Source organism: Lentilactobacillus parakefiri (assembly GCF_002157585.1).
Lineage (GTDB): Bacteria > Bacillota > Bacilli > Lactobacillales > Lactobacillaceae > Lentilactobacillus > Lentilactobacillus parakefiri.
This window is the reverse complement of the sequence record NZ_BDGB01000022.1, coordinates 1-50,781: the sequence shown is the minus strand read 5'-3', so window position 1 is coordinate 50,781 and position 50,781 is coordinate 1. Positions and strand designations below refer to the sequence as shown.

Below are 50,781 nucleotides of genomic sequence, written 5' to 3'. Positions count from 1 at the left end.
GGCAGTCCTCCAAACCTTGGCAGTTCATCGTGATGAAATTGGCAACACTTTTACTCACCACTACACCAACGGGCCTTTAGAGGGTTCCAATAATAAGATTAAAGTCATTAAACGAACTGGATTTGGTTACCGAAACTTCTTCAGATTCCGGTTCAGAGTACTGTTTGCTTTTCGAGTTCATACAAAAAGAGCTCTAATCACCAAGTGATTAGAACTCCAATATTTTGTTCACCAACAACAGTTGACGAAGAACCAAAAAAAGGACAAGCACTTTCTGCCTGCCCCTCATTCAAAATCTATTCAAAATTGGTTTACTCAACTGTGACACTCTTTGCCAAGTTCCTTGGACGATCAACATCCAATCCCTTGTTTAAACTAGTGAAGTAAGCAATTAATTGTGCTGGAACCACACTTAGCAATGGCGTAATTAATTCATTAACGTCTGGAATGATCAAAGTATCATCTTCCTCAGCTAATCCCTTACGGACAATGGTAAACGTTGCCGCACCACGTGATTCAGTTTCCTGCAAATTGCTGCGGGTTAAGTTTGCCGTCCGCTTTTGAGTAATGATCCCAACGACGGGGGTTCCCTCCTCAATCAACGCGATTGTCCCATGCTTAAGTTCACCGGATGCAAATCCTTCTGCTTGAACATAGGAAATTTCTTTTAGCTTCAAAGCAGACTCCAATGAAACGGTCTGATCAATCCCACGGCCAATGTAGAAGGCCCGATTAGCGGGAACAAAGTACTTTTTGGCAAGGTCATCGATGACGTCCTTTTCATCAATAATCGCTTGCATGCCGGTTGCGACCAATCCCAATTGCTGACGGATATCAAATTCTTCGGCAATGGTTTGTTCCTTAGCTTCACCTAACGCCTTTGCCAAAATTGCCTCAACCCCAATTTGAGCGGTGTAAGCCTTGGTTGACGCCACCGAAATTTCAGGACCAGCATGCAGTAACATCGTGTAAGTGGCTTCCCTGAAAAGAGTGGAATTTTCGACGTTGGTGATGGTTAAACTCTCGTAGTTGTTGGCATTCACATTGACCAAAACTTCACGACTATCTGCTGTTTCACCACTTTGTGACAGGAAAATAAAGAATGGCTTCTTGGACAAAAGTGGATTGTCATATGCAAATTCAGAGGCAATATGGACTTCAGTTGGCACGTGAGCGAGTTTTTCAAATAATTTCTTCCCAACCAGCCCGGCGTGATAACTGGTTCCGGCACCCACAATATACAAACGATCAGCCGCTTTCATGGCGTTGATCAATTCTGAATCGACGTTTGGCTTACCAGATTCTTCAGTGTAAAGCGAGGCCAGTTTACGCATCACGTTTGGCTGCTCGTCAATTTCCTTTAGCATGTAGTAAGGATAGGGTCCCTTATCAGTTTCTTGGGCATCCATATCAACGTGGAAGGTGTCCCGCTCAACTTTGTGTCCTTCGCGGTCTTCAATATCGACGGAATTAGGCTTGATGGTGACCACTTCGCCGTCATGTAATTCAAGGAAATCATGCGTGACGTTCAGCATCGCAAGGGCGTCAGAACAAACAACGTTGCAGCCATCGCCAACCCCGATCAAGAGCGGACTCTTGTTCTTAGCAACGTAGAGGGTTTCAGGATCGGTACTATCAATTAATAAGAAAGCATATGAAGAACCCTCAAGCAAACTCAAAGTCTTTAGAAAGGCTTCCTTGGTGGTCATTCCTTCTTCTTGAACAAATCGATCAACCAATTGGACAACCACTTCGGTATCAGTTTGACTGGTAAAAGTCGTGTTACTCAGATACTTAGCTTTAAGTTCCTTGTAGTTTTCGATCACACCATTGTGAACCAGGTAAAAACGATAATCCTCAGAATATTGTGGATGCGCATTATCAACGCTGACAACCCCATGGGTAGCCCAGCGGGTGTGGCCAATTCCAACGGAACCGTGAACTTCTGGTCCGACGGCGGCTTCAAGTTCGGAAATCCGGCCCTTACGCTTAACAAGGTAGTCATTACCATTTAGATCGTTGACGTAAATGCCAGCGGAATCATAGCCGCGATATTCAAGTTTTTCAAGCCCTTCCAATAAAATTGAAACAGCATTATCATTTCCAGTTACTCCAACTATTCCACACATTTTAGTATTCTCCTCAATTTCCGTAAATTGGTATATACAGAATATTAACACTATATATTTATATAACACGTATAATCTACCTAACTTCAAGCTAAAAGTCAACAAAAGATATCAAATGGTATACCAAATCTTAAAAGTTGATATATCAACTTTGACGGCTTAACAGAAGTCAAAACAAAAAGGCGCTGTCGTAAACTTTTGGTTTACTGACAGCACCCACTAAAAATTAAGTTTAAATAAGTTATCAAATGAAAAAATGAAAAGATTATTCAACTCCCAGCTCGCTTTGAACCACGTCTGCAATTCGTTTGGTATAATCATCAACCAAATCTTGCGTTGGCGCTTCGGTCATCACTCGAAGCAATGGTTCGGTTCCACTCGGTCGAACCAGAACACGGCCATCACCGTGCATTTCTGATTCAACCTGTTGAATAATGGCTTTGACCTTATCATTTTCCAAAACATGCTTTTTGTCAGCCACTTTAACGTTAATCAAGCGTTGTGGGTATTTTTTAATTTCGCCGGCAAGTTCAGACAGCTTCTTACCGGTTGCTTTCATGACCGAGAGTAACTGCAAGCTCGTCAGCATGCCATCTCCAGTCGTATTAAAATCTAAGAAGATGATGTGGCCGGATTGCTCGCCACCCAAGTTATAGCCGTCCTGATTCATTTTTTCGACGACATAACGGTCGCCAACCTGGGTCTTGACGCTGGTCATACCCTCGCGTTCCATTGCCTTATACATTCCCATATTACTCATAACGGTTGTCACAATGGTATTCTTCTTTAAGCGGCCGCGTTCAGCCATGTATTTGCCGCAAATATACATAATGGCATCGCCATCAACTAACTTGCCGTTCTCATCAACGGCGATACAGCGATCGCCGTCACCGTCAAAGGCAATTCCAGCAGAAACCCCTTTGTCCAAGACAAACTTTTGCAGTTGTTCCGGATGGGTTGAACCGACATGATCGTTGATGTTAAGGCCATCGGGATTAGTAGCTAGTGTTTCAAATTCAATCCCCAAATCAGCATACAGCGTGGTGACTAGCTTGCTGGTAGACCCGTTAGCGGCATCGACAGCGACCTTCATTCCAGAAAGATCCTCGGAAATTGTCTGCTCAAGGAAATGAATGTACTTCTGACTGCCTTCTAAGTAATCACCGGCGACTCCCAATCCATCCGCAGCCGGCCGGGGAAGAATGTCTTCTGGTCGTTCCAAGATACCTTCAATCTCTTCTTCCAGTTCATCGGATAATTTATAGCCATCCGCACCGAAAAATTTGATGCCATTGTATTCAACCGGATTGTGAGAAGCCGTAATCATAACACCGGCATCGGCCTCCTGATTTCTAACCAAGTAAGCCACGCCGGGAGTGGTCACAATTCCCAAATTTAAGACTTCAATTCCGACCGATAATAGGCCGGCAATCAACGCCTCTTCAAGCATTTGCCCAGATATTCGGGTATCTCTTGCAACCAATACTTGGGGTTGTTTTCTTTCGGAATGGTGGGTCAAAACATAACCGCCTGCTCGACCGCACTTAAAAGCCAGCTCAGGAGTTAATTCTTTGTTTGCGATGCCGCGAACGCCGTCAGTACCAAAATACTTCATGTAAAAATTCCTCATTTCAGTTTAAATATTTGTTAGTTATTCCGAGTGATTTTGACCGAAATCCGCTCTGGGTCAAAGCCTTTGACATTGTTTAACTTGGGATCTAGTGACACCTGCTTGGTCTTAGACTTAGTCACATCGCTGGTATCAACTTCGATTTTGACGGATGTCAACTTAGCCAATTCTGCTTTGGTTCCAAATACCCTAACTCGCTTGGTGGACGAAGTTAAAGTAAAACTCTCGTTGTCATCAGTGACGCCCTTTGGCTCCAATTTAATTGGCAATTCCTTACTATTGCCTGGTGTGATCGGTAAGGTGACATCTGCGGTAGCGGGTGTAATCACCACGTTAACCGTGTTTTGTTTGGCGTCAAGTGCCTCGATAATCGCCTGACTGGAGATTGATGATTTGGCATTTTGCGGAACGTTTAGCTGAGCGACAACGGACTTGATCCGGTTAATCTGATCGGATGCACCGGTAATCTTGACGTTTTTCACGTCAGCGTTGGCCTCACCCGCCTGGTACCCAGAAGCAATATTGCGTTGCGAATATTTAACGGTCAGTGGATAAGAAACAGTCTCTCGGGGCTGAATATCAACCTTTATTGTAGCCGGTTCGAAGCGATACCTCAAATCATTATTTAAACCATCCTGTTGAATCCTCACCGTATGCGTTCCCACACCCAGTTTGGAGAAGTCCGCATAAGCTTTGAAGTTTTGGGTATTGGCCGTGGTGGTCACGAGAGCAGACGGGCCAGTAAGATGAACTTTGACCTTCTGTGGATAACCGGTCACAAAATATTTATTGCTGTTGACCGTTAAAGAAAGTGGAACCGAGAAAGTCTGGGTTCGATTAGAAGTCAGCGATGTGGAATTGGTATTACCGGACTGACTGCTGGTTGTGTTCGATTGGGTACTGCCGACATACATGAATAACAGGATGGCAAAGAACAGTGACAACAGACGGTACGCCCAGTTTTTTAAGAGCCATTGTCGCATATTACCGTCCCCCTTTGAAATGCTTGTCGATAAAGCCAGACACTGTATTGATCAAGATCTTATGGGTCTGCTCATCTTCATCGGTAAACAATTGATCCTTGAAGTACTTCAAGTAATCATCCCGGGTCATCCCACGAAGTAATTCGTTATTTTGCGTAATTGATACTTCGCCGGTCTCTTCTGAAATAACCACCGTCATGGCATCAGTCAGCTCTGAAATACCCACTGCAGCCCGGTGACGAGTCCCTAATTCCTTAGGGATCAGATTACTTTGAGAAAGCGGTAGGTAGGCCGCAGCGGCCGCAACCCGGTTGTTTTTGATGATAACCGCCCCATCGTGCAGTGGCGTGTTAGGGATAAAAATATTGATTAGCAATTCCCCACTCACATCAGCGTCCAGTGCAATCCCAGTCTCGATGTATTCCTCCAAACCAGTATTCATCTGCAGCGTAATCAACGCACCAATCCGCCGTTTGGACATATACTGAATTGCCCGGTCCAAAGCCGTAATCATCTTTTGGGCAGCTTCGTTTTCTTTTCTCCCCTTAACGAAGATTGATCCGCGGCCCAAATGTTCCAAACCACGACGAATTTCCGGCTGGAAAATAACGATTAGACCAATAACTCCCCAATTAATCACTTGATCCATGATCCAAGACAGGGTGGAAAGGCCGGTGTAAGCACTGATGATTTTAACCGCCAAGATCAAGACAATCCCACGCAAAAGCTGGACTGCCTTGGTATCTCGAACAATCAAAAGTAAATTATAAATTAAAAACCAAACGGCCAAAATATCAATCAGGCTCGTCAAGTTATGTAGCGTAAAAATATCAGACCAGTTCATTGCGCGCTCCCTTAATTAGTTTTCAAAAATATTATATCATTCTAACCTCTCAAACTGAAAATCGATTAAAATTTCTATTGATGTTTAAATAAAACCTTAAAAATGGCTTGATTGGACAAGTATTGATGGCATTTGTCCAAGAAAAATAGTTTAATGATATTGATAGGGGGTTTTAACGTGAACGCAAAAACAAAATGGCTGATCCGGGGACTTTTTTTGGTCTGGATCGCCCTGCTATATTCATATTTGAAACAACCCCCATTTAATTTTTTGGTGCTAAATACATTTTTGGCATTTATTCCAATCGAACTCAGCTTTCACATTGATGTCGGTCAACCAAAAAACGGCTTGCTCTTTTGGGTGCTGATCATTATCTGGCTGTTATTTTATCCCAATACCCCTTACCTGTTAACAGATTTATTCCACTTATCGCTTCTGAATCCGTATGGGGTCAACGGGTTGTTGAGACTGGACGACCTGATGTGGTTCAAGTTTGCCCTGCTGCTAATTTCAACCATTTTTTCAACCTTAATTGGACTTTGGGGATTGGACAAGGTCGCTGAAGCCATCACCGCAAGAATTCATGCCCATCATTTTCTTGCCAAACACGTCGTCATCGTACTCCTCACGGTTCTGGCATCGATTGGCATCTTCATTGGCCGCTTCTTGCGGATTCACACGATTTACCTTTTCCTAACACCAGAACTGTTCATCAGACCATTATTGAACATGTGGAGCCGACCGGCAGTTATATTTATTATCTTATTAACGGCTGTTCAACTCGTATTCTACTACACGCTCAAACTCATTCAAAAGCCACAAACAAAATAAGAGTGGTAAATAAAGCGGTTAGTTTCCAGAATATAAGCCGAGCCCTCCGAATATCCAAAACCTGGATATTCGGAGGGCTCGGCTTATATGGCCGGAAACTGCTTTATTTACCACGTTTCGGTAATTGTCAAATTTAAAAGTATAAGAAAGATTGAAACAAGAAAGATTAAAACAAAAATGCATTGCAACTCAGAAATTCAGCCCGAAAACGCAGGTATTCCAAACGATCGGGATATCTGCGTTTTTCGCATTAGATTTGAAAATCAGTCTTTTGCTTCAAATATCAGTCACGAATTTTGCCCTGAATCGCCCAACATAATCATCTGGCAAATCCAGCCCATTCTTCAAATACCCGTCAAATGAGCCAAAGTGTTCTAGCAAAACGTCGTTGGCATGACGTAAATAATCTGCATCAACCATCAGTGCGGTGTGCAGGTTATCAAGTTGCTGCTGATTCATTTCACCTTTGAATCGGTTGAGCAAGTCTTGGTTGGCCTGAACCCGTAATTGATTAGTCAGTAGGTAATCGTCCATAATTTGTTGACCGTCGGCGCCGGCAACTTTTAAGATGACTGCTGCAGCAAAGCCGGTTCTGTCTTTACCGGCAAAACAGTGGAATAAGATTGGCGCGTCGTTTTCCAGCAAATCAGTCATGAAATCATGATATCCCTTTTGGGCAGATTGACTTAAGACGATCGATTCATAAGTCTTCAGCATATTCTCATGAACCATGTTCCCATCAGTGATCATCGATCCAAGGCTGGCGCCCTTTGACGTTTTATCTGACAAAATATCAATATGATAATAGTTAGCGCCAGAAATTGCACTGTCAGGTGCTTGTTTAACTTCATCCGTACTTCTAAAATCGTAAACATCCTGGATCCGGCACTGGTCTTGTAAAAAGGCGGTCTGTTCGGCACTAATTCCGGCGATTTGACCGCTTCTAAAGAAATACCCAGACTGTAGTTTTCCAGAAGGAATTCTGATTCCGCCAATGTCTCTAAAGTTCACTAACCCTTTGTCATTCATTTGGAGCTCCCCCTACTCGTTTTGATAATCCATGATCAAAACCGTTTCAGAATAATTAATGTATTGTCTTAAATGAGCAGCCATTGACCAATCAATATTGCCTTGCTCGAGAAGAACCTGAACCCCTTCACGTTCGGCAGCCAATGCCTTGATTCTCAGGCTCTGATAATTCATCGCCTGGTCGTTAATTTGCTTTTTGGAATGGTCTTTAGCAAGCTCGATCTGGTTTCGATAATGAACGATTAAGTGGTAAACCGACTGACTGTCAAACCGTTGATTGTCAATATCATCACGGGCAAAATAATCAGATAATGCCGAAATGGCTGCTTTAGCCTGTTCTCTCTGGATCAGCGCCAATTCATCTGAAATATCCTCATCGGTTTTTCTGCGAATGAGCCATAATGACACGCGATTTCGGAGTTTAATAAAATTCCGGACCGTTCCACGACCAAGTTTGACTTTACGGCCAACCGAGCGAATCATCCGATTTTCAAGTCGCTGCAGCTTAGCGTTCGCAATCAAGAACGCCTGTTTGGAAATCTTTTGGTCATCAAATAATTTCTGCACCGCGGCGCGCTCACCACGGAGGGCCACCCTCCGCAAAGCTAATTCATCGGCAATAATCGAGTCCATTTCTTTTTTATCCTGGAGTTTTAATTCCAGTCTTCGAATTAAGAACTGATAGTCAAGAATTAAGTCAAAAGCCTCTTTTTGATTATTTGGCCGCCGTTCTTCTTCAATTCGTTGAACTGCCAGCTTCATGATATAGACGCGGGCTTCATCTTCAGAAATGTATTCCGTCTCGCCGTCAGCCGGACTTGAGTCAATTTCATCAGGATTATCCGTTGAGTTGGCTCGAGTCAATAGTGGTGCCTTATCCTCAGAGATCAATGGCAACGTGACAGTGGCAACGACCAGCGAGATGATGATCACCCCTGCGGCAACAAACAGCGCCAGCGATCTGGAGGGGAAGGAATCGCCGTTAGCCACGGTCATGGGGATTGATAAAACCCCGGCCATAGTAACGGCTCCCCGAACACCTGACAGCCCTGCCAGCAGTGCCGCTTTAAAAGTGGGCATTAATTTTGTTTGAATGGACGCGATTTTTCGTGAACGAATACTGCTAACTGCTTGGTAGGCATAAATCCACGCGACTCGAATGGCCAACAGGATCAGCCAGGCAAGAAAAGAAATCCCCAAAGCAGCAAAGGTGTTGATTTTATTGTTCTGAATCACATTAGTAGTCGCTAATGGCAGCTCAATCCCCAGAATTAAGAAAACAATCCCGTTTAACGTGTAAATGATAATATCCCAGGTTTTTTCACTCACCAGCTTAAGTTCCGGTTGGCTGCGGTCAGGAGAAGTTCCATAAAAATGAAAGATGATCCCAGCGGCAACCACCGCAATCACGCCTGAAGCATGCAAGAATTCCTCGGTTACCAGGTAAACCACAAACGGCGTCGTTACTTGCAGAACGGTGCTGAAGATCACGTCGTTGATTCCCTGGCGATATAGCCAGTTCTCAATTAATAAAATCAGTCCCATGATGGCTAATCCGCTGATGAACCCCATAATACTGATATAAACAAAGTCAATTGCGGCAGCTTTAACTGAGAAGACGCCGGTGACTGTGGCGGCAATTGCATATTTAAAGGCAATCAGGCCACTCGCATCGTTGATCAGGCTTTCACCGCTGACAATGTGTAAAATCCCTTCCGGAAGCTTCGCTCGTTTGGAAATTGACTGGACGGCAACCGGGTCAGTCGGCGACAAGATCGCAGCTAAAGCAAAGCTGACCGAAAATGGCATGGTGGGAATAATTAAATGAAAGAGTAAGCCCCCTAAAATGGTGGTCAAAAAAACCAATACAATTGCATTGGTTAATATGGGACCACGAAGCTTCCACAACTCTCGTTTCGGGAACCTGCGGCCGTCATTAAAAAGCAACGGCGCGATAAACAACAGCAGGAACCAGTCTGTTTCAAGCGGAATCGTCACCCGCATTATCAAAGCGGCTGCCAGTCCCAAAACCACTTGAATTAAACTAACTGGTACTGCTGGAACAAAATGATCGACAACGTTTGAAAAAACAACTAATGTCATTAAAAGAATAACTGCTTCAAGGATGTGCACTCATTACCAACTCCTAATTTGACTTGGGGTCTTCACCAATAATTCGAACTTCTGTCTCCAAATGCACACCAAATTGGTCATACACTGTCTTTTGAACATGTGCGATGACGTTCAAATAATCAGTGGCGGTAGCGCCATCCACATTCACGATAAAGCCGGCGTGCTTCATCGAAACTTGGGCCCCACCAATTTGGAAGCCCTGCAGTCCGGCATCATGAATCAGTTTGCCTGCAAAGTAGCCGGCTGGCCGTTTGAAAACACTTCCACAGGATGGCAGTTCCAGCGGTTGTTTAGAAGCCCGCAGCGCGTTTAGGTGATCCATTCGCTTTTGAATCTTGTCTGCAATGCCGACTTCCAAAGAGAAAGTAGCCGAGATGACGATTTGATGATTTTCTTGAACACTACAGTGCCGATAGCCGAAATCCAGTTCTTGGTGATTTAAATGAACAATGCGATTGTCGGGCGTCAATACTTCAGCCCCACTGACAACATTGGCAATTTCACCACCATAGGCACCGGCATTCATGAATACCGCCCCACCAACACTTCCAGGGATGCCCGCAGCAAACTCCAAGTGAGTCAACGAATGGGATTGGGCAGCCTTAGTCACATCGATGAGTGCAGCTCCGGCATCCGCAACCACCGTGTTATCGTGAGCGGCAATCCGGTTCATTTTGGTGAGAATCATCGTAAGGCCACGAATACCGCCGTCCTTAACGATTAGGTTGCTGGCGTTACCAACTACAGTGACTGGAATCGATTGTTCGTTGGCATAATCCAGCATTTCCTGGCATTCTTTGATAGATTTTGGAAACGCAAGAATATCCGCTGGTCCGCCGGTTAGGGTGTGCGTGTATTTAGATAAAGGTTCATCTAACAAAATATCAATTTTGGGATATAAATCTACTACAGTTTTTGATTGCATCATTTTTCAATTCCTCGGTTTCAAAACATATACATTAATTTTACCACGAAATATGTTATTCATGGGGTGCAATCCCTGAAGTACACTCTGGTTGCGTTTCGGCGGTGTTCTTTGTACAATATGTTTAACTTGAGGTGAAAAATATGAATTTTGTTGCGATGGATTTTGAAACCGCAAATGCAAAAAGAGCCAGCGCGTGTTCAATCGCACTGGCCATCGTTCGGGATAATCAAATTACTAATGAATTCTATTCGTTAATCAATCCGGAAATGGACTTTAGTTGGCGAAACATCAATGTTCATGGCATTCATGAACGCGACGTCGTCGATGCACCGACTTTCCCGGAAGTCTGGCGACACATTCAGCCGCTTTTCTCCGCCAACAAATTGGTGATTGCCCACAATGCATCGTTTGATAACAGTGTCTTGAAGCGGACCTTGGAACGTTATGAAGTTCAACCGCCGCATTACTTGACGTTAGATACGCTAAGAACGTCCAAGCAATTTTATCCGACATTGGAAAACCACAAATTAAACACCCTTTGTGACAAGCTCAATATTGTCTTGGAACATCACCATAATGCTTTGGATGACAGTGTCGCCTGTGCCAATATTTTATTGACGGAGCAAGCGCAGTTTGGCAGTGAAATGCTGCGGCCATTTGTCAAGGCAATCTAAAAGGATTGAAAACCTCTCATTTTCAATCCTTTTTTGGTACGTCAAATGCCATTCTCACAACTTCACGACCGTCTTGAAAGAATATGTCAGTATCGTGAAACCCAACTTTGTAATAAACGTGAAGGGCCGGTTCATTCTTAGAGAAGACGGTCAGCACTAATTGATCAAGTGAGCTGAAGTCTTTTGCCCAGTCAATTGCCAATTCCATTAAATTAGTGCCGATTGAGTAGCCTTGATATCCCGCAAGAACAGCCACCCCGACTTCACCGACTGTACGATCAATATTATCGACGGTCACGATCCCAATTAATTCGGAGCCATATGTGGCAACCGCCATCAAATTCGTTCTAGAATGATTGATTAAGTTAATTTGTTGCGCTTCATCGTCACCGGTGATGTCGTCTAAATCGGAATCAACTAAAAACGTATCCGACTCGCCTTGCAGAACTTTCAACAAGTCCAAAATTGCCTGCCCATCACTCGGTTCCGCTAAACGAAAATCGACTTCTTCTGTCACATCATTGCTCACTTTCTATTTTTGTTCTGGAAAAATGTCATCAATTAATTGCTCGAAACGGTGGCCCGTGGCCTCAAAAGTCAAGGTTCGCACATTGTCACCCTCGGAATCATCCCGTCGAAAAATAATCCGGAGATAGTCATCCGGCAGTTCATCAGCAACAAATTTTGACCATTCAACCACATTGACCCCATCGCCGTTAAAGTATTCGTCCAGGCCCAGATCGTCACCACCACCGGCTTCAAGTCGGTAGACATCCATATGGTAAAGTGGAATCCGGCCGTCTTGATATTCACGAATAATGGTGAATGTGGGACTCTTGATCGGCCGCGTAATCCCCAATCCTTTGGCAAGTCCTTTCGTAAAGGTGGTTTTTCCGGCCCCAAGGTCACCGTCGAGTAAAATCAAGTCTTGCGGGGCTAAATAAGCGGCCAATTTCTCACCAATTGCCATGGTTTGATCCGCAGAATGAACCGTTATCGTCTTAGTCAATTATGAATCACCTCATTCAAAAAAGAAGGGGTGGGACAAAAACATTGATCGTCTCACCCGTACTTTATAATTTCGACTATTACTTCGTAGAAACGTGGGAAATAAAGCAGTTTCCTGCCATATAAGCAAGCAATCCAAATACCCAAGCTCAAGATGTTCGGATTGCTTGCTTATATTTTGGAAACTAACCGCTTTATGTCCCACTCTACCCTGTTTAATTATTTCTATTTATAATGCTTGAGCTGCTGTGATGATAGCAACTTTATAAACGTCTTCTTCATTGCTGCCTCGTGAAAGGTCGGAAACCGGCTTGTTCAAGCCTTGAAGAATGGGGCCAATCGCTTCAAAACCGCCAAATCGTTGGGCAATCTTGTAACCGATGTTTCCTGACTGTAATTCAGGGAACACAAAGACGGTTGCTTGGCCGGCAACTTTTGATCCTGGCGCCTTCTTTTCGGCAACGGTTGGGACAAATGCAGCATCAAATTGCATTTCACCATCGATTGCCATGTCAGGAGCTTGTTCTTGGGCTAATTTGGTTGCCTCTTGCACTTTAGTCACCATATCGCCCTTGGCAGAGCCTTTAGTCGAGAAGCTTAACAGCGCCACTTTAGGGTCGATATCAAAGGTCTTGGCAACCTTGCCGCTTTCAACGGCAATTTCTGCCAAAGCATTTGCATCAGGATCCAAGTTAATGGCACAATCCGCGAATAAGTAACGTTCATCGCCCTTTTGCATGATGAAAGCACCACTAATTAACTTAACGCCGGGCTTAGTCTTGATAATTTGCAGAGCCGGACGAACCGTATCGCCGGTTGGATGGTTGGCACCTGAAACCATGCCGTTGATTTTGTTCATGTAGACCAATGTGGTTCCAAAGTAATTTGGATCCTTCAGCCAATCGCGCGCCTTTGCTTCATCGGTTTTGCCCTTACGACGTTCAACGATTGCCGCAACCATTTCATCAATTTGATCCGCCGGCTGATTTAGATAATCGATAATTTCAACGTTACCCAAATCAATGTCCGCGTCTTTAGCAACTTTTTCAACGGTGTCTTGAGCGCCCAGAATTACTGGATTAACCAAGCCATCCTTTGCAAGACGACTAGCGGCACCAAGAATTCTAACATCATCACCCTCTGGGAAAACGATACTGATATTTTTGCCCTTGATCTTTTGCTTAAGACTTTCAAATAATTCCATGATAAATCCTCCAATTCTACAAAATCAGTCTAAGATGTTTGCGATACCTTCTCCGGCAGTTGCCAGTTAATCGGTGTTTCGCCCATCGCTTCCAAAGCTTCGTTGGTCTTTGAAAATGGTTTTGACCCAAAAAAGCCTCGATGAGCGGACAATGGACTGGGATGGGCTGATTGAATCACGATATTGGTCTTGGTATCAATCAACGCAATCTTGTCTCTGGCAGCTCTCCCCCACAGAATAAAGACAACGGGCTTCTCGCGGGCGGAGAGCTTTTGAATGGCGGCATCAGTCAATTGTTCCCAACCTTTTCCTTTGTGCGAAAAGGCCTGACCGTTGCGAACAGTTAAAACCGAGTTCAGCAGCAGGACCCCTTGCTTGGCCCAGCTTTCCAAATCACCGTGTTCAACCGGTTTGATCCCGAGGTCAGACTGAAGCTCCTTATAAATATTCTGAAGCGATGGCGGAATTTTAACCCCCGGCATGACAGAAAAGCTCAGCCCTTGAGCTTGATGAGGTTCATGATAGGGATCTTGTCCCAAAATCACGACTTTCACCTTGCTGAAAGGGGTCAGTTGAAACGCCTCAAAAATGTGATTCATATCAGGATGAATATATTGGGTTTTGTATTCTGATATTAAAAATTGGCGTAGCTGCTGATAATAAGTTTTCTCAAATTCGGGTTTTAAAACATCCCACCAGTCATTTTTTATAAACGGTTTCATTCCCAACACCTCACGTTTTATTCTACCATACCATTTTTAAAATAACACCAGCGTAAATAATTTCAGAACGTGTTAAAATGAAAATAATACAAGTAAAGGAAATGCGTCTATGAGTCGAAAATTACAATTGAATTTAACCGAACTGGATCATACCCGTTCGACGAAAGTCACCGATCAATATCGAGACACAAAATATTTAATTGTCGGCAAATGGGGCTTGATTGCCGATACTTTTTCAATTTACTCAATTTCTGGGGAAGTCGTCGCCACGGTTCGTCAGCAATCCCTTGGGATGACCCCCAAATTTGATTTATATTACCTGGACCAATTTGTGGGCAGTTCTGTCATTCATTTTACGATCCACTACACAACCATTTTTATCAACGGCGTTAACTGGTTAGTGACCGGTAACCAGGATAAGCAAACTTACCGTGTCATGCACGGCCGAACCCGGATTGCGACTATCAAGTCATATAGTCAGTCTGACCAAGTCATTCGAATTATGGATGTGAATAATACCAATCACGAACCACTGGTACTGGCAATCGCGTCAATTCTTAACCACCCATCATTAGCGCATGCTTCACGATTAAAGTTAGGGGTTTTAAATAAAGCCCCCGTCAAGCCCAAGCTGGAAAGTGAAAATATTCAAACCCTGCATACAAACCAAAATAAGCGATGAAATGAGTTGGCATCTCTACCAATTAATTTCATCGCTTTTTATTTGAATCTCATTAATAATGTTTCATAACCCGTTCAATTTGACGTTTTTGATCACGTCGTTTGATGGTTTCGCGTTTATCGTACTCGTGTTTACCAGTGGCGACGCCAATCAAAACTTTGGCGAAGCCATTTTTAAGGTAAACCTTCAAAGGAACAATTGTAACCCCTTTGTCCTGAGTAATTTGAGCCAATTTGCGAATTTGCTTTTTGTGCAGCAACAACTTTCGGTTACGCAATGGATCATGATTAAATTGATTTCCCTCAGCGTATTCACTAATGTGAACGTTCATCATATAAGCTTGATCGTTTCGAATTTGAACGAACCCATCTTTTAAGTTAATCCGCCGAGCCCGAATTGATTTAATTTCGGTTCCCGTCAAAACAATTCCGGCTTCATAAGTTTCAGAAATTGAATAATCATGACGGGCCTTTTTATTTTGAGCCATCAAATTATCATTGTTATGCTGTTTTTTGCCTTTGGCCATCAAATCACCTCGATTACAGCTTAATGTTTATTATGATTCCGATGTCCGTTATTGCCGTGGGCATTGTTTTTCCCGCGGTTGTTGGCGTGGTTGGAATGGGAATTATTATTCGAATTTCCGTGGCGCTCATTGTTGCCATGGTAGTTATTATTATGATAAGTCCGCTTTGGCAGCATGTTGCTCTGCGGTGTCTTTTCAGGATCAACAATGTCAAAGTCGACGGCACTTTGCTTGACGTCAACGTTGACCACCTTGACTCTGATAGCCTGCCCCATCTTATAGGTCCGACGTGTGTTTCGACCGACCAAGGCCATAAATTGTTCCACGTACTGGTAATAATCATCATTCATTCGACTAATGTGAACCAAGCCTTCGACCGTATTTGGCAATTCAATGAACAGACCAAACTTCATGACTGAACTGACAACCCCATCAAATTCTTCACCAAGGTGGTCATTCATATATTCAGCTTTCTTCATCGAATCCGTGTCACGTTCGGCATCGACAGCCCGACGCTCATATTGAGAAGTCGTCGTTGCAATTTCATCCAACACGTTGGCATAGCGCTTCTTGGTTTCATCGTTAATCCCATTATCTTGATAATAATGAATCAGTCGGTGAACCATCGTATCTGGATAACGGCGAATTGGTGAAGTGAAATGCGTGTAGAACGGCGCTGCCAACCCGAAATGACCCAGTGATTGATCGGCATAACGAGCTTGCTTCAAGCTCCGCAGCAGCATTACTGAAACCATCATTTCCTCAGGCTTGCCGGCAACCTTTTTCAAAACATTTTGTAAGGTCTTGGGAGTGACATGCTCAGGATCGCCCTTAACGTTGATTCCAAAAGCGGTCAGGGTCTCAAAGAACGTTCGGATCCGATCGGCATCTGGCGTTTCATGGACCCGGTAAATAAACGGTACGTGTTTTTCGTAATAGTGCTTGGCCACCGTTTCGTTGGCCGCCAGCATAAATGACTCAATCATGCGCTCAGCGGTCCCACGAACCCGCAGCTTAATGTCAATTGGGTGACCCTTTTCGTCCACAATAATTTCGGCTTCATTATCATCAAAGTCAATGGCCCCACGTGCTTTACGGTGCTTGTACAAAATTTTGTGGAGTTCGCCCATCGTTTCAAACATGGGCACTAGTCGATCATAGCGGTCCATCGTTTTTTGGTCGTGTGATTCCAAAATATTGTTCACAGCAGTGTAAGTCATCCGTGCCGTCGAACGCATCAAACTTGGGTGAATCCGATGTTTGATGATATTTCCAGATGGATCAATCTCCATCTCACAACTCATACATAACCGTAATTGGCCTTCGTTCAGGGAACAGATCCCGTTAGATAGCCGTCTTGGCAGCATTGGAATTACCCGATCCGTCAGGTAAACGGAAGTGCCCCGCCGGAATGCTTCCTTGTCAATGGCACTGCCTGGTTGGACATAATGGCTCACGTCAGCGATGTGAACCCCGAGATGATAGTTGCCATTAGGCAGTTTCCAGGCAGTAACCGCATCGTCCAAATCCTTTGAAGATTCACCATCAATCGTCACCAAATCCTGATCAGTGATGTCTTCTCGGCCAACCTTCTCGGCTTCGGTCACATGATCTGGAATTGTATCTGCCGCCTGAATGACATCTTCCGGAAATTCAGCCGGAATATCATGGGCATATACAATTTGCAAAATATCAATTCCAGGGTCATCAACTGAGCCAATCACTTCATCGGCAATCCCCACCATGTAATCAGGATGTTTAGCAGATGGATATTCCGTAATTTGAGCCGTAATCACTTCACCGGGAGTCGGTTTCAAACCAACGTCGTTGATATAAAATTTGTACTTGGCAATTTTCTTATCGTTAAGAGTCAATTGACCGATGTAGCCTTTGTCGTCATCAGTCGTTTCAAAAGGACCAACTACGCGGGTATATTTGTGCTCGGCAATTTTGGTGACTTTACCTTCTGGGCCGCGATCTGACCCTGGTTGGGCAGGCCGAACGATTTCCATTTCAACGGTGTCACCGTTCAGTGCATTCATGGTATTGTCTGGGGCAATGTAAGCGTCTGGGGCGTTTTCATCATAAGCGACGAACCCAAACCCTTTATCATTAGCGTGGAAAACACCGCTTAATTGTTGTTTATCTGGATTCAATTGAAATTTGCCGTCGTCAGTGACCACGGCGACCTTATCACGTTCCAAAGACGCTAATTCTTGAACAATCAGTTTAAACGCTGCTGAGCCGTGTGATCTCAGAACGTCAGCAATTTTTTCGACAGTAAATACGTTATCCGGATAAGTCTGCAGAACGTTCTCTATTTGATTTTTCAAATCGTTATCTTGCAATCTATATTCCTCTTATTATTCATAAAGTTGTGTTAGAAATTCGGTTAAATCGACTTCAAGCTGCTTATGAGCCGTATTAACAGTGATCATGTGACTGGCACCTGGATATTCATGGTAACTCACCTGACTATTCACCAATCCATCCCTCAAGGACTTGGCACTTTCTGGATTGACAATCTCATCGTTTAGCCCCTGGCCGATGAAGTATGGTTGGGAGATGCTGGGTAAGTCTTGGGCGACGCCAACCGTGAAGTCAGCAATCTTCCCTAATAGTATATCAATATTTTCGTCAAGCCACTTCAGTTTTGAATTCATAATGGCCTCGTTGGTATCGTACTGAACAAAGTTGGCTTTAGCCATTTGCATAAAGGTATTATGAACACTAAATTGACGCTTCCTCACAATTGGCGACCCGAACGAACCACCGCCAAGCAGAGTGGGGTCATTTTCCAACGTTTTAGCCGCAAAAATCCCCCCAAGCGAAATGCCAAAAATACTGATCTGATGAAAGCCTTTATCCTTCAAAAATTGGACTGCCTGTTGGGCATCCTTCCACCAACGTTCAGGGGTCCCCTGGATAAGGATATCGGTAAAGTCGGCCGTCCCATGGCCAGTAAACATTGGCGCATCAACGGTATAATTCTGGCGTTCCAAATACCTTGCCAGCATCCGAACGTCAACTGGACCGCTGGCAAAAGCATGCAGCAAAATAATTGCTTTTGGTCCATGTTCAAAATAAAAAGATTTGATTGGTGTTTGCATAGCACCCATCCTTTCATGTCCACCTATTCAATTATAATAAAAATCCTCCTGCATTTAAACAGGAGGATTGAATACTAATGAGATGATATCCAAACTAATGCAAGTGCTAAGAGAAAGAAAATAATCCCTAAAACAAGTGTAGTTTTTTGCATGAATGCTTCAAAGCCACGTGGCTTCTGCTTTGCAAACAAGTCATCGGCCCCACCAGTTAAGGCGGACATGGCGTCATTAGTCTTTGATGGTTGCATTAATACTGCGATTGTGATCAAAACACAGTCAATCAGTAATAACGTTAACAAAAAATTGTACACGTTGAGTGCCTCCTACCGTTAAATCGGCTTAATACTACTCTTACTAAACTAACACATTATGGCAGAATTCGCTACCTTTTGGGATCAAGTTTCTGTTGTTAAAGCAATAATTCGTTGGGTAATCGGGTGCTGATTTTTGGTTGAGACATTGATGAACAATGTGTCCCCCCATCGGATCAGCGTCCCGCCAGCGGGAACAATTTCGACACCATTTCGTTGAATTTTTGTCAGCAGAGACCCCTTCGGCCATTTAATTTGGCGAACCATTTTGCCATCCATTTGGGACCCGGCATAAACGGTTTCCATAATTTCAACGGTTCGGCCCAAATTCATCTTAGTCTGAACTTTTAGTAGTTGCTGGAGCATCGAGTAATAGACTGGCTTGCCATTTAATAGGTCTAACACACCGTATGCGATTAAGGAGACGACTGCAAGACCAAGGAGATGGGTCAACGTCCCGACCATCTCTGTAATCAGGAGGATCGCTGTAAAGGGGGCCTTACTAATCGCCGCAAAGTAACCGGCCATCCCCATAATAATGAAGCTCGAGAAGTACAAGGAATTCATTAAGCCAAGATTGACGGCAATGCTGCCCACAATGGCGCCAATTAAGCCACCGAGACAAAGAATTGGCAGGAAAATACCGCCAGGAAGTCCACTACCATATGAAAGCATAGAGAAAACAAATCGAATAACAAAATAAAGGCACAAAATCAAAGTTGGATAGTTTGCAGAACTCAACCGCAGAATAATGTCACTGCCACCACCCAACAAGTGTGGGAACAATGCTCCTAGTGGAATGACCAGTAACAGTGGAATGAGTCCGTTAAAGTACCAGGAAATATGGGTATGACGGTACCACTTACCCATCCTGAGAATCACCAGCTGATATAATCTTCCCAACACACCGAGAACGATCCCTAAGATGATGACCCACGAAAAATATTTAAGCGGAAGTGGCGTGCTTCGCATGTACAAGACTGGCTTTAAACCAAAGACATAGGTGGCGACCATGTCAGAAGTCACCGCGGAAGTCAATGAGACAATCCAAATATTAGTTGAAAAGTTATGATAAATTTCTTCCAAAACAAATAGTGTACTGGCAATCGGCGCGTTAAAAGCCGCACTCAATCCGGCTGCAGCGCCACTTGAAATGAGGACTTGGCGATCAAAACCGACTTGTTTGGTGAACTGAGCCACCCCCTGCCCCAGTGTGGATCCCAACTGAATTGAAGGGCCTTCACGACCAAGATACAGGCCACTTCCGATTGCCAAAATACCACCAATAAATTTTCGCCACAAAACTGCCCACCAACCGTAATCAACTTCACCCAGCAGCTGGCCCTCAACTTGGGGAATCCCAGATCCCTTGATATCCGGCTGCTGTTTTAAAAACCACCCAACCAGCAGACCAATGATGACGTTGATGACGATTGCCGTTAATAAAAACGAGAGATGGTGAATCGAATTGATGTAAAGATAGCGCATCAAATTGGTCATATGACCGATCGACCACCTAAAAACCGAGACTGTCGACCCAGCGAGCATCCCAATGATAATTCCGTTAACGATTGTTTTTACCTGTGATAGCTTGTAATTTTCTCTTACCTGCACTTGCGCTCATCCTTTAATTATTTCTGATATCCATCATATCATAATCAAATGAGTCGTTTGAAAAGTTTTTGACCAATCAATGCGGCTAAAAGTGCAACACCGGACAAAACGCCGACAACCGATTTGGTATCACCAGTTTGAGGCAACTTTCCTGAACGATCGCTGGTATCTGCTACTTTTTCGTGGTTCTTTTCGTTATTCTTAGACCGCTTATGACTGCTTGCAAGTAATTGGTGCTGTTTTTTTGGCTCGGCCTTATCAGCAACCGTCGCTTTTTCATCTAATTTGCTTTCTGATCGATCCGCCAATTTAGTGTAAGTGAACTGGACATCTTCTGGCATCAAATTGTCAGCCTTCAGTTCTTTTAGCGACTGTTTTACTTGATAGCCTGGAATCAACTTGGCGTTATATGTCTTGGTTTGACCAAATTCGAGCTCAACCGAATCCTTAGATAGTATTCTGCCAGCCTGATCAGCGTTAATAATCTTAAATGTGACCTTTTTGGCAAGATAATGCAGCGTGACCACTTTTGAACTAAAATCCAGGTCCGTTGACTGTAAATCATAGCCATAAAATTCAATGTTCTTAGAACGAAAAGCTTGGGCTTCTTCAAGCGTAAGCTGCATGGATTTATTAAAGAGGAGCCGGCCGTGGTTGTCGATCCCGCGAAGTTGGTACGTTTTGGCCGTTGGTAATTTTTCTTGATGGTCAACCGCTTTCTGTGACTCCTTTGCCACGCTGGCTTCCTGAATTGTGGGCTTTGTCGGGGTGCCACTTTTTTCTATTCCAATTGACTCAGTTTGAGAGGTCTTGCCCGTTTCCTTTGATGAAGCGGATTTGTCTGCTGATTTGGGGGACGTCTCAACGGCAGTTTCAGCTGGTTTTTTGACAGTTTCTAAACTGGTCTGAGTTTTCTCAACCGGCTTGACTGCCTCAACTTGGTTTTCTGCAGATTTGGATGATGTCGGATCTACTTTAATTGGCGATCCACTGGATTTCTCACTTTTACCTGCAGGTTCAGTCGTGCCAGTTTGTTGAGCAAGCGCAGTCGGCGCTTTTTTGGCCTCTGTTTGGGGCATTATTTTCGATTCAACATCCGGCAATTTTGTGGTGGCGTTATCAACTGCTTGACGCTTTTGGTCTTTCCCGGTTTCTGGTGCAACAGCTACCTGGCGCTTCTTATCATCCTTTTTTCCATCGGGATTGAAGGTCTTAACTGCTTTTTCGTTGATATCTGGTGCTTGGACTTCCTTGGTGTTTCCTTGAGAAGCTGTTTTTGGTACAGTTACGAGAAGATCGGTGTTATCGATCGCATTTCCGGGCTTACTTGGAGATGGCTTGGTAGGCACTATTGGTGTCTTTGAAATAACAGCCGTTGTTTCATCTACTGGATTTTCAGGTAATGCCTGAGTTGGCTCACCTACCTGTTTAATTTCGGCAGGCTTATTATCCGGTTTCGATTGGTCGGGGGTCACCACAGTGGTCAACTTGTCCGTCGCGATGACTGGATTCAGATTTCGATACTTTAATGTCACGTCCCAGTTCGTATCCTTAATGGTGCCGTTTATGGCCTCAGAACTCAAGAGTTCATAGCCTGGTAGATTATATTCATCTTTATTGAGACGGTATCTGCCAAATATAGTGGCTTGATTGAAGATCAAGTCCTTTTGGATTGGATTGGCATTTTCGTCGAGATACTTCACCGTAACCGTCGCATCATCTGCCAAGTAATTAACGACGGGACCTGCGGAAGAAACAGCCACTTCTGCCACAACAGGATGGTAATGAGAAATATTATCGGGGACAGCAAATTTGGTCGATTTGCTTTTATCAATGTAAACATTCATCGTTGCTTTTTTATCAAGGATCGACTTTTCGCCACGAATATTTCTTACTTGAAACTGTTGATGAATAGTCACTTTATCGGGCAGTTCCTGGGTAGACGACTGAGCGGTTTCGGCTCCAACAATCTGCTCATGCAATAACGGACTGGTAAAGCCCAGCACTCCTAATGAAACTGATAATAAAATTGTCTTTTTCAAAATAAAACCTCCGTTTTTTGTGTTCTAAAAATTAGATACGCAAAACCGGGGGCGTTTTATGTACAAAAAAAGTCGCAAAAGCGACTTTTTTTGAAATTACTTGTTTAAGATGTCTTGACGAGCTTGTTCTGACAAGTTGTAGAATGAGTGAATGCCTTTGTAATCGGCAACGTCACCAAGTTGGTCTTCAATTCTCATCAATTGATTGTACTTGGCAATTCGTTCGCCACGGCTCATTGAACCAGTCTTGATTTGACCGGCATTGAGGCCAACAACCAAGTCAGCAATCGTTGTATCTTCAGTTTCACCAGAACGGTGTGAAATGATAGCAGTGTAACCTGCTTCTTTAGCCATTTCAACAGCTTCAACAGTTTCAGTCAAAGTACCAATTTGGTTAAGTTTGATTAAGATTGCGTTGGCAACGCCCATGTTGATACCCTTCTTAAGGTAATCAGTGTTAGTAACGAATAAATCATCACCAACGATTTGAACTTTCTTGCCAAGGCGCTTAGTAGCCATTTGCCAATCAGCCCATTCGTTTTCATCAAGGGGATCCTCAATTGAAATAACTGGGTATTTGTCAACAATGCTTTCAAGCAAGGTCACAAATTCATCAGCAGTATATGACTTACCGTCACCCTTTAAATCATATTTCTTAGTTTCAGTGTTGTAGAATTCTGATGCGGCGCAGTCAAAAGCAATGGCAATGTCTTTACCTGGCTTGTAGCCGGCACGTTGAATGGCTTCAACAAGGATTTCAAATGGTTCCTCGTTGTTCTTCAAGTCAGGAGCAAATCCACCTTCATCACCAACGGCAGTTGAGTAGCCGCGTTCGTTAAGCAAGTTCTTCAAGTTATGGAATGTTTCAGAACTCCAACGGATTGCTTCTTTGATGCTTGGAGCACCAACGGGCATGATCATGAATTCTTGGAAATCAACCTTGTTGTTGGCATGCTTACCACCATTGATGACGTTTAACATTGGTGTTGGAAGCAAGTGCCCATTAAAACCACCAAGGTAGTTGTACAATGGAACTTCCAACTCGTCAGCAGCGGCACGAGCAGCAGCTAAAGAAACACCCAAGATCGCATTGGCACCTAACTTACCCTTGTTTGGGGTACCGTCCAATTCGATCATGGCCTTATCAATAGCCAATTGGTCAGTAACATCGTAGCCAACAATTTCTTTAGCGATGATGTTATTAACGTTGTCAACGGCTTTGGTAACGCCCTTGCCCATGTAACGATCCTTGTCACCATCACGGAGTTCAACAGCTTCGTGTTCACCAGTTGAAGCACCTGAAGGAACGATTCCACGGCCCATTGCACCTGCTTCAGTATATAATTCAACTTCAACAGTTGGGTTACCACGAGAGTCTAGAACCTCACGAGCATAAATATCAGAAATAATTGACATGTTTTTTTCTCTCCTTAGCGAAAGTTGTGACCTTTTGTACAAGGTTCAGTTCCAATTCTATTAGTTTCTCGCCGAACTTTCAACATAAATCAGCGAATTTAACTATTTTTGTAAAAAGTTTGCAAGCTTTAAGAATGAATCTGGCTTTAAGCTGGCACCACCGGCCAAGACACCGTCAATATCAGTCTGTGACAGAATATCATCAGCGTTCTCGTCGTTAACACTGCCACCGTATAAAACTCGGACTTGATCGGCAATATCGTCACCATATAAATCAGCAATGGTTTGACGAATTAAATAACAACCCTCTTCAGCTTCATCACTGCTGGCAGTTTTGCCGCTGCCGATTGCCCAACTTGGTTCGTAAGCAACAATGATCTCCTCAGCTTGGGTGGGAGTGATCGATTTAAGCGCGTTGGTCACTTGACTAACCACCCATGAGATTCGATCAGCAGATTCACGTCGGCTCATCGTTTCATCACAGCAGATGATCGGGGTCAGATGATTGCGAAAGGCTGCGTGAACCTTTTTATTAATGATATCGTCAGTTTCATTAAAATACTTTCGCCGTTCCGAATGACCGATAATAACGTGGGTGACGCTCATCTCGTCAAGTGCCTTGGGACTGGTCTCACCGGTGTAGGCACCCTCATCTTCATAAAAACAATTTTCAGCAGAAATAATCAGTGGCGAATCACCATTTTCTTCGACCATGCTCTCCAAAAAGAGCGGTGAAGCCGCAATACAGGTCTCAGTTACCTTGGGATCAGGCAATTTGCCCTCAATCTCTTGAAGAAATTTGACTGCATCTGCGACTGATAAATTCATTTTCCAGTTACCCGCAACGAACGGAATTCTCATAAGAATCATCCTTTACATTTTTTAGCTTAATGCCATTGTAACCAAAAGCAAATTTAAAAGCCACATTTTTCTCCTATACCAATTTTTAGTAAAAGAAAAAGAGCCCGCTAAATAGCAAGCTCTTCACCGATTATTTATTATCAATTTCTGCAATACCAGGGAGCGTTTTACCTTCAAGATATTGAAGTGAAGCACCACCACCGGTTGAAATATGCGTCAATTTATCAGCAACGCCTAATTGCTTAACAGCAGCAGTCGAATCACCACCACCAACAATTGTTGTGGCATCGCTTAACGTGCCAAGGAATTCGCCAATCTTAAGGGTTCCCTGAGCGTAGTTAGACATTTCAAAGACACCCATTGGTCCGTTCCAAACAACGGTCTTAGCATCTTTAAGAACATTTTCAAAAGCTTCAATTGACTTGGGACCAATGTCCAAAGCCATCCAGCCATCGTCAATGTCGCCGGCAACGACTTTGTGTTCGGCATCGTTCTTAAATTCTTTAGCAACAACGTTGTCAGTTGGGAGAACGATCTTGTCGCCACCCTTTTCAAGGATCTTCTTGGCAACGTCAATCTTGTCTTTTTCGATCAAGGAGTCGCCAATTTTGATGCCTTTTGCTGCATAGAATGTGTAAGTCATTCCACCGCCAATGATGATCTTGTCTGCCTTGTCAAGCAAATTATCGATCACACCAATCTTATCAGAAACCTTGGCACCACCGAGAATGGCAACAAATGGCCGCTTTGGATTGTTGACAGCTTCTCCTAAGAATTGAATTTCCTTTTCCATCAAGAAACCAGCAGCAACCGGCTTGCCGTCTTTATGCATTGCTTCAGCAATTCCAGCGTTTGATGCGTGGGATCTGTGAGCTGTACCAAAGGCATCGTTAATGAATTCATCGGCAAGTGAGGCCCAGTATTCACCTAATTTAGGATCATTACCGGATTCGCGCTTAACGTATTCACCATTAACAACATCTTCATAACGGGTATTTTCAAATAAGAGAACACTGCCGTCTTCCATCTTGTTGATAGCATCTTCCAGTTGTTTACCTTCAGTAACCGGCACAAAGATGACTGGTTTGTTCAATAGGTTGGAAAGACGTTCTGCAACTGGGCGTAATGAAAGGCCCTTCTTGTCGTCTTCCTTTTTGATTCGGCCAAGGTGTGAGCAAAGAATGGCTTTACCCTTGTGGTCCAATACGTACTTAATGGTTGGTAAAGCAGCTTGGATTCGGTTATCGTCGCCAATAACGCCGTCTTTAATCGGAACGTTAAAGTCGACACGCATCAAAACTTTCTTTCCTTCGAGATTTAAATCAGAAACTGTTAATTTTGCCAATTTGGAAACCTCCCAAAATCGATTTGATTTGTGATCTGTAGAACATAGCGAGATAGTAAAAGACGGAGAAGGCCACCCTCCTCCGCCAATTACAATTAATTATTAAAGTGAAGCAAACTTCAACAAGGTACGAACCATGTTGCAAGTGAAGCCCCATTCGTTATCGTACCAAGCAACAGTCTTAACAAGTTGGCTGTCACCGGCAGTGGTAACTTCAGTTTGAGTTGGGTCAAATACTGAACCGTGATCATCATCGATAATGTCTGATGAAACGATTTCGTCAGCGTTGTAACCGAATGCAGGGTTGTCAGCAGTGTGCTTCTTCATAGCATCGTTAACTTCGTCAGCAGTAACCTTCTTGTCAAGGATTGCAACCAATTCAGTCAATGAACCATCAACGACGGCAACACGTTGTGCGTGTCCTTGAAGTTTGCCGGCAAGATCTGGGATAACCAAACCAATGGCCTTGGCAGCACCAGTTGAATGAGGAATCGTGTTAGCACTGGCAGTACGGTTATTACGCTTCTTCTTAGTCTTAGGACCATCAAGAATTTGTTGTGAAGCAGTGAATGCGTGAACAGTGGTCATGGTACCAACTTTGATACCAAAGTCTTTGTTCATGAAGTAAGCCATTGGTGCCAAGCAGTTAGTGGTACATGAACCGGCTGAAACGATCACATCGTTTGAGTTCAATTCATCCAAGTTAACGCCAGGAACAACCGTCTTAATTTGACCAGCAGGAGCTGAAATCAAGACACGTTTTGCACCAGCTTTGATATGAGCTTGTGATTTTTCTTCTGAAGTGTAGAAACCAGTACATTCGAGTACATAGTCAACACCATCATTTTTAACCCAAGGAAGGTTAGAAGCATCTTTTTCCGCATAAACAGGAATTTCTTTACCGTCAACGACGATACCCTTGTCAGTTGCTGAAACATCACCAGGGAAACGTCCATGGGTTGAATCATACTTCAATAAATAAGCCAACATTGATGGAGTGGTCAAATCGTTAATCGCAGCCACTTCAATCTCGTCGGAGTGTAATTCGTGGATCCGCTTGAAAGCCAAACGACCAATTCGGCCAAAACCGTTAATACCAATCTTTACAGTCATACTAAGTTTTCCTCCTTTAGGAAATAAGAAAATATTAAGACACAGTACACGTTAATCGTACCATGAAATGAAAACAAAGTCAGCACCCTTGTGAACAAAAGTTCAAAGTATGCATCGAGTAACCATAAAATATTACCCAAATTCGAGTATAGCAGACCACCGGAGAATTGCAATGCAATTGGATTTAGTAAGCGTTTTCACAATCAATTTTTCTTTGTTCTTGAAAAAGTTCTCACTTTCTAGTATATTGGTATAGGAAGTTGCGCCCGTAGTGTAATGGATCGCACGTAAGATTCCGGTTCTTGAGATGAGGGTTCGATTCCCCCCGGGCGCATAAAGATTACTGACTTTAACAACAAGCAGTTCATTTTTAGATGCAAAAACAGCGAGGCAAATGCCCCGCTGTTTTTGTGCTTTTTGGAGATTATTTGATTGGTGGTTCGCCTGCTTTATGCATATAAAGAATTGGATAATGATTGCCCTGTTCGTACCGCTGATAGACAACAAATCCCATATGCTCATAAAATCCCCGGGCAAGTGGGTTTTGCTCGTTCACGCCGAGTTGGTTGACTGAATAAGTTTTCATCCCATACTCAACTAATTGTTTTCCAAAACCCTTTCCTCGGTATTGATCTGATATAAACAGCATTTCAAGTATTTGTTGATTAATTCCCATGAAGCCAATTGGATCACCAGCTTCATTTACCATCACGATTAAGTGTTGGACCCCGGCAATCGCTTCTGGAACATCCTTCTTGATGTTTTGAATCGCTTCATCGGTTAAGAATAAATGGGTTGCCCGTACAGAATCCTCCCAGACCACCAATAATTTGGCGATTAATTCAGGATTGATTTTAGTTGGCTCTGAAATTCTCATATAATTCTCACTTTCATGTCCTCACGCTTAGGATCCTTTAGTAGTCACTCCAAGAGGTTTATCTACTGGGTTACCAAACCTTACCGGAAGCGGATCTGTCAATGGGATAAGAGAAGTCAACGGCTAGTGTCTTCAATCGGATTGTAACATAAATACGGCGTAATCCGGGTAAAGTCTTTGCCGGATTGGTCTGTCCACCCACTGGGGAGTTGACTTCTGAGGGTCTATTTGCTCACCCAGGACAAAAAGGAGATCCAAGTCTAATTCTTGAATCGCCTTATGACGAATCATTTTTCAAATTTACAAGCGAATCGCGGCCTCATCAATCCGGAACTGATGTTGGTTCACGAACCCCTTCGGTAAAATCGACGCCTTCTTTAGCATAGAAAGCCATGATTTCTTGACGCTGCGACTCAAACTTTGGTGGTAGTGACAAGCCCTGTCCCATGGTGAGGATCGGCTCCTCCAGACTGAATCCAGGGGTCGTCGTCGCAATTTCGACCCGATTATCACCGGGATCACGCACATAGAGGCTCTTGAACCAACCACGATCAGCATATTCCTCAATGTTCAAATGCTGTTGCTTGGCAACATCCCAGAATTTGAAAAGTACAGCCTTAGTTGGCGCTTGGATGGCAAAGTGGTCAATGCTGCCCCGCCCAAATCGGGTGCGAACATCTTGTTGGTCACTTTCAAATAACTCAATGGACTGGCCGTCTTCTAGTTCGACAACATTATTGTTAACCGGAATGCCCAACCAGTTATGGAAGAATGCGCTAGTGGCTTCCGGATCAGGCACGTGTAGCTCCGTTCCCATTAAATGAGTAATTTGCTTTTCAGCAGGAATCCCGTTGTCAGGGACCACCCGCATATCAGTCAGGACTTCGGAAGTCTCCAATAGTTTGACTTCGACATCATCAGGGTCGGTAAACAAAAGGCCGCCATCGATTGCTTGAACGGCCACCGAATAAGCGGTTAGCCGCTTTTTCCAGTAATCAGCTGTCCCCGTTGGAATCGAAAGCTTGATGTTGTTAAAGAAATGCTTACCGTCCGTTCGATGACCTAATAATGGCACCACAAAAAAGGTCACCACAGACCCCGGTGTTCCAAGATAATCCCCATAAAATAAGTGGCGAATGCGAATGTTTTCCTGATTAACCGTATTTTTAACAAGACGCATCCCCAAAACCCGGGTATAAAAATCAATGTTTTGTTGTGCATCTCTGGTTAACAATGAAATATGATGAGTTCTCATAGTATTTCCTCCCGACTCGATATTTGCTGGTTAGGTTTATTGTATCACGAATGAATCCGCTTTCTTATTATAAGCATTTCTTTATCAGCCGCTGGAAAAAGCCAGTTGAAATAATTAATAATTTGATGTGAGCAAAACATTTGACCTTTTTTGACCAATAAACTATCATATTAACATGAACTTGGCCTAAGCCATCTTTCATAAAACCTATAAGGAGGCATCTTGAATGAATTTAGTGCCAACCGTCATTGAACAATCCGCAGGCGGTGAACGTGCGTATGATATTTATTCACGTTTGCTAAAAGACCGAATTATCATGTTATCAGGCCCCATCGAAGACGACATGGCTAATGCGATTATCGCCCAATTACTTTTCTTGGATGCTCAAGACTCAGAAAAAGATATTTACCTCTACATCAACTCACCTGGTGGTGTGATCACTTCAGGAATGGCAATTTACGATACCATGAACTTTGTTAAGTCAGACGTTCAAACAATCGTAATGGGAATGGCTGCATCAATGGCCTCTGTCCTCGCTTCTTCTGGAGCAAAGGGCAAGCGATTTGCCTTGCCACATGCCCAAGTCTTGATTCACCAACCTTCTGGTGGTGCACAAGGTCAACAAACTGAAATTGAAATTGCTGCCGAAGAAATTCTCAAAGCTCGTAAGATGATCAATAATCTTTTAGCTGAGAATTCCGGTCAACCAATTGAAAAAGTCAACAAAGACACCGAGCGTGATAATTATCTCACCGCCCAAGAAGCTGTTGATTATGGACTTTTGGATGGCATTATGACCAGCAGTTCCGAGAAGCAGTAAGTCAATTCATGAATCGAATTGCTTGGCTACTCCAAAAGCAACTCTCAATCATGAGGGTTGTTTTTTTACATAAATCCACCTAATTGAAAATCGACGGCTGACCGACTAGAATATAGATGAAGTTAGTTAAAATATTAAAATGATGACAATTGATGAATCGAGGTCATTAATATGGATGTCAATCAAACAAAAGAACAAGTGACGCAAACGACCGATGAATCGATCCCAACTGAAATGAAAGCTTGGGAAATCGTGAAGCCCGGTTCGATTAACGGCGCGGTTTCACCATTACGGTACACCACCAAGCCGGTGCCAAAACCTCAGCGTGGTGAAGTTCTGGTGAAGGTTATTGCTTGTGGAGTCTGCCACACAGATCTCCATGTAACTGAGGGCGATCTACCCGTTCATAAGGCGCACTTGACGCCGGGTCATGAAATCGTTGGCCGGATTGTTCAGATGGGTGATGAAACCCGGCGATTCAAATTAGGCGATCGGATTGGGATTCCTTGGTTACGTTGGACTTGCGGCGTTTGTGAATATTGCCGCTCCGGTAGAGAAAATCTCTGTCCCAACTCGCTTTATACCGGTTGGGACCATGACGGGGGCTACGCTGAATACGTCACCGTCCCTGAGGGCTTTGCATACCGGATTCCAGCCCGTTTTGACTCACTGACAGCCGCACCACTCCTTTGTGCAGGGATTATTGGCTATCGAGCCTATGAGCGAGCAAACGTTCCAGCAGGCGGCACTTTGGGTCTATATGGCTTCGGCGGTTCCGCTCATTTAACTGCCCAAATTGCGATGAAGCAAGGCATTGAGGTCCATGTATTAACCCGTGGTGAAGATGCCAGGAAATTTGCGCTTCAGCTCGGCGCAGCCTCGGCTAGAGGAACCTATGATATGCCACCCGTCAAACTGGATTCAGCAATTAATTACACGCCAGTTGGTGACGTGGTTCCAAAAGCCATGGAAGCATTAAAACCCGGTGGCACGTTGGCAATGGCTGGAATCCATTCAACAGACATTCCGCAAATGAGCTATCCAAGTCACATTTTTCATGAAAAGAATCTGACCAGTGTCGAAAGTAATACCCGTCGGGATGGTGAAGAATTCCTTACCCTAGCAGACAGGCTCAATATTCATCCAGAAGTGACCGAATATCCATTAGCGAAAGCGGATGAGGCTCTGAAGTATATTTCCAAGGGTGATATTCGTGGTGCCTGTGTCTTAAGGGTCAGCGAAGGTTAAGCAATTTCATCCTTTGGTTGGTAAGCAAATGAAGTCAAAAAACAGAGTGGGACTTAAAGCGGTTAGTTTCCAGAATATAAGCCAGCAATCCGAATATCCCGGGTTTGGGATATTTGGATTGCTGGCTTATATGGCCGGAAACTGCTTTAATTCCCACGTTTCTGCTATGGAACATTCGAAATGATAAAGTACGGGTGAGACGATAAGTTTTTTGCCTCACCCTCTTTTTGTGACCACTAATCCGTTGAACACCTGACGCCGATGGGACCTAAATTTCGGGTGCCAGTCCCTGTGCCAGTTTACCCGCATATTCATTGATTTTTCTCAATCGGTGATTGATGCCAGATTTAGAAATTGGCCCGCCTTCAACCAGATCTCCAAGCTCTTTCAAACTCACTTCGGGATGCTTTAACCGTGCCCTGGCAACCTGCCCCAGTTTGGGGTTCAATTTATTCAATCCGACCATCTCGTCGATCAGTTTGATGTTTTCAATCTGCTTGCTGGCAGCGTTCGCGACCTTATTGAGGTTGGCATTTTCACAATTAACCAACCGATTCACGGAATTCCGCATGTCACGAACAATTCGGATATCCTCGAATTTCAGCATCGAGCTGGTCGCCCCAATCAACTGCAAAAAGTCAGCAATCTTTTCAGCCTCCTTGAGGTAGGTAATGTAGCCGCTTCGACGTTGGGTGGTTCGGGCCTTTAAATGATACTTATTCATCATTTCAGCAATCATTTCGTTGTGATTCTCGTACAAAGAATAGATTTCCAAATGGTATCTGGAAGTTTCAGGATTATTAACCGAGCCGCTTGCCAAGAAAGCCCCCCGCAGATAGGAGCGAATCTGTGAATCCTCTGTCAGCATATGGCTTGGAACCCGTTCAACAATTGAAGCACCGTCAAAAATCCCCAGATCATCCAGAAGCTGCGTTGCTTTATTTTCAACTCTCAAAATATATAAATTATTTTTTTTAAGTTTCATTTTCCGACGAACACTCAGTTCACCGGTGATACCGTAAAATTTTGAAAGCAACTTATACATCCGCCGGGCAATTGCCGGATTCTCGGATGAAACGTTCAATACAAAGTGATGATTAGATATTGAAAGGGACCCGTTAATTCGAATCAAGGCCATTAACTCAGCCTTGGCGTTATCCCGGTGAACGGTCAAAGAAGTTAGTTCTTTTTTGACCTCACTTGCGTATGACATTTGATCCCCTCCATTTCGTGGGTTACTTATGATCATCTAATGAACGACCAAGTAAATTGATCAATTCATCAGCCACTTCTTGTCCGTTGTGAAAGGCACCGCGATCCTTCAATTCCAAGAAATCAGCTGAGATGACCCGACAGCCCATGGCACGCAGTCCTGCGAAGTCATGTTTAACCGGTTGGGAAACTTCATTCCATTTTTGATGATCAATATACTCGGCGGGCACTTCTTTAATATTCACCAAAACGGTATTAATAAAGTTCATCCCTAAGTGGCGATTCAAGACGCGAACGTGATCGGCTTCAGTAAAGTTCTCGGTTTCACCCTTTTGTGTCATGATGTTGCAAATATAAACGATGTCCGCACTGGTTTGTCGTAAGGCCTCGCCAACATTTTCAATCATTAAATTAGGCAGAATGCTGGTGAACAAACTCCCGGGACCCAACACAATTTGATCAGCATTCATAATTGCATCAATCACTTGGTGAACCGCTTCTGGTTTGTGGGAATCGTCAGTCGTCTCCACCCAAACGCGCTTGATGAGCTTGCCGGCAGCGGTAATTTCAGATTCTCCGCTCAATGTCGTTCCATCACTAAATTCAGCGTTCAACTCCAGGGGCTCGTTGGCAGCCGGATAGATATGGCCGTCAACTTTGAGCATTTCACTCAATATTTGCACGGAGTCGAAAATGCCACCTTTCATTTCAGAAAGGGCCGCAATAATCAAATTACCCAAAGCATGACCGGCAAAGAATTGGTCGGAACTTCTAAATCGGTATTGAAACAACTCCAGATATAATTCTGGCATTTCTGACAATGCCACCATCACGTTTCGAATATCACCAGGTGGAACAACGTTAATATAGTTTCTTAGGATACCAGAAGAGCCACCATCATCGGCAACGGTGACGATCGCGGTAATATCGACGTGGCGGTTTCGTAAATTTTTGAGGATAACTGGCAGGCCAGTTCCCCCACCAATCACGACAATCCGCGGTTGGTGCGTATGAAGTGCATCAAGCATCAGTTACCCTCCTTTGTCTTGTGCCGGTCAATGTCTCGATGAGTGACGTTAACCGGATATTGATCTTTCAAATCAGTCGCCAACTGCTGGGCGATCGCAACCGATCGGTGTTGGCCGCCGGTACAGCCGATGGCGACGGTCAAGCTGGCCTTACCTTCCTTTTGATAGCCTGGGAGCGTGAAAACCATCATATCCAACAACTTTTGATAAAATTCTTCTGCTCCCTTGGAATGCATCACGTAATCGCGTACCGATTTGTCGAGGCCAGTTTTATAACGCATTTTGGCATCATAGTACGGATTCGGCAAAAATCGGACATCCATTACAATGTCGGCATCCAATGGTAGGCCGTATTTGAATCCGAATGACATAACTTCCACGTGGAAAGTATGCGTTTCATCGGTTGATTCAAAGTTATGAAAGACTTCTTCGCGCAATCGACGGGGCGCCATATTCGTGGTGTCGACAACTAGGTCGGCCGCTTGCTTAACGTTAGCCAGGAGTTCGCGCTCCTTTTTAATCCCGTCGATGACCCGCCCGTTTCGCGCAAGCGGATGGGCTCGGCGAGTCTCCTTATAGCGGGAAACTAGTTTTTGATCGGACGAATCAAGAAAAATAATATCGACGTTATTGTCGTCGTTTTTCTTCAAATCGTTAAACATATCAATGATTTCATCATAAAAAACTTGCGACCTTAGATCCATTACTAAGGCAATCTTATTAATGTCTCTTTCCATACGGATCAATTCTTTAAATTTAGGCAGTAATGTTGGTGGCATATTATCGACGCAAAAATATCCTAAGTCTTCAAAGCTTTGCATCGCAACGGTCTTACCGGCACCACTCATTCCGGTGATGATGACGAATTGGTTGTTAACAGCCATAATGATTTCCTTTCGTATAACGAACTTTCACTAGTATAACATACCGGGTGTGTCATGTGAACGATCGAAACACCTATGCCCACATTGATTCGCTTCTCAGTGGGAATTGGCGTTATCTGGCTGGCAATTTAGGCAAGAAAAAAGCCATTTCCAATCAATTCATTGAAATGGCCCCATACAACTATTTACTTACTTTAACAGTCTGCTTTTCAGCCTGCTTGGTCAGATTTTTATCCCTCTCAAGAACCGGTTTTAGATACTGGCCGGTGTAACTTTCAGGCACTTTCACCAATTGCTCGGGCGTACCGGTCGCAACGACTGTACCGCCGCCATCGCCACCTTCTGGTCCCAAATCAATCAGGTAGTCAGCACTCTTAACGACATCCAAGTTATGCTCAATAATCAAAACAGTATTACCCTGATCAACCAGTTTCTGAAGGACACCTAATAAGCGGCGGATGTCCTCACTATGAAGCCCGGTGGTTGGTTCATCGAGAATGTAGAAATTCTGGCCACTGGCCTTCTTGTGCAGCTCAGAAGCCAGCTTCATTCGTTGGGCTTCACCACCTGACAAGGTTGTCGCCGGCTGACCCAAATGAACATATCCCAAACCAACGTCTTTAATTGTTTGAAGCTTACGCGAGATTTTGGGGATGGCACTGAAAAAGTCCACAGCTTCGTCAACAGTCATATCCAACACATCGGCAATGTTCTTGCCTTTATATTCAACCTCAAGGGTCTCGGCATTGTAACGCTTGCCATGACAAACTTCACAAGGAACGTAAACATCAGGCAGAAAATTCATTTCAATCTTCAGAATACCATCGCCGTGACAAGTCTCACAACGGCCGCCTTTGACATTGAAACTAAACCGACCCTTTTTGAAGCCACGGAGTTTGGCATCGTTGGTGTTAGCAAATAAACCGCGAATATCGTCAAACACACCGGTATAAGTTGCCGGGTTGGAACGTGGCGTTCGACCGATTGGCGTTTGATCAATATCGATAATCTTTTCAACATTTTTATAGCCGGAAATTGATTTGTACTTGCCTGGTTTCTCAGAATTATGGTTGAGCTTCTGTGCCAAAGCCTTTTTCAAAATATCGTTTACCAGAGTCGATTTGCCGGACCCGGAAACGCCAGTAACCACAACCATTTTGCCAAGTGGAAAATCAACCGTCAAATTTTTGAGGTTGTTCTCGGATGCACCCGTTACACGAATCTTCTTGCCGTTTCCCTTGCGACGTTTGTCCGGAACTGGAATAAACCGTTTACCGGATAGATATTGACCCGTGATAGATTCCGGGACTTTTTCAATATCTTCGGGTGTCCCGACGGCCATTACCCGACCGCCCTGCTGACCAGCTCCCGGACCGATATCGACGATATAATCAGCGGCCCGCATGGTATCTTCATCATGTTCCACTACAATTAGGGTGTTCCCTAAGTCCCGCATTTTCTTGAGTGAAGCAATTAGTCGGTCATTATCGCGTTGGTGTAAGCCAATTGACGGTTCATCAAGAATATACAAGACACCGGTCAGGTTTGATCCAATTTGCGTTGCCAGCCGAATTCGCTGAGCCTCACCACCTGATAAGGTTCGCGCAGAACGCGATAACGTCAAATAATCCAAACCAACGTTTCTTAAAAAGGTCAGTCGGTCGGTGATTTCTTTGATAATCGGTTTGGCAATCATTGTGTCCTGTTCACCAAATGAGAGCGACTTGAAAAAGTTCAATTCAGCTGTCACATCAAGTGCAGAGATTTGTGCAATGTTATTCTTGCCAACCTTAACAGCCAGGGCCTGGCGGTTAAGCCGATAGCCATGACAAGTCTGACAGGTGAGTTCAGTCATGTACTGATTTAAATTATCCCTGGTAAAGTCACTACTAGTGTTGTGATAGCGTCGTTCAACATTGTTAACAACCCCTTCAAACGGTCCGTCTACGTCACGGATGCCACCAAAGTCGCTTTGGAGGACAAAATGAAATGATTGGGTTTTTGAACCATACAACACAAAGTTCTGCTGCTTCTTCGGTAGTTTATTAAACGGGACGTCCATATCAATCCCCTCGGCATCACAAACCTGTTTGAGCATGTTCGGATACCATTTGGAACCAGCAGAATTCCAAGGAGCCAAAGCACCCTCAGCCAAGGTCTTGGTCCGATCGGGGACGACCAAATCTTCATCGACTTCCAGCTTCATGCCCAAGCCATCACAATCAGGACAAGCGCCTAACGGTGAGTTAAATGAAAACAACCGTGGTTCGAGTTCGCCCACCGTAAAGCCACAAATTGGACAGGCATAGTGTTCCGAAAACATCAGCGGATCTCGCTCTCCCAGAAAATCAGCCACTGCGTAGCCGCCACTAAGTCTCAGAGCAGCCTCCAATGAATCTGACAATCGGTTATTAATGCCATCTTTAACAATAATTCGGTCGATAATAATGTTAATGTAATGACTCCTATTTTTGTCTAATTCCGGAGCTTCATCAATATCGTAGGTTTCACCATCAACCTGAACTCGAACGAAGCCCTCACGTTTGATCTTCTCAAAAATCTTCTTATGTTGGCCTTTTTTTCCGCGCACAATTGGCGATAGAATCTGCAATTTGGTTCTTTCAGGCAGCTTCATGACCTGGTCAATCATTTGATCAACCGATTGACTGGAAATCACAGAACCATCATTAGGACAGATCGGCACCCCCACTCTTGCCCACAGGAGTCGAAAATAATCATTAATTTCAGTGACCGTCCCGACTGTTGACCGTGGATTTTTGGAAGTTGTTTTTTGGTCAATCGAAATAGCAGGGCTCAAGCCATCAATTGAATCAACGTCAGGCTTGTCCATTTGGCCTAAAAATTGGCGTGCATACGAGGACAGACTTTCAACGTATCGCCGTTGGCCTTCCGCATAAAGTGTGTCGAAAGCTAATGAGCTTTTCCCCGAGCCCGATAAGCCTGTCATGACAACCAATTTGTCTTTTGGAATTGTCACATTCACATTTTTTAAGTTGTGGGCACGTGCCCCACGAATGACGATTTTATCCATTGCCAATATGCATAATCTCCTTTAGATTACTTACTCGTTTGACCCTTTAATTCAATAATTGTATCACGCAACGTTGCCGCCTGCTCAAAATCAAGCTTCTTGGCTGCGTCACGCATCTCCTCAGTCAGGCGAGCCAGCATATCCTTTTGGTCTTTTTGACTCATTTGTTCAAAATCACTTTCGACAAAGTCATCCTTTTCACCGGAATCATCTGACCCCTTGGTAATTGAGATCAAATTGCGAATTGGTTTGACAATTGTGGTTGGCGTAATCCCATGCGCCTTGTTATAAGCAATCTGAATGGCCCGTCGATGCGCAGTTTCATCAATTGCGGCCTTCATCGAATCAGTCACGCTGTCAGCGTACATAATCACCGCCCCATGTTCATTCCGGGATGCTCGACCGATCGTTTGAATCAACGAACGTTCGTTACGCAGGAAACCTTCCTTATCGGCGTCCAAAATCGCTACCAAAGAGACTTCGGGGACGTCAATTCCTTCCCGCAACAGGTTGATACCGACCAAAACGTCAAACTTCCCCAACCGCAAGTCGCGAATAATTTGAGTTCGTTCAAGGGTCTTAATATCGGAATGCAGATACTTCACTTTAATTCCCAGATCTTTCAAATAATCGGTTAAATCTTCAGCCATTTTCTTGGTCAAGGTTGTCACAAAGACCCGTTCGTGCTTATCAACGCGCTTATTAATTTCACCAACCAAATCATCCATCTGGCCCATGATTGGCCGAACGTCAATTGTTGGGTCCAATAGACCGGTTGGCCGAATAACTTGATTGACAACATCTTTGGTCTGATCCATCTCATACGGTCCTGGGGTTGCCGACATGTAAACCACTTGATGGACGTGCTGCTCAAATTCACTCAGTGTCAATGGCCGGTTGTCCAGCGCGCTTGGGAGCCGGAAACCGTAATTGACCAACTGTTGTTTTCGAGCTTGGTCACCATTATACATCCCCCGGATTTGTGGCATGGTCTGGTGAGACTCGTCGACGACCAGCAAGAAATCATCAGGGAAGAAATCGAGCAGCGTAAATGGCGGCTGTCCTGGCTTTCGTCGGTCCATGAACCGTGAATAATTCTCAATCCCACTGGTATAGCCCATTTCACGCATCATTTCGATGTCGTAAGTGGTCCGCTGCTTCAGACGTTGAGCCTCCAGTAATTTTCCTTCTTTTTCAAATTTGGCAACCTGCTTATCCATCTCATCTTGAATCTCTGGTAAAGCAACATTCATTACGTCGTCACTGGTCAAGAAGTGGGTCGCCGGAAAGATCGCAATATGATCACGATCGCCGATCACTTCACCGGTCAAGGTGTCAACTTCTCGAATTCGATCAATTTCGTCGCCAAAAAACTCAATCCGAAACGCATGCTCATCCCAAGACGCTGGAAAGACTTCGACGACATCCCCGTGAACACGAAAGCGCCCACGCTGAAAATCAATATCGTTACGATCATACTGAATATCAACTAACTGACGAAGAAAATGATCCCGCTCAATTGTCTGCCCAACTCGCAGTGAAACCACGTGATTGCGATACTCGGATGGATCACCTAACCCAAAGATTGAGGAGACCGATGCAACCACAATCACGTCATTGCGTTCCAGTAATGAACTGGTTGCTGAGTGCCGCAGTTGGTCAATTTCATCATTAATCGATGAATCCTTTTCAATATAAGTATCACTGGATGGCACGTATGCCTCTGGTTGGTAATAATCATAATAACTAACAAAATACTCAACAGCATTGTGGGGGAAGAACTCCTTAAATTCACCATACAATTGACCGGCTAAGGTTTTATTATGCGACAATACCAACGTTGGCTTGTTGACTTGGGCAATCACATTGGAAATGGTAAACGTCTTCCCAGTTCCGGTGGCACCCTTTAAAATTTGGGCTTTTTTGCCACCATTAATGCCCGCAACCAACTTCTTGATGGCATCGGGCTGATCACCCGTTGGTTTGTATTTGGATACTAGATCAAATTTATGATCCGCAACACGTTCAATCAATTTAAATCCCCCTCTAAGCCAAAATGACACAACATAAAAGGGCTGCAAGCAAAATCATATTTTGTTTCAGCCCACTAACCAACGCTATTTTACCATACGAACATACTTTCGCCAATCGTTATCACTTGGAATTATCTTCCTTTTTCAAAACTTTTCGGGTTAGCCTTCTCAATTTATCCTGAGTGGTAAAGTTTTCCGCCAGCATATCGGGGATAACTTTGGTCAAAACGTACTGGACACAGTGCATATCACGATAGGCAAGCATGGTCGAAAGACTTTCTTTATACATTTCAGGATAGACTTCCTCAGGATTTCCTTTCTGAATTTCGCCAAATGATTCATACAGTAAATCAACCTTATCAGCAACTGCTAAAATTCGGCCTTCCAAGCTATCATCCTTGCCTTCTGATAAACGACGCCGGTATGCATCTTGAAATTCATCCGGGATTTCGTTTTGAACAAAATTTTCAGTCAATTTGTCGTCCACATCAGCCAACATCGATCTTAGCTTTGGTGTGGCATATTTGACCGGTGTTTTAATGTCACCGATAAACCGTTCAGTATAGTCGTAGTTGAGCGCTTTTTCGTACAACCCACGCCAGTCAACCGTCTGACCGGCATTTTCCTCGACATCTCCTAAAAATTGAGCAATCTCAGCCACCTTAAATGAATGCGCAGCAACAGAATGCTGCTCGAACTTAAAGTACCCAGGTGCCCGGTTAATCAACTCCAACTCGTCTAAACTTTCCAAATACTGATGCATTCCCATCGATAATTTCCTGGCCTTTCTTCGCAAAAAGAGCCGTGAACAAACCAATAGTTTGTACGCGGCCTCCTTGAATTAATGATTGAATTAGTGTTCTGAAACACTCGACTTTGATGTATCGGCCAATGATTCAACGTACTTAAACGCTTGTTGACCGGCAATTCCACCTTCGCCAACTGCTGTTGCAATCTGACGCAGGTCTTTTTGACGAACATCACCGATTGCATAAACACCAGGAATCGATGTTTCCATCTGATCGTTGGTTTCAATCCAACCGTCATCATTGGTAATATTCAGATCTTTAAAGGCATCTGTCATTGGCAGCAAACCAACATAGATGAAGACACCAGAAGTCTCAAGAACCGATTCTTCATGGGTCTGATTGTTAAGCACTTTGACGCCAGTGACTTTATTATCGTCACCCAAAACTTCTGTGACGTTGGAATTCCAAACAAAATCAATTTTATCGTTGGCAAATGCCCGGTCTTGAATCACTTTTTGGGCACGCAGTTGGTCACGCCGGTGAATAACCGTCACGTGGTCAACAATTCCAGCAAGGTAAGTCGCTTCTTCAATGGCAGAGTCCCCGCCACCGACAACAACGACTTCCTTGTTCTTAAAGAAGGCACCGTCACAAACTGCACAGTACGAAACCCCTTTGCCACCGTATTCGTGTTCGCCGGGGATCCCTAACTTTTTATATTCGGAACCAGTGGCAATAATCACCACTTTGGCTTCGATTTCGTCTTCATCAGTCTTAACAAGCTTATAGTCACCATGGTCTTCCATGGCACTGACCGTTCCATATACGTATTCAGCACCGAAGTTGATTGAACTGTCATACATATTTTGAGCAAGATCTGGACCCATGATTGATTTAAAACCCGGATAGTTCTCAATGGCGGCTGTGTTGTTCATCTGGCCACCATAAATGCCCCGGTCAATCATGGCAACTGACAGGTTGGCTCTCGAAGCATACAGAGCAGCCGTCATACCACCAGGGCCGGCACCAATAATCACGACATCATATTGTTTAGCCATATGGATCCTCCCTTTAATTACCAAATTTAACTTACAGGTTAATTTACTATGAAAAAGTAAGTCTGTCCAGCAGATACACTTACTTCTTTTTATCTTCTTCAGTTAATTGGGCGCCTAAATCTTTCAAATAGGCCCGCAAGCCGTCGGAAATTTCTGGATGACGCAGACCAAAGATGATATTAGTTTTAAGCCAGCTCAATTTATTACCGGTATCGAATCGTTGACCCTTAAATTCGTGGGCAAAGACCCGCTGAGTCTGGTTCAACGTGTCGATTGCCGAAGTCAGTTGAATTTCACCGGTTTGATCCGGTTTGGCGTTTTCCAAAATACCAAAGATTTCCGGTGTCAGCAAGTAACGGCCAATAATTGCCAAGTCACTTGGCGCCTTCTCCGGTGACGGCTTTTCAACGAATTTTTTAACGTTGAACAACCCGGGGCGGACCTCTTCAGAAGGATCGATTACACCGTACTTGGAGATATCTTTATGGGCAACCTTCTTCACCGCCAATGTTGAGGCACCAGTCTGTTGATAACTTTCCATCAACTGCTTGGTCAGCGGAACCTTATCCTGCATGACATCATCGCCGAGCATCACCACAAATGGTTCGTTGCTAATAAAGCTTCTGGCAGTGTAAATGGCATCCCCCAACCCACGGGGGTGAGATTGGCGGATAAAGTAAATATTCATGTCGTTAGTCTTACGAATGGTTTCAAGAATGTCGTTCTTATGCCGCTCCTCCAAGTTCATTTCCAACTCTGGATTGGAGTCAAAGTGGTCTTCAATTGAGCGTTTACCTTTACCAATGACGATGACGATATCTTTAATCCCCGCCTGTTTAGCCTCTTCAACAATAAATTGAATGGTAGGGGTATCCACAATCGGGAGCATTTCCTTTGGTAAGGCCTTGGTTTCTGGTAAAAATCTAGTTCCTAAGCCGGCAGCTGGAATCACTGCTTTGGTTACTTTTCTGGTCATAGTGAGCATCACCTTCTCTGAGTTATTCAATCTCTGAACGGCCTTCTCTGGTCATCAGTTGGTTAATCGTTTCTTTAATATCAGCATGGTCATATAAAACATGATAAATAGCTGAAGTAATTGGCATCTCAACCCCGCGCTTTTTAGAAAGTTCATAAGCGGCGCGAGTGGTCGCAATCCCTTCAATGACCATTCCCATGTTATTAATGACTTCATCCAAAGAGTGGCCCTTGCCTAATTCATTTCCAGCCCGCCAGTTACGGGAGTTGGTACTGGTGGCGGTTACAATAATGTCGCCGACGCCTGATAGACCGATAAAGGTCAGTGGGTTGGCCCCAAACGAAGTTCCAAGACGGGAAATCTCGGCTAACCCCCGGGTCATCAACGCGGCTTTGGCGTTGTCTTTGTATCCTAATCCATATAAAGCACCAGCTCCCAAAGCAATGATATTCTTCAATGCAGCCCCAATTTCAACACCGATGACGTCGTCACTGGTATAAACCCGGAAATAGTTGTTCATAAACAAGCCCTGAATTTCTGTGGCAGCTTGAGCACTATCACTGGCGACCGTAACTAAGGTAATATCATGGGTGACCACATCTTCTGCTTGGCTGGGACCGGAAAGCACCGAAATGGATTTACGATTCTTTGGATCAATTTCTTGCGCCAGAACCTGAGATAATCTTAAGTAGGTTTTTTCTTCAATTCCCTTTGAAGCGTGAATAATATTCACTTTTTTATTCCGGTTGGCCAAAATTTCTGCAACTTGTTTGGCAACTGAACGGGTTACCTGAGTCGGAACCACGAATAAAATGTAATCAACACCATCGATTGCGTCCTTCAAATCATTGGTGGCGACCAGTGAATCTGCGAACGTGAAATTCTTGATGTATTTTGTGTTGGTATGCTGTTCGTTAAGCTCCTTAACCTGGGTAGGATTGTACGACCATAATTTGACGTCTGACCCATTCTCGTCCAATAAACTGGCAAGAACACTTCCCCAAGAACCTGCACCAAGCACTGCAACTTTTTTAGCCATGATAAATCTCCTTTATTAATAAATGATCAATTAACCGTTAATTTGGCCCCGTCTAAATACCAGGGATTATGAGCCTTTCGCCGACGGTAAATCATCAGCCCAATCGCGCCGACAAATAAAACAATTGAAAGCATCTGTGATACCCTCAGGCCACCAAGCATCAGGCTGTCTGTTCGCATCCCTTCAACAAAGAACCGGCCAAATGAATACCACATGACATACGTCAAAAAGACCTCACCGCGTTTAAATAACCGAGGATTGTGCCTCAAGCTGATGAGCACCAAAAAGCCTAGAAAACTCCAAAGTGACTCGTAAAGAAATGTCGGTTGCCGATACGCGCCGCTAATATACATCTGGGTAATGATGAAGTGTGGCAAATGCAGTCCGGTCAAAAAGCTCAAAGACGTCACCTGCCCAAAGGCTTCCTGGTTCATAAAGTTACCCCAGCGCCCAATTGATTGTGCCAAAATAACGGTTGGTGCGGCAACATCCAGCATCAGCCAAACTGGAATAAAGCGATGGCGGCAAAACAGAATCACCACAATCATCGCCCCAATTAAGGAACCATAGATTGCAATGCCGCCGTCCCAGATTTTGATAATTTCGCCAGGGTTATCTTTATAGTAGGACCACTGAAAAATGACATAGTACAATCGGGCACAAATCAAAGCAGCGGGTAGTGCCCATAAAATCATGTCGTAAATGTCGTCAGACTTAATCCCCCGTTTGTCGCCTTCGGAAACCGCCAGCCAAACGGCCAGGATCACGCCACTGGCAATGATAATCCCATACCAATGGACTTCAATTGGACCCAGGTTAAAGGCGATCGGGTTGAGGGCTAAACTTAATAAATTTGTCAAAATAACGATCTCCTATTGTTTATCTGAATCCTTGCTACGATCATCGATGAGATCTTTATTTTTCTCCTCAAGGTGTTCCTGTTCTTCCTTGTGCTTTTCGTCGTTTTTGCTGTTGACCTTGATCAAATTGTTCAAGTTGCGGTCAAAGGTCTCAGTCGCATCATACCCCATGCTTTGAGCACGAAAGTTCATTGCTGCGGCTTCAATGATGATCGCCAAATTTCGACCAGTTCGAACTGGAATCGTAATCTTCGGCACATCCACGTCGAAAATATGCACGTTCTGTGTGCCATTACCCAAGCGATCAAACTTGGCTTCCTTCGTGTAGTTAGCTAAATGGATAATTAGGGCAACCTTGGTCTGGCTTCTGACAGCACCGGCACCAAACAAGGTCATAACATCAATAATCCCAATTCCACGAATTTCTAGCAAGTGTCGAAGAATGGCAGGAGCGGTTCCCATCAAAGTCTGTTCATCTTGCTGGTAAACTTCAACCCGATCGTCTGCTATTAGGCGGTGGCCACGTTTGACCAACTCCAACGCCGTTTCACTTTTACCGATCCCGCTGTCACCAGTGATGAGAATGCCTAATCCATAAACATCAACCAATACCCCGTGAAGCGACTTTCGTTCCGCTAATTTGTCGTCGAGATAATTCGTCATGTTACTGAGAACCCTGGACGTGGTCAGCTTAGAACCAAGGACGGGAATGTGCTGTTCTTTTGCAGCCTCCAGCAATTCCTCGGGTGGATCCAACTGGGTAGACACCACAAATGCCGGTGTCTGCGGTTGACACATCTGTTTCATCACGTCGAGAAGCTCAACGTGTGACATTCCCTTGGAATATGAAATTTCAGTAATTCCCAGCAGCTGAATTCGTTTGACGGGGTAATAATTAAAGAACCCGGTTAATTCAAGGCCCGGCCTGGAAATATCAGCGGTCGAAATGGTCCTTTCTTCAAGGTATTCCTTCCCGTAATAAACATCCAGCCTGGCGTTTTTAACCAAATCAGCAACCGTTACACTTTCAGTCAAGAACATCCCTCCTCAATTAATCAATATAAGTTTATCACTTTGAGCCAGACAAGTCCTTATGGCTTACGGAAATATTCAGCGATAATCCAGCTGACCGCAGACATCAAAATGGCAACCCCAATTGCCACCCAAAATGATGAGAATCTGAAGTTTGCCCCAACGATCGTCGCCGTGAGCTCAAGCATCAGCCCGTTAATCACAAATGTGAATAGCCCCAGTGTCAACAGGTTAATCGGCAAAGACAAGATCGTAATAATCGGCCGCACCAGCCAATTTAAGACGGCTAAAACAACTGCGGCCACGAAGGCAATTCCCACACTGGCAACGTAAAAGTTGGCTGGGAAAAAGCCGCTGATTGCAACGAACAAGATCGTATCGACCAACACATTGGTTAAAAATCTCACTTATTGACCCCTTTTCTGGTCATCATGAACGTCTTTTTCTTCAACGTTATGAATGACCTTTCTGGATTTGTCACTAGAAGTTCCGCCGGATAAAGTGGATTTAAATTGATCAAAGGCCGATCCGGTTCCAGGAGTATCACTTGGAATTGTGAACATCATAATGATATAACCAATGATTGCAATAATGTTGATCCCTGGCGTAAATGCCAATACCGCATACAAGATTCGAACTAAGACAGCGTTCCAGCCCAGATACTCGGAAATCCCGCCAAGAACGCCGGAAATGACCCGATTCGAAGTCGAACGCCGCAATTTTTTATGACTATTCATCTTCATGCCTCCACAATAAAACTTCTAGCTTAAGATTATCTAAAAAAGGCACTGCAATCAAGTATGCAGTGCAAAAAATCAATCATTCTTAATTTAATTCAATAATTTTTCCAGTGGCCAAATAAACCGTCCATTCACAAATGTTCGTGCTGTAGTCACTAATTCGACCTAAATCTTTGGCAACGTTTAAATAGATGATTGCCGAACTGACAATCTCTGGATCCTTGGCCATTGCCTGGTAGCTGGGGGAAGCAATATCATTATAGAGTTGGTCGAGCTTTTCATCATACTGTTGGGCAGTGCGTTTTGCCTTGTCCTGATCCGCATCACCGTATGATTCAATTGAATCGTCGTATTGTTCACTGACTTCTCGAGCCATGGTGGCAATAATGGCTTCGACCTCGGCAATTCGCTGCTTGCCTTTAATATCAACGACCGAGCGAGCGACGTTTCTGGCATGATCACCGGCACGCTCCAAATCAGTGACTGCTTTTAGGATACCAACCACTTCTCTCAAGTCTCCAGTGACCGGCTGATACAAATTCGCTGTTGCTGACCGCCGGAAAACGATAAAGCATTATCGTACAAATTGTCTTTAACTTCATCCCACACAGCAGCCTGCTTTAAGCTCCGTTCAACAATTTCATCCAACTTTTGCTTATCGCGAAGCCCAGCAATTCGTAGGCCATAAGTAATATTATCATAGACTGAAAATGGAAATGGGTTGGGCTGTTGAAACACCATCCCAATTGATTTTCTCAATTCTACCAAATTTGTTTGCGGAGAATAAATATTTTTGCCGTGAAATTGAACCGTTCCGGTGATTGTGACCCCATCAATCATGTCGTTCATTCGATTCAAGCAACGAAGAAATGTTGACTTTCCACAGCCTGATGGGCCGATCAGCGCAGAAATTTGGTTAGGCGAAAAATCCAAATGAATGCCATGAAGTGCCTGAAACTCATCATAGAATAAATCCAAGTTGTCTGCTGAAATAATTGGCTCTGCCATTATGATTCCTCCTAACCAAAGTTTCCCGATACATAATCGTCCGTCATTTGGACTTTAGGCCGCGTAAAGACCTTTCTGGTTTTGTTGTATTCAATCGCCTCACCCATATTGAAGAAGACCGTGTAGTCGCTTAATCTGGCAGCCTGCTGCATATTGTGGGTCACGATGATAATTGTATAATCTTTTTTGAGTTCACGTAAGGTTGCTTCAAGCTGTTGTGTTGAAACCGGGTCAAGTGCACTGGCCGGCTCGTCCAATAGTAAGACGTCTGGTCGGACAGCCAAGGCACGTGCAATACAAACCCTTTGAGCCTGACCACCCGACAATGAAAGGGCACTTTTGTTTAAGCTGTCTTTGACCTGATCCCAAACGGCTGCCTGTTTTAAAGTCGTCTCGACGACCCGGTCCAAAGTCTTCTTATCGTGAATCCCTCGTCGCTGTAAGGCAAAAGTGACGTTATCGTAGATTGATTTGGCAAAGGGATTCGGTCGCTGAAAGACCATCCCAATCCGCCGCCTGACTTCATAAACATCGATCTTCGGCTGGTTGATATTAACGCCTTGATAAAGGATTTCGCCCTTTACGGTGGCGACGCCATCATTCATCCGGTTCAGTGCCCGTAAAAAGGTGGATTTTCCTGACCCAGAAGGCCCGATCAAGGCAGTAATTGTGTTCTTCTGAAACTTCAAATCAGCGTTGTGCATTGCTAAAGTCTTGCCGTAATAAATTTCCAAATCCTTGGTCTGCATCGTAATATCAGTTTCTTCAGGATTGAAATCATAAATAAACCGCTTGGGCTTGTTGTTTAATTCAGTTGTGTTTTGCAATTTCTCCCACCTACTTTACTGAAGTCATTCGTTCAAATACCTTCCGACCAATGAACCGTGCCGACAAGTTGAAAATTAAAATTGCCAGGACTAAAACCGCCGCTGAGCCAGAGGAAACTTGGGTCAAATCAGGCATGATCCCCTCGGAATTGATTTTCCAAATGTGAACAGCCAACGTTTCTGCTGGACGCAGTGGCGAAAGTGGACTATCGATGTTAAATGGATTCCAGTCAGCAAAGTTCAGTGCCGGCGCACTTTGACCAGCGGTATAAATTAACGCAGCCGCTTCACCAAACACCCGGCCGGAACAGAGAATAATCCCACTGATGATTCCGGGTAACGAGGCTGGGACGACAATGTGGATAATTGTTTCATATTTGGAAAGTCCTAACCCCAGACCCCCTTGACGCTGATCATCGGGAACATTTGAGAGCGAATCTTCAATGTTTCTGGTTAGCAGCGGTAAGTTGAAAATAGTCAACGTTAAGGCCCCCGAAATGATTGAGAAGCCATAGTTGAATTGAACGACAAACAACAAGAACCCGAACAGTCCAACCACAACGGAAGGCAGTGAACTTAAAATTTCGATTGACGTTTTGATCATCGAAGTAAACCAGTTATCTTTAGCGTATACATTGAGATAAATCGCCGCTCCAAGTGCAATTGGCAAGGAAATCAACATCGCTAACACCAACAGGTAGAAGGAATTAAACAATTGAATTCCAATCCCGCCGCCGGCATTAAACGCCTTGGCCGGCGAAGTCAAGAAATGCCAGCTAATATTTGGCAGGCCAGTAATGAAAATATAGCCAATTAGAAACGCCAGGATGACCACCACAAATCCTGCAACAGCTTTTAGACAGGCAATCGCAAATCGGCTTTGTTTTTGTGTTCGATTCATTTTTTAAACGCCCCTTTCCGACCAATCATGTGAACCAATAAATTAAACAACAGTGACATGACTAACAGAACAAGTGCCAATGACCAGAGTGCGTCATTTTGCAGCGACCCCATAACGGTGTTGCCCATTCCTGCAGTCAGAACAGAAGTCAACGTTGAGGCAGGTGACGTCAGGTTCTGTGGCATCAGCGCGGCATTGCCAATCACCATTTGAACGGCCAATGCCTCACCAAAGGCCCGGGCCATTCCAAAAACAACCGCGGTCAAAATCCCAGGGGTGGCGGCTCTTAGGACCACCTTCCAAATGGTCTGCCACTTAGTTGCTCCTAAAGCGAGCGAGGCTTGGCGGTAGAACCTGGAACCCCCCCTGAGCGAATCAACAGTCATCGAAACAATCGTTGGTAAAATCATTACGAACAAGACGAAGGTACCGGAAAGAATACCAAAGCCACTGCCGCCGAATGTGTTGCGGACAAAGGGAACCACGACTGAGAGACCAATAAAGCCGTAAACAACCGAGGGAATTCCGACCAGCAGTTCAGTGACCGGTTGGAGAATTTTAGCCCCACGTTTGGGAGAAATTTCGGTCATATACACTGCTGTCCCGATGGCAAATGGCGTTGCCAGCAGCGCTGCAAGGATTGTCACAAGAAATGATCCGACAATCATTGGTAATGCACCAACTGCTTGATGGCCGCCGGGTGTCTTGGTACCGGGGTTCCATAAGGTGCCAGTGAAGAAATCTTTAACCGAAATTCCGTCTTTGAAAAAGGTCGCCAGTCCCTTACTGGCAACGAAGACGATAATCCCCAACACAATTGCCATAATCAAAAGGAGTGCCGAAAGGCTCAGCAAGTGGCCGAATCGTTCATAGCGGGCAGTTTTGGACTTTTTCATAAGTTTTTTGGCTAATTTTTGATTTTGCACGATTATTCCCCCGATCCTTTGGTAATTTTACCCTGCCAGGTTCTCTGATAATGCATATCTTTCACAGAAATGTAACCTAGTTTGTTAAAGAGGGTCGTTTGAATATGATCATTTTTCAGATAGGTCAAGAACTTTTTAGTTAACCCAGTGGGGTTCCCGCGAGTATAAATATGCTCGTAAGACCAGATCTTCCACTTATTGTCCATCACATTTTGTTCAGTTGGCTTGATACCATCGACACTGAGTGGATGGATACTCTTATTAAAGTAGCCGAACGAAACGTAACTGATTGCTCCCGGCGTCGATGAGACAATCTGGCGCACGGTTCCAGACGAATCCTGCTCCTGAGCAGTTGCGCTTTCATGGCCTTTGAGCCCATATTGCTCAAAGGTTACCCGTGTCCCGCTTCCTTGAGACCGATTAATCAGTGTAATGGGGAGATTGGGGCCACCAAGTTGCTGCCAATTGGTATATTTACCGGTAAAAATCGCAATTAACTGGGCAGTCGTCAGGTTGTTGATTCCAACCCGGTCGTTTGTAATGGGTGCGACGCCGACAACGGCAATTTTATGGTCCACCAAACCACGGGGATTAATGCCGGCTTTTTATTCGGCAAATAAATCAGAATTTCCCATCTGAACGGCTCCGGATTCAATTTGACTCAACCCAGTTCCAGATCCACCACCCTGAACGTTAATAAAAATGCCGGCGTGGTCAGCCGAATATTGTTCGCTGGCAGCTTCAACTAGTGGTTGGAGCGCGGTCGAACCAACAGCCGTGATTGACTGTTGATTGGTTGATGTCTTGCTGCGGGCATTGTAAGCGCCAATTCCAGCCACAATTATCACCAAACACAGTAACAGTTTTACAATCGTCCGTTTTCGCATCTCAATTCCTCCTTGAATCTTCAAATACCATTGTATTAGACCAATGTAAATATTTGACCGGACAAATGTAAAAGTTTTGTAAATGGCAGATTGTAAAATTTAAGTTGAACATTTAAGTGGACAGAAAAATCCATCAAGGTCTTTAATGGTGTTACCACACAATCCATTAGAAAGAAGGACCTTGATGAGCACCACTATTTTATCATTCCAGAACCGTGTTGTCATTGAAACGCT

General features: G+C 44.2%; 46 protein-coding genes, 1 tRNA gene and 2 pseudogenes. 7 read left to right on the top strand and 42 right to left on the bottom strand.

What is annotated here, in order from left to right:
• Positions 1-208 (top strand): transposase (locus tag LPKJCM_RS01390; RefSeq protein WP_165758554.1); only part of this gene is annotated, 208 nt, incomplete at its 5' end.
• A gap of 103 nt (positions 209-311) precedes the next feature.
• On the opposite strand, the gene glmS is transcribed toward LPKJCM_RS01390, so the two are convergent.
• The 4 genes from glmS to cdaA all read right to left on the bottom strand — a co-directional run bounded on the left by glmS (position 312) and on the right by cdaA (position 5,586).
• Positions 312-2,129 carry a glutamine--fructose-6-phosphate transaminase (isomerizing) gene (gene glmS / locus LPKJCM_RS01385; protein ID WP_057962753.1) on the bottom strand — a complete coding sequence of 606 codons (1,818 nt, stop codon included), beginning with the start codon at positions 2,127-2,129 and terminating at the stop codon, positions 312-314.
• A 265-nt stretch (positions 2,130-2,394) separates the two neighbouring features.
• Positions 2,395-3,744, bottom strand: a complete 1,350-nt coding sequence (gene glmM / locus LPKJCM_RS01380; protein ID WP_057962752.1) for a phosphoglucosamine mutase — start codon at positions 3,742-3,744, stop codon at positions 2,395-2,397.
• Positions 3,745-3,776: 32 nt separating this feature from the next.
• The gene (locus LPKJCM_RS01375; RefSeq protein WP_057962751.1) at positions 3,777-4,742 is read right to left on the bottom strand and encodes a CdaR family protein; all 966 of its coding nucleotides are present in this window, start codon (positions 4,740-4,742) and stop codon (positions 3,777-3,779) included.
• Position 4,743: 1 nt separating this feature from the next.
• Positions 4,744-5,586, bottom strand: a complete 843-nt coding sequence (gene cdaA / locus LPKJCM_RS01370; protein ID WP_057962750.1) for a diadenylate cyclase CdaA — start codon at positions 5,584-5,586, stop codon at positions 4,744-4,746.
• A gap of 177 nt (positions 5,587-5,763) precedes the next feature.
• Here cdaA and LPKJCM_RS01365 point away from each other — a divergent pair, with 177 nt between their 5' ends.
• The gene (locus tag LPKJCM_RS01365; protein ID WP_174658996.1) at positions 5,764-6,417 is read left to right on the top strand and encodes a DUF1361 domain-containing protein; all 654 of its coding nucleotides are present in this window, start codon (positions 5,764-5,766) and stop codon (positions 6,415-6,417) included.
• A gap of 276 nt (positions 6,418-6,693) precedes the next feature.
• On the opposite strand, the gene LPKJCM_RS01360 is transcribed toward LPKJCM_RS01365, so the two are convergent.
• From LPKJCM_RS01360 to murB, 3 genes are read right to left on the bottom strand one after another with little or no spacing between them, the layout of a single operon-like run.
• Positions 6,694-7,446, bottom strand: coding sequence for a tyrosine-protein phosphatase (locus tag LPKJCM_RS01360; protein ID WP_057962748.1), 753 nt, complete (start codon positions 7,444-7,446; stop codon positions 6,694-6,696).
• 12 nt (positions 7,447-7,458) lie between these two features.
• Positions 7,459-9,579: a cation:proton antiporter gene (locus tag LPKJCM_RS01355; protein ID WP_057962747.1), complete on the bottom strand. Its 2,121-nt coding sequence runs from the start codon at positions 9,577-9,579 to the stop codon at positions 7,459-7,461.
• Between the two features lie 13 nt (positions 9,580-9,592).
• Complete coding sequence (murB, locus tag LPKJCM_RS01350; RefSeq protein WP_174658997.1) at positions 9,593-10,504, bottom strand: UDP-N-acetylmuramate dehydrogenase; 912 nt, start codon at positions 10,502-10,504, stop codon at positions 9,593-9,595.
• A gap of 143 nt (positions 10,505-10,647) precedes the next feature.
• Between murB and LPKJCM_RS01345 the strand changes: the two genes are divergently transcribed.
• Positions 10,648-11,181 carry a 3'-5' exonuclease gene (locus LPKJCM_RS01345; RefSeq protein WP_056938711.1) on the top strand — a complete coding sequence of 178 codons (534 nt, stop codon included), beginning with the start codon at positions 10,648-10,650 and terminating at the stop codon, positions 11,179-11,181.
• Positions 11,182-11,203: 22 nt separating this feature from the next.
• Here the strand turns inward: LPKJCM_RS01345 and LPKJCM_RS01340 are convergent, their stop codons facing one another.
• The 4 genes from LPKJCM_RS01340 to LPKJCM_RS01325 all read right to left on the bottom strand — a co-directional run bounded on the left by LPKJCM_RS01340 (position 11,204) and on the right by LPKJCM_RS01325 (position 14,115).
• Complete coding sequence (locus LPKJCM_RS01340; protein ID WP_057962745.1) at positions 11,204-11,698, bottom strand: GNAT family N-acetyltransferase; 495 nt, start codon at positions 11,696-11,698, stop codon at positions 11,204-11,206.
• A gap of 15 nt (positions 11,699-11,713) precedes the next feature.
• The gene (gene tsaE / locus LPKJCM_RS01335) at positions 11,714-12,190 is read right to left on the bottom strand and encodes a tRNA (adenosine(37)-N6)-threonylcarbamoyltransferase complex ATPase subunit type 1 TsaE (protein ID WP_057962744.1); all 477 of its coding nucleotides are present in this window, start codon (positions 12,188-12,190) and stop codon (positions 11,714-11,716) included.
• 228 nt (positions 12,191-12,418) lie between these two features.
• On the bottom strand, positions 12,419-13,393 hold the full coding sequence (gene pta / locus LPKJCM_RS01330) for a phosphate acetyltransferase (RefSeq protein ID WP_057962743.1): 975 nt from the start codon (positions 13,391-13,393) through the stop codon (positions 12,419-12,421).
• A 29-nt stretch (positions 13,394-13,422) separates the two neighbouring features.
• Positions 13,423-14,115, bottom strand: coding sequence for a uracil-DNA glycosylase (locus tag LPKJCM_RS01325; protein ID WP_057962742.1), 693 nt, complete (start codon positions 14,113-14,115; stop codon positions 13,423-13,425).
• A gap of 109 nt (positions 14,116-14,224) precedes the next feature.
• Between LPKJCM_RS01325 and LPKJCM_RS01320 the strand changes: the two genes are divergently transcribed.
• Positions 14,225-14,797 carry an LURP-one-related/scramblase family protein gene (locus tag LPKJCM_RS01320; RefSeq protein ID WP_057962741.1) on the top strand — a complete coding sequence of 191 codons (573 nt, stop codon included), beginning with the start codon at positions 14,225-14,227 and terminating at the stop codon, positions 14,795-14,797.
• Positions 14,798-14,849: 52 nt separating this feature from the next.
• Here LPKJCM_RS01320 and smpB read toward each other — a convergent pair whose 3' ends face one another.
• The 10 genes from smpB to gap all read right to left on the bottom strand — a co-directional run bounded on the left by smpB (position 14,850) and on the right by gap (position 27,135).
• Positions 14,850-15,323 (bottom strand): SsrA-binding protein SmpB, encoded by a 474-nt coding sequence (gene smpB, locus LPKJCM_RS01315; protein ID WP_057962740.1) that lies wholly within the window; start codon positions 15,321-15,323, stop codon positions 14,850-14,852.
• 20 nt (positions 15,324-15,343) lie between these two features.
• The gene (gene rnr, locus LPKJCM_RS01310) at positions 15,344-17,671 is read right to left on the bottom strand and encodes a ribonuclease R (protein ID WP_057962739.1); all 2,328 of its coding nucleotides are present in this window, start codon (positions 17,669-17,671) and stop codon (positions 15,344-15,346) included.
• 15 nt (positions 17,672-17,686) lie between these two features.
• Entirely contained in the window at positions 17,687-18,433 is a 747-nt protein-coding gene (locus LPKJCM_RS01305; RefSeq protein ID WP_057962754.1) for an alpha/beta hydrolase, read from the bottom strand.
• Positions 18,434-18,507: 74 nt separating this feature from the next.
• Positions 18,508-18,744: a preprotein translocase subunit SecG gene (gene secG / locus LPKJCM_RS01300; RefSeq protein ID WP_013728113.1), complete on the bottom strand. Its 237-nt coding sequence runs from the start codon at positions 18,742-18,744 to the stop codon at positions 18,508-18,510.
• 84 nt (positions 18,745-18,828) lie between these two features.
• Positions 18,829-20,358, bottom strand: a complete 1,530-nt coding sequence (locus tag LPKJCM_RS01295) for a ClC family H(+)/Cl(-) exchange transporter (RefSeq protein ID WP_057962738.1) — start codon at positions 20,356-20,358, stop codon at positions 18,829-18,831.
• A gap of 44 nt (positions 20,359-20,402) precedes the next feature.
• On the bottom strand, positions 20,403-22,400 hold the full coding sequence (locus tag LPKJCM_RS01290) for a MucBP domain-containing protein (protein WP_057962737.1): 1,998 nt from the start codon (positions 22,398-22,400) through the stop codon (positions 20,403-20,405).
• 96 nt (positions 22,401-22,496) lie between these two features.
• A complete protein-coding gene (eno, locus tag LPKJCM_RS01285) occupies positions 22,497-23,816 on the bottom strand; it encodes a phosphopyruvate hydratase (RefSeq protein ID WP_057962736.1) in 1,320 nt (439 codons plus the stop codon).
• Between the two features lie 102 nt (positions 23,817-23,918).
• The gene (gene tpiA / locus LPKJCM_RS01280; protein ID WP_057962735.1) at positions 23,919-24,677 is read right to left on the bottom strand and encodes a triose-phosphate isomerase; all 759 of its coding nucleotides are present in this window, start codon (positions 24,675-24,677) and stop codon (positions 23,919-23,921) included.
• 130 nt (positions 24,678-24,807) lie between these two features.
• Entirely contained in the window at positions 24,808-26,022 is a 1,215-nt protein-coding gene (locus LPKJCM_RS01275; protein WP_057962734.1) for a phosphoglycerate kinase, read from the bottom strand.
• A 102-nt stretch (positions 26,023-26,124) separates the two neighbouring features.
• A complete protein-coding gene (gene gap / locus LPKJCM_RS01270) occupies positions 26,125-27,135 on the bottom strand; it encodes a type I glyceraldehyde-3-phosphate dehydrogenase (RefSeq protein ID WP_057962733.1) in 1,011 nt (336 codons plus the stop codon).
• 262 nt (positions 27,136-27,397) lie between these two features.
• On the opposite strand from gap, the gene LPKJCM_RS01265 reads away from it, so the two are divergent.
• A tRNA-Arg gene (locus LPKJCM_RS01265) sits at positions 27,398-27,469 on the top strand.
• A 90-nt stretch (positions 27,470-27,559) separates the two neighbouring features.
• On the opposite strand, the gene LPKJCM_RS01260 is transcribed toward LPKJCM_RS01265, so the two are convergent.
• Positions 27,560-28,012, bottom strand: a complete 453-nt coding sequence (locus LPKJCM_RS01260) for a GNAT family N-acetyltransferase (RefSeq protein ID WP_057962732.1) — start codon at positions 28,010-28,012, stop codon at positions 27,560-27,562.
• Positions 28,013-28,334: 322 nt separating this feature from the next.
• Entirely contained in the window at positions 28,335-29,267 is a 933-nt protein-coding gene (locus LPKJCM_RS01255) for a VOC family protein (protein ID WP_057962731.1), read from the bottom strand.
• 226 nt (positions 29,268-29,493) lie between these two features.
• Here LPKJCM_RS01255 and LPKJCM_RS01250 point away from each other — a divergent pair, with 226 nt between their 5' ends.
• Both LPKJCM_RS01250 and LPKJCM_RS01245 read left to right on the top strand, forming a co-directional pair.
• Positions 29,494-30,087, top strand: coding sequence for an ATP-dependent Clp protease proteolytic subunit (locus LPKJCM_RS01250; protein WP_057962730.1), 594 nt, complete (start codon positions 29,494-29,496; stop codon positions 30,085-30,087).
• A gap of 171 nt (positions 30,088-30,258) precedes the next feature.
• Positions 30,259-31,335, top strand: coding sequence for a zinc-dependent alcohol dehydrogenase family protein (locus LPKJCM_RS01245; RefSeq protein WP_057962729.1), 1,077 nt, complete (start codon positions 30,259-30,261; stop codon positions 31,333-31,335).
• Positions 31,336-31,603: 268 nt separating this feature from the next.
• Here LPKJCM_RS01245 and whiA read toward each other — a convergent pair whose 3' ends face one another.
• The 19 genes and pseudogenes from whiA to LPKJCM_RS01150 all read right to left on the bottom strand — a co-directional run bounded on the left by whiA (position 31,604) and on the right by LPKJCM_RS01150 (position 50,547).
• Positions 31,604-32,548 carry a DNA-binding protein WhiA gene (whiA, locus tag LPKJCM_RS01240; RefSeq protein WP_057962728.1) on the bottom strand — a complete coding sequence of 315 codons (945 nt, stop codon included), beginning with the start codon at positions 32,546-32,548 and terminating at the stop codon, positions 31,604-31,606.
• A gap of 22 nt (positions 32,549-32,570) precedes the next feature.
• Positions 32,571-33,575 carry a gluconeogenesis morphogenetic factor MgfK gene (gene mgfK / locus LPKJCM_RS01235; protein WP_057962727.1) on the bottom strand — a complete coding sequence of 335 codons (1,005 nt, stop codon included), beginning with the start codon at positions 33,573-33,575 and terminating at the stop codon, positions 32,571-32,573.
• The gene (rapZ, locus tag LPKJCM_RS01230) at positions 33,575-34,459 is read right to left on the bottom strand and encodes an RNase adapter RapZ (RefSeq protein ID WP_057962726.1); all 885 of its coding nucleotides are present in this window, start codon (positions 34,457-34,459) and stop codon (positions 33,575-33,577) included. Before rapZ ends, mgfK begins: the two co-directional genes overlap by 1 nt.
• Positions 34,460-34,640: 181 nt before the next feature.
• Positions 34,641-37,517, bottom strand: a complete 2,877-nt coding sequence (uvrA, locus tag LPKJCM_RS01225) for an excinuclease ABC subunit UvrA (protein WP_057962725.1) — start codon at positions 37,515-37,517, stop codon at positions 34,641-34,643.
• Positions 37,518-37,537: 20 nt separating this feature from the next.
• The gene (uvrB, locus tag LPKJCM_RS01220; protein WP_057962724.1) at positions 37,538-39,544 is read right to left on the bottom strand and encodes an excinuclease ABC subunit UvrB; all 2,007 of its coding nucleotides are present in this window, start codon (positions 39,542-39,544) and stop codon (positions 37,538-37,540) included.
• 121 nt (positions 39,545-39,665) lie between these two features.
• Positions 39,666-40,313 (bottom strand): YfbR-like 5'-deoxynucleotidase, encoded by a 648-nt coding sequence (locus tag LPKJCM_RS01215; protein ID WP_057962723.1) that lies wholly within the window; start codon positions 40,311-40,313, stop codon positions 39,666-39,668.
• 84 nt (positions 40,314-40,397) lie between these two features.
• Complete coding sequence (gene trxB / locus LPKJCM_RS01210) at positions 40,398-41,351, bottom strand: thioredoxin-disulfide reductase (RefSeq protein ID WP_057962722.1); 954 nt, start codon at positions 41,349-41,351, stop codon at positions 40,398-40,400.
• Between the two features lie 79 nt (positions 41,352-41,430).
• Positions 41,431-42,327 (bottom strand): UTP--glucose-1-phosphate uridylyltransferase GalU, encoded by an 897-nt coding sequence (gene galU / locus LPKJCM_RS01205; protein ID WP_057962721.1) that lies wholly within the window; start codon positions 42,325-42,327, stop codon positions 41,431-41,433.
• A gap of 22 nt (positions 42,328-42,349) precedes the next feature.
• The gene (locus tag LPKJCM_RS01200) at positions 42,350-43,366 is read right to left on the bottom strand and encodes an NAD(P)H-dependent glycerol-3-phosphate dehydrogenase (RefSeq protein ID WP_057962720.1); all 1,017 of its coding nucleotides are present in this window, start codon (positions 43,364-43,366) and stop codon (positions 42,350-42,352) included.
• Between the two features lie 26 nt (positions 43,367-43,392).
• Positions 43,393-44,226: a prolipoprotein diacylglyceryl transferase gene (gene lgt / locus LPKJCM_RS01195; RefSeq protein ID WP_404819214.1), complete on the bottom strand. Its 834-nt coding sequence runs from the start codon at positions 44,224-44,226 to the stop codon at positions 43,393-43,395.
• Positions 44,227-44,238: 12 nt separating this feature from the next.
• A complete protein-coding gene (gene hprK / locus LPKJCM_RS01190) occupies positions 44,239-45,261 on the bottom strand; it encodes an HPr(Ser) kinase/phosphatase (protein WP_174658995.1) in 1,023 nt (340 codons plus the stop codon).
• A 56-nt stretch (positions 45,262-45,317) separates the two neighbouring features.
• A complete protein-coding gene (locus tag LPKJCM_RS01185; protein ID WP_013728136.1) occupies positions 45,318-45,665 on the bottom strand; it encodes a phage holin family protein in 348 nt (115 codons plus the stop codon).
• On the bottom strand, positions 45,666-45,995 hold the full coding sequence (locus LPKJCM_RS01180; protein ID WP_057962717.1) for a PspC domain-containing protein: 330 nt from the start codon (positions 45,993-45,995) through the stop codon (positions 45,666-45,668). It lies immediately after the preceding gene.
• Between the two features lie 88 nt (positions 45,996-46,083).
• Entirely contained in the window at positions 46,084-46,503 is a 420-nt protein-coding gene (locus LPKJCM_RS01175) for a phosphate signaling complex PhoU family protein (protein ID WP_225364078.1), read from the bottom strand.
• Positions 46,504-46,517: 14 nt separating this feature from the next.
• A pseudogene (locus LPKJCM_RS01170) lies at positions 46,518-47,006 on the bottom strand (phosphate ABC transporter ATP-binding protein); the annotation flags it as partial.
• An 11-nt stretch (positions 47,007-47,017) separates the two neighbouring features.
• Positions 47,018-47,755 carry a phosphate ABC transporter ATP-binding protein PstB gene (pstB, locus tag LPKJCM_RS01165; RefSeq protein WP_404819215.1) on the bottom strand — a complete coding sequence of 246 codons (738 nt, stop codon included), beginning with the start codon at positions 47,753-47,755 and terminating at the stop codon, positions 47,018-47,020.
• Between the two features lie 88 nt (positions 47,756-47,843).
• A complete protein-coding gene (gene pstA / locus LPKJCM_RS01160) occupies positions 47,844-48,734 on the bottom strand; it encodes a phosphate ABC transporter permease PstA (RefSeq protein ID WP_057962715.1) in 891 nt (296 codons plus the stop codon).
• Positions 48,731-49,660, bottom strand: coding sequence for a phosphate ABC transporter permease subunit PstC (gene pstC / locus LPKJCM_RS01155; RefSeq protein WP_057962714.1), 930 nt, complete (start codon positions 49,658-49,660; stop codon positions 48,731-48,733). Before pstC ends, pstA begins: the two co-directional genes overlap by 4 nt.
• 2 nt (positions 49,661-49,662) lie before the next feature.
• Positions 49,663-50,547 (bottom strand): annotated as a pseudogene (locus tag LPKJCM_RS01150) (phosphate ABC transporter substrate-binding protein PstS family protein).
• Positions 50,548-50,781 lie beyond the last annotated feature (234 nt).

Bases quoted from the DNA above. Each gene is read 5' to 3' on its own strand.
- gap (WP_057962733.1), bottom strand. From the start codon at position 27,135: ATGACTGTAAAGATTGGTATTAACGGTTTTGGCCGAATTGGTCGTTTG.
- LPKJCM_RS01215 (WP_057962723.1), bottom strand. From the start codon at position 40,313: ATGGGAATGCATCAGTATTTGGAAAGTTTAGACGAGTTGGAGTTGATT.
- mgfK (WP_057962727.1), bottom strand. From the start codon at position 33,575: ATGCTTGATGCACTTCATACGCACCAACCGCGGATTGTCGTGATTGGT.
- glmM (WP_057962752.1), bottom strand. From the start codon at position 3,744: ATGAAGTATTTTGGTACTGACGGCGTTCGCGGCATCGCAAACAAAGAA.
- LPKJCM_RS01320 (WP_057962741.1), top strand. From the start codon at position 14,225: ATGAGTCGAAAATTACAATTGAATTTAACCGAACTGGATCATACCCGT.
- galU (WP_057962721.1), bottom strand. From the start codon at position 42,327: ATGACCAGAAAAGTAACCAAAGCAGTGATTCCAGCTGCCGGCTTAGGA.
- murB (WP_174658997.1), bottom strand. From the start codon at position 10,504: ATGCAATCAAAAACTGTAGTAGATTTATATCCCAAAATTGATATTTTG.
- LPKJCM_RS01255 (WP_057962731.1), bottom strand. From the start codon at position 29,267: ATGAGAACTCATCATATTTCATTGTTAACCAGAGATGCACAACAAAAC.
- whiA (WP_057962728.1), bottom strand. From the start codon at position 32,548: ATGTCATACGCAAGTGAGGTCAAAAAAGAACTAACTTCTTTGACCGTT.
- pstB (WP_404819215.1), bottom strand. From the start codon at position 47,755: ATGCAGACCAAGGATTTGGAAATTTATTACGGCAAGACTTTAGCAATG.
- eno (WP_057962736.1), bottom strand. From the start codon at position 23,816: ATGTCAATTATTTCTGATATTTATGCTCGTGAGGTTCTAGACTCTCGT.
- smpB (WP_057962740.1), bottom strand. From the start codon at position 15,323: ATGGCCAAAGGCAAAAAACAGCATAACAATGATAATTTGATGGCTCAA.
- LPKJCM_RS01325 (WP_057962742.1), bottom strand. From the start codon at position 14,115: ATGAAACCGTTTATAAAAAATGACTGGTGGGATGTTTTAAAACCCGAA.
- LPKJCM_RS01375 (WP_057962751.1), bottom strand. From the start codon at position 4,742: ATGCGACAATGGCTCTTAAAAAACTGGGCGTACCGTCTGTTGTCACTG.
- LPKJCM_RS01305 (WP_057962754.1), bottom strand. From the start codon at position 18,433: ATGCAAACACCAATCAAATCTTTTTATTTTGAACATGGACCAAAAGCA.
- pta (WP_057962743.1), bottom strand. From the start codon at position 13,393: ATGGAATTATTTGAAAGTCTTAAGCAAAAGATCAAGGGCAAAAATATC.
- cdaA (WP_057962750.1), bottom strand. From the start codon at position 5,586: ATGAACTGGTCTGATATTTTTACGCTACATAACTTGACGAGCCTGATT.
- LPKJCM_RS01250 (WP_057962730.1), top strand. From the start codon at position 29,494: ATGAATTTAGTGCCAACCGTCATTGAACAATCCGCAGGCGGTGAACGT.
- LPKJCM_RS01245 (WP_057962729.1), top strand. From the start codon at position 30,259: ATGGATGTCAATCAAACAAAAGAACAAGTGACGCAAACGACCGATGAA.
- rapZ (WP_057962726.1), bottom strand. From the start codon at position 34,459: ATGGCTGTTAACAACCAATTCGTCATCATCACCGGAATGAGTGGTGCC.
- LPKJCM_RS01200 (WP_057962720.1), bottom strand. From the start codon at position 43,366: ATGGCTAAAAAAGTTGCAGTGCTTGGTGCAGGTTCTTGGGGAAGTGTT.
- LPKJCM_RS01260 (WP_057962732.1), bottom strand. From the start codon at position 28,012: ATGAGAATTTCAGAGCCAACTAAAATCAATCCTGAATTAATCGCCAAA.
- glmS (WP_057962753.1), bottom strand. From the start codon at position 2,129: ATGTGTGGAATAGTTGGAGTAACTGGAAATGATAATGCTGTTTCAATT.
- trxB (WP_057962722.1), bottom strand. From the start codon at position 41,351: ATGGCTAAACAATATGATGTCGTGATTATTGGTGCCGGCCCTGGTGGT.
- LPKJCM_RS01180 (WP_057962717.1), bottom strand. From the start codon at position 45,995: ATGAATAGTCATAAAAAATTGCGGCGTTCGACTTCGAATCGGGTCATT.
- LPKJCM_RS01345 (WP_056938711.1), top strand. From the start codon at position 10,648: ATGAATTTTGTTGCGATGGATTTTGAAACCGCAAATGCAAAAAGAGCC.
- pstA (WP_057962715.1), bottom strand. From the start codon at position 48,734: ATGAATCGAACACAAAAACAAAGCCGATTTGCGATTGCCTGTCTAAAA.
- LPKJCM_RS01360 (WP_057962748.1), bottom strand. From the start codon at position 7,446: ATGAATGACAAAGGGTTAGTGAACTTTAGAGACATTGGCGGAATCAGA.
- tpiA (WP_057962735.1), bottom strand. From the start codon at position 24,677: ATGAGAATTCCGTTCGTTGCGGGTAACTGGAAAATGAATTTATCAGTC.